Source organism: Mucilaginibacter sp. OK268, assembly GCF_900103125.1.
In the GTDB taxonomy this organism is placed as follows: domain Bacteria; phylum Bacteroidota; class Bacteroidia; order Sphingobacteriales; family Sphingobacteriaceae; genus Mucilaginibacter.
In genome coordinates this window covers 173,015-230,685 of the sequence record NZ_FNJV01000010.1, presented here as the reverse complement: position 1 = coordinate 230,685, position 57,671 = coordinate 173,015, and the positions used below count along the sequence as shown (strand labels likewise).

The window sequence follows — 57,671 nt, the reverse complement described above, 5'->3', positions numbered from 1 at the left end:
TGACATTGGCCTGTTTACAGGCATCGGCTACAGGATTTGCGCAGCAAGTAACGCTTTCAGAAAAAAACATTTCCATCAAAAAGGTTTTTACTGCCATACAAAAGCAAACCAAATACATTATTTGGTACGAAGACGAAGTATTGCGCAGTACGCACAACATTGATATTTCATTAGATCATGCCACTTTACAGGAGGCACTTACCGAGTGCTTTAAGGGCCAGCCTTTAACTTATACCATTGTTGATAAAACCATAGTAGTTCAAAAAAGGAACATACAGGCACCGGCAGTACAGGTTGTCAATGTAATGGTTAAGGGCCAGGTAAATGACGAAAACGGACTGCCATTACCCGGCGTAACCGTTAAGCTGAAAGCATCCTCTATATCCATGGCTACGGATAGCAAAGGCAATTATGCATTATCCTTGCCCGAGGCCAGTGGTACACTTGTTTTTAGCTTTGTTGGTTACGAGCCCCAGGAAATTGCAATTAATGGCCGCACTGATATCAACGTTCAGTTAATACCGCGAAAAAGTGATCTGAATGAGGTGGTTGTGGTTGGTTTTGGTACCCAGAAAAAAGTGGACCTTACCGGCGCGGTTGACCAGATAAAAGGCAAGGACCTGCAAAACAGACCGGTAACCAATGTTGGCGATGCCTTACAGGGTATGATGGCCAACTTAAACGTAACCACCAATTATGGCGGCGGTTCTCCCGATGCTAAAAAAAGTATCAACGTACGTGGTTTTACAGGTTATGGGGGCCAGTTAGCAAGTCCATTGATCCTGGTGGATGGGGTGGAAACAGATATTAACTCCATCAATGTTAATGATATTGAAAGCATTAGTTTGCTCAAAGATGCGGCCTCATCGGCTGTTTACGGCTCCAGGGCTCCTAACGGCGTATTATTGATCACTACCAAACAAGGCAAAAAAAATCAGCCCGCCCGTTTAAGTTATTCCAATAACTTCTCTTATGCACAACCACTGAATCAGCCGGTAATGTCTAATTCATTGGTTTGGGCAAACACCTATAACGAGGCCTATGCCAACGCCGGTTTACCTCCGCTGATAACTGATGACGCCATAAAAAGGATCAAAGCTTACATAGCCGACCCCGGAAATACCCCTACTACTATTCCGGTACCCGGCAGTAATAACTGGGCTACCTATGATCCGGTATTTGGCAATGCCAATAACGACTGGTTTAAAACTTATATTAAAAGATGGGCACCCAGCCAGCAACATAACCTGAGCATTGATGGTGGCAGCGATAAAATAACCTATTTTATTGGATTGGGATCGACCAAAAAAAATGGTTTGTTTAATTACGCCGATGACAGCTACCAGCGCAATAATATCAGGGCGAATTTAACAGCTGATCTCAACAAGTATGTAACTTTTAGCTTAAAAACGTCCTTTTCTCAGGAGAATGACCACTACCCTTATAACGGTGGTGCCAATACCGGTTATAACTTTTTTCACCAGGTAGCCAGGATATGGCCAATTATTGCCTTAATTGATCCGAATGGCGGATATGATTCCAATTCATACATACCTCAACTACAACAGGGCGGTACAAATAACAGCCGTACCAACAATAGCCGCATAAGCGGCGATATCACGATTAAGCCAATTACCGGCTGGGATATCACCGGTCACTATAGCTATGATTATAATACCTATAACATCACTTCAACTGTTTTGCCTTATTACTATTCTACACCTAATAATCCGCAAACGTTAAGCAATACCATATCATCCATCAATGAAAATTATGGATTAACCAGCTATTATAACTACAATGTTTTTACCAGTTATGAAAAGCAAATAGGAGGTCATTACTTTAAAATACTGGTAGGTGAGCAAACAGAGCAAAAAACCTATTCAAACCTGAGCGGCTATAATCAATATCTCTATAGTACCAATCAGCCGTCGCTGGCGCTTACCAGCGGCACAACCCCATCAACAACAGATGGCGGAGGCTATAGCTGGGCCACCAATAGCACCATAGGCAGGATAAACTATAACTACAAAGAAAAGTACCTGATTGAAGGCAACGCCAGTTATATGGGTACTTCCTTGTTCCCGCAAAATACGCGTTATCATTTATTCAGCTCCGGATCTGTAGGATGGAACATTTCGAAAGAAGATTTTTTTAAACCACTTGAAAAATGGATCAACAATCTGAAATTCAGAGCATCCTATGGTGGCTTAGGAGACATTTCTTATTTCCTGAATGCTTCAACACCAGTTTATTACCCGTATTTAAGCAATTTACAAACCAATCCGGCAACCAACAGTCAATGGATATTTAACCCAGGTAGTGGCGGCCGTTTACCTTATGTTTCTAATCCGGGCAGCTTAATAAGTCCTACATTAACCTGGGCAAAACCATCTATGCTTGATATTGGTGTTGATGTTGATTTCCTGACCGATTTTAGCATTACTGCCGACTGGTATAATAAAAAAATAACCGATCAGTTTGCCCCTTCAAGCACATACCCGGGCCCACTAGGTATTGCGCCACCAACGGTTAATAATGCTTCATCAAGCACCAAAGGCTGGGATCTGACCGCCTCCTGGAAACATCAGTTTGGTTCCGTAGGTGTAATGGCGCGTGCAAACATCAGTCATTATTCGGGCAAAATCACCAAATACGATGCTAATGCGCAAAAATTCATCAACCAACCTTACGTTGGCGAACAACTGGGCGCTATATGGGGCTTTAAAACCGTTGGAAAGTTTCAGACACAGGATCAGGTTAACAGCGCGCCAAACCAAAACGCTATCAATGCAAGTGGCTACAAGCCCGGAGATATCCAATATGCAGATCTTAACGGTGATGGAAAGATCACTTACGGCAGCAACACCGTTGGTGATCCCGGTGACCGTACCATTATAGGTAACAGTACACCAAAATATTTATATGGTTTCACAACAGGCATAACCTGGAAGGGGATAGATTTTAGTCTGTTTATTCAGGGACAAGGTCATGCCGATTATGTGCCGACCAACAACTATTTCTGGGGATTGACCTCACAATATCAAAGCACGGTGACCCCTAAGCTTGATGACAGGTGGTCGACCATTAATCCTAACGGATACTTCCCAAGATTGGATATCAATAATGGAAGCAGTAAAAATCAAATTGCACAATCGGGCTACCTGCTCAATACGGCGTATATGCGTCTGAAGAACGTGCAACTGGGCTACACTTTCCCGGATAGGCTTACTCAAAAATTCCATGTTTACCGATTAAAATTATATGGCAGTGTTGATAATGCCCTCACGTTTACCGGAGCATTTAAACACCAGTATGTAGATCCGGAACTATTGCAGTCTGATGAAAAGATCTATCCTTTACAACGCGTCTATTCTTTTGGTTTACAAATGAATATTAAATAATCATATAAAATTTGAGCTATGAAACCGAAAAAAATCATATATATATTCTTTGCGATTGGCTTGTTTGCCATTGCTTCCTGTAAAAAGGATGGCCTGTTGAATCAAACGCCACCTACCCAGTTAACCGAATCGTCATACTGGCATACTGTTAATGACCTGCAGAACTATATGAACAACCTTTATGGTAAGGACGGTATTTTTCCGCATTACCGGGGATACAGTAGTCTGGGTATATACAGTGTTGATGAAAATAGCGATAATATGGTTCCCCAGTCCGAAAACGGCCGACTGAACGGAGAGTTAACTGTTGCCGGCAGTGGCGGCTATGCTGACTGGAGCAACATTCGCAATGTGAATTATTTTTTGGCCAATTATCAAAAAGTAAGCGCCTCTGCAAGCGACATCGCTCCCTATCTAGGCGAAGCCTACTTTTTTAGGGCCATGTTATATTATAACGCCGTTAAAAGTTATGGCGATATGCCCTGGGTTAATAAACCCCTGAATATAGACGATAAGGATCTGTTAAACGCACCACGGTTGCCCCGCAATGTGGTTATTGATTCGATAGTTAATGATCTGGATAGGGCTATCGCGGGTTTGCCTGCAAAAAGCAAAGCCCAGTCACAACGTTTATACAAGGAATACGCCCAGGGATTTAAAGCAAGGGTGTGTTTATTTGAGGGCACATGGGAAAAATATCATGCTAACGATGTATTTGGTGTAGCCGGGCAAAATGGATCAAAATATCTACAACTTGCCGCCGATGCAGCCAATCAGGTTATTTCGTCAGGAACATATCAGCTGGACAATGTGGGTATATCCAATGGCTATTTCAATTTATTTAATCAAACAGATTATACCGGCAGCAAGGAGATCATGTTTTGGGGAGCCTATAACCAACAGGCTGGCATTACTACTTACTGGCAAAACTATTATCAGTTTGGTTCTGATGGATCGGAGGCTACCGGTATATCAAAGAACCTGGTTGATGACTATCTGTGTAACGATGGCAAGCCTATCAGTGTAAGCTCCCAGTACAAAGGCAATGATTCATTGGCCCATATTGTTAAAAACCGTGATCCGCGATTAAGGCAAAGCATCTTTTTATATGGCGATACGGTAATATCAAATGTACCAGGGTCAACTCCCATTAAGCTGTTCACATATCCGGCACTCATAGCGGGCGATAATTGTACAACGGGTTTCCAGATCAGAAAAGGGCTCAATACCGACTTTTTCCAGGATAGCCACAACGGTCCCGGAGGTACAGACGGGGTTATTTATATGCGTTATGCCGAAATTCTATTGATCTATGCAGAGGCGCGCGCCGAATTAGGCTTACTAACCCAGGCTGATGCAGATAACACGATTAACAAAATAAGAGACCGGGTAAAGATGCCGCATTTAAACCTCAGCGCTATCACAGCAGACCCGAAATGGTCGTTTCCTGATCTTTCTCCTGTTATTAATGAAGTTAGGAGGGAACGCCGAATTGAATTGGCCTGCGAAGGTTACCGCTTTGATGACATATGCCGCTGGGCAGCCGCCCCTTCGCTTGTTGTTCATAAACAGCCTTTAGGAACAATAGCCAGGCAATTTTTAACTGTTTTGCCAACTATTGTTATTGGTCAAAATTTATTTGTTAATACACAGGGTTATATACAGCCTTATGCACAAGTAAGCAGCATGGCAAATGGTTACAACTTTAATCCTGGCCGTGACTATCTGTTACCTATTTCTTTACAGGAAACTACCGTAAATCCTAAAATCAAACAAAACCCAGGTTGGTAAATAAAAATACTTCTATCGCCGGAGTGAGTACCGGCATAGTTGATTAGTTGGTTATAAGAACCCTTCTTCGGGAGGGTTCTTTTCAAAACCATCGTAACTCATAAAATGCTATCCACCAAACAGTCCATCACTAACAAATTTTCGTCTTCATTTATAAACCTTTAAAAAACCTATTATGAAAAAACACATTTTTGTAGTTAAAACATGGCTGTTCATGCTGTGCCTTGCGCTCATTGTATATGTTCCATCCTGTAAAAAGGATATCACCAATGGCACAAAACAACCGGCAGTTAATTCGGCGGCAAGCCGTTTAAACGTAACCGCTACCAATGCAGAGCTGATAGCTTATAAAAGCAGCGCCCACCAGCTTATGGTAGGTTATTACCGCACTTGGGGTGATAAAATAGTATCCGGGGATGTTAATGGACCTGCCATGACCGATATGCCGGATAGTGTAGATATTATTTGCAATTTTACCGATTATACACCTGGCAGCTCCCCTTACTGGCCAGCTTTAAAAAATACTTATATACCGGCTTTACACGCCAAGGGCACCAAGGTGGTAAACACTACCAGTTTGCCCAATACCACTTCTGATACCTCTTATACCAATCACTATACAAATAACAGTACAGGCTACGCGGCCTGGGCATTGGCTACTTATAACAGCTACAACGCAATGGGCTACGATGGGATCGACCTGGATGTAGAAAGCAACCCTTCCGGCTCCGTGCTTACTGCCGATGTGGGGTTGATGAATGCCTTGAGCCAATACTTCGGTCCAAAATCAACAACGGGTAAACTGCTCATTTTTGATACCAACCAAACAGGTAGCAACAGCCTTTTTACACAGATATACACCAAAATCAATTATGTTTTCCTGCAGGCCTACTGGCGCCAAACCAGTACGCTTAGCTCTACCTTTAACACTTTTGCTTCGTACATTAACCCCAACCAGTTTGTGGTGATGGTTGATTTTGAAGATGGCTCTGGCGACGGTCAAAACTCCAGCTATGTTTATAACCCGGTACAGATATATCAGTATGCCAGCTGGCAACCTACACAGGGGACCAAGGGTGGCGTTGGCTCATACGGTATCGACAATGAGTATTATCAGATAGCCAACGGCGTTCATAATATATATACCCGCCACGCCATTCAAATGATGAACCCGCCGCAAACAACTTCAAGCACCAACGCGGTTTCCCTGTCTTCCGGAAAAATATCTGCCGGCGATGTTACCCAGCTTAAAAGCACCTCTGCATTTACGCTCGAATCATGGGTTTACTTTAATGCCGTTGGCTCCTGGAACAACATTTTAGCCAAGAGCAATACCAGCACCGATCGCATTGCCGTACAAACAGGAGGAGGGGATAATTCCTTATACGTGATTTTGGGTAACGGCAGTAACAGCTATGGCTACACCGCCGCCAATGCCGTTACAGCGGGACAATGGTACCACGTAGCTGTGGTGTTTGATGGTACGCAAAGCACCAACGCGTCAAAGCTTAAATTGTATATCAATGGTACCTTGCAAACGCTTACTTTTTCGGGTACTATACCTTCATCCACAAGCAGCACCAATACGGCGGCCTTCCTGGCCGGTTCCGAAACCACTTCATCTACCAATACTTACCTGAGCGGAAAGATAGATGAAATACGGGTTTGGAACGCCGCGCTTAGCCAGTCAACAATTTCTGCCTGGATGAACAAAAGTTTGGGTACCTGCCACCCCAATGCTTCCAACTTGAAGCTATACTGGCAACTGGATAATGCGGCCAGTAATGCTACTGCCGTTGCATCATTGAGTACCACTTATACGGGCACCATCACCAGCGGAGTTTATACAGCGAGTACACAAGCCAGTACAACCAGCGGATGCCCATAATTAACAAACCCTATATCTGTCACAAAGCTTCCGGTTGTTTGCCGGAAGCTTTAAAAAGGCGATCTTAAGCAAATGAAAACCATATTAACCATCATAGTCCTAAGCTTTTGTTCGGCAGCTTATGCACAAAATTACACGGCCATTATTCCCGAACCGGTATCGTTGGTTCAGGGCAAAGGCACATTTGTTATTGACGACCATACCTCCTTAATCATCCCCTCAGGTAACTCCGAACTTACTACGCTGGGCAACCGTGGTAATGAATGGATCAAAACCTTAACAGGTTTTACATTGCCTGTAAAAAACAAAGCTACTACATCGGAACACTCCATCAGGCTATTGTTGAATCCGTCATTAAATAACCTCGGCAATGATGAAGGTTACGAGCTATCCATTACGGAAAGCGAAGTAAAATTACAGGCGCGCAAAACGGCAGGTATCTTTTATGGTTTACAAACCATGCGGCAACTGCTCTCTCTGTCAGACGAGGCTAATAAGCAGCAGCTTAACTTACCTGCTGTAGAAATTGTTGATTATCCCCGGTTAAAATGGCGCGGATTGATGTTGGATGTGAGCCGGCATTTCTTTTCAAAAGACTTTGTAAAAAAATATATTGATGATATGGCCCGCTATAAATTCAATGTTTTTCACTGGCACTTAACAGACGACCAGGGATGGCGCATAGAAATAAAATCACTGCCCCGCTTAACAGAAGTGGGTGCCTGGCGGGTACCTAGAACGGGGGGATGGTGGTCTTTTGATCCGCCTCAAAAAAATGAAAAGGCTACTTATGGCGGGTATTATACACAGCAGGATATCAAAGAAATTATAGCCTACGCAACCGAAAGACATATAACCATTGTACCCGAAATTGATGTTCCCGGCCATTCGCTGGCAGCTATCGCGGCCTATCCTTATTTGTCGGCAACCGGATACATTTACTCCGTAAACCCCGGAAGTAAATTTTATAATATCGACGACAATACCTTAAACCCGGCAGACGAGCGTGTATATACTTTTCTGGATAAAGTTTTTACCGAAGTAGCAGCTTTGTTCCCGGGAGAATATATACACATTGGTGGCGATGAAGCTACCAAGTATTTCTGGCAGCAGTCGGCCGTGGTACAGGATTTTATGAAACAGCAGGGGATAAAAACAGAGCACGAACTGCAAAGCTATTTTATAAAAAGGGTGGAAAAAATTCTGAAAAAAAAGAAGAAAAAATTAATTGGCTGGAATGAAATTCTGGAAGGTGGGCTTGCCCCCGAAGCTACAGTGATGAGTTGGCAAGGCATGCAGGGTGGTATAGACGCAGCCAAACAAGGGCACCAGGTTATTTTTACACCCAGCAGCAATACCTATTTAGATCTTTACCAGGGCGATCCGCAACTGGAACCTGACACATATGATATGTTGCGTTTAAAAACGGCGTATCAATGGAACCCCGTTCCGGCAGGGATAGACAGCACATTGGTTTTGGGCGGACAGGGTAATTTATGGTCAGAAGCTGTACCCACCGGGCGACATGCCGAATACATGACCTGGCCACGCTCCCTGGCATTATCAGAGGTTTTTTGGTCGCTACCGGCAAAACAAAACTGGGCCAATTTTCAAAAAAAATTAGAGCCTCAATTTCTAATTTTAGATGCTGCGCAGATCAATTATTCCAAAGCAGCCTTTGATGTGCTTGCGACTGCAAAACTCGATGAGCAAAAACAGTTGCTGGTTTCTCTCAGCACAGATATCGACAGTCTGAATATTTACTATACCCTTGACAATACCAACCCTGATACATCGGGCATTCGTTACAACGGTACACCGATAGTTATTCCCAAAGGCATCCACCAATTAAGAGCGCAATCATTTAAAGGAAATGCTACCGCAGGAAAATTGCTGATTGTTCCGCGTGAAGAATTAGAAAAAAGGACCCGGTAATCAATTGTCCTGTTTTGAAAATGTAAACTAATTAAATGAAACACATATTATCCATAATAGCCATTGGCTTTTGCTCGTCGGCTTTTGCACAAAATTACACGGCGATCAATCCAACAGATTCCCAACAGGAAATTGTAAGTAAAGCCGCGCACATTACGCCTTCGCCACGGCAATTACGCTGGCAACAGTTGGAGTTCACGGCCTTTCTCCATTTCGGCATGAACACCTTTACCAACCGGGAGTGGGGCGATGGCAAGGAAGATACCAAACTATTTAACCCAAGCCAACTGGATGCAGCCCAATGGGTACGCACCTGCAAACAAGCCGGGATAAAACAGGTGATCATCACCGCCAAACACCACGATGGCTTTTGCCTGTGGCCAAGTAAGTACACAGAACATTCTGTAAAAAACAGTCCCTGGAAAAACGGCCAGGGCGATGTGGTAAAAGAAGTAGCCGATGCCTGCCATCAGCAAGGCGTTGGTTTTGGCATCTACCTTTCGCCATGGGACAGGAACAATCCCGATTATGGCTATACCGAAAAGTATAATGCTTATTTCATGAACCAGTTGACCGAATTACTGAGCAATTACGGCCGGGTTGATGAAGTTTGGTTTGACGGAGCCAATGGCGAAGGCCCCAACGGTAAAAAACCGGTATATCATTTTGACGCCTGGTACAGCTTGATCCGGAAGTTACAGCCTAACGCTGTAATAGCTATTATGGGGCCGGATGTACGTTGGGTAGGCACCGAAAGTGGTTATGGCCGTTTATCCGAATGGAGCGTTATACCGGTAGATCAGCAAGACAATGCGGACACCGAAAAAGATTCGCAAAAGGATATTGCGTTTAAACCCAAAGGGGATATGACCGGCAGTGACCTTGGAAACCGCGACAAAGTCAGCAAGGCAAAAGCCCTGGTATGGTACCCTGCAGAAACAGATGTATCCATCAGACCAGGATGGTTTTATCATGAAGCGGAAGATAATAACGTAAAATCGCCCGAAAAACTATTGGATATTTATTACAGTTCCGTAGGCCGAAATTCTGTTTTACTGCTAAATATCCCACCAGATAAAAAGGGCCTGATCAATGAACACGATCAGAAAAATTTGATGGCATGGAAAAACATCATCGATCAAACTTTTAAAACCAACCTGTTGAAAGGGGCGAAGATCAGCTCGGCCAATGGCAAGAATGCCAAAGCTCTTTTTAATGGCAATATCCATAATTACTGGACCACAAAAGGTAGCGACACCACTGCAGTGATAGAATGCAGCCTACCCAAATCACAAACATTTGATGTATTGAGTTTGCAGGAAAATATCACCGTTGGACAGCGTATTGAAAAATTCAACCTGGAATATTTTAACGGAACAAGCTGGGAGCAAATAACCGAAGGCACTACTGTTGGCGCTAAAAGATTGATCCGCTTTAAACCGGTTACGGCTCAAAAGGTAAGATTAAACATTACCTCATCCAGGTTAAATCCAACTTTAACTGCTATAGGTTTATATAAACAATTTACCGGGCTTTAAAATTGCACATACTTAACTACAAATATCTAATAATCCATCCGGCACGAAAAAAACCCGGATGGCCCTGCTCTAAATTTATTATGAAAAAAAACCTCTTTTTATTCGCCCTGATTTTATTCGCTCGGACCACGTTTGCTCAGCAAACCGATGAAGTAACCATCGTACCTAAACCTGCATTTGCCGAAAAAGGTGTTGGCCAGTTTATCATTAATCAGCATACCAGTATCGTAGCCAAAGAACCTGATGCTCAAAAGGTAGCCGGCATGTTCAATTATTTTTTGAAAAAGCAATACGGCTTTACTTTAAATATCAATAATGCAGCTGTTACAAATGCCGTTGTTTTAAATACCTCATCTGCTAAACTGCCTAATGAAAGTTATCAGCTTAAAGTAACCAGTAAAGGGGTGAATATACTGGGAAACCGCGCCGGCGTATTTTATGGCGTTCAGTCATTATTACAACTTATTCAGCAAAAGGGTAAACAATTATCTGTCCCGGTGGTGAACATTAATGATGAACCCAATTTTGCATACCGCGGCCTGATGATGGATGTTGGCCGGCATTTTTTTGATGCCAACGAGATCAAAAAGATCCTGGACGTAATGGCTTCGCTAAAACTAAACACCCTGCACTGGCATTTAACAGACGACCAGGGCTGGCGCCTGGAAATAAAAAAATATCCAAAACTAACCGCCATCAGCGCCTGGCGCGATTCGACCATTATTGGTGGTTACGGCGATTTTAATCCGTTCATCTACGATGGAAAAAAGAGCGGTGGCTTTTATACCCAGGAACAGGCTCGTGAAATTGTAAAATACGCGGCCGACAGAAATATTGAAGTGATTCCCGAAATTGAAATGCCGGGTCACAGTACCGCCGTATTAGCTGCATATCCCGAATTAGGCAATGGAACCGGTCCGTACAAAGTACCAGGCTACTGGGGGGTACATAATACCATTTACAATCCAGGCGAGCCAACCTTTCAGTTTTTACAGGACGTTTTAACCGAGGTGATGACTATTTTCCCAAGTAAGTATATCCACATTGGTGGAGATGAGGTTCCGAAGGATGAATGGAAAACTTCGGCACTGGCACAAAAGATCATTCACGAAAATAAGCTGAAAGATGAGCACGAACTGCAAAGCTGGTTTATTAACCGCATAGAAAAATTTTTAAACAAAAACGGCAAAAGCTTAATTGGCTGGGACGAAATATTGGAAGGCGGACTAACACCCAATGCAACCGTAATGAGCTGGAGGGGCGAAGCCGGTGGCATACAGGCCGCTAAAGAAGGGCATAACGTGATCATGTCGCCCAATAGCAATATGTATGTAGATCATGCCCAGGCCAAAGACGGTAAAACAGAACCCCTTGCTATTGGCGGTTTCCTGCCATTAGATGTGGTTTATAATTATAATCCACGGCCTACTGCGCTAACTTCCGATCAGCAAAAACATATTTTAGGTGTGCAGGCCAATATGTGGACGGAGTATGTATCCACCAACAATAAGTTAGAATATATGCTGTTTCCCCGTGCCATCGCGTTAGCAGAAGTTGGCTGGACAAAAACAGAGAACAAGAACTATGAAGATTTTGCCAGCAAAAGATTACCGGTAGTTTTAGAGTCAATAGAGCGATCGGGTGTAAATTACCGGATCCCGGAAGCAAACGTGGTGATTACTGATGACGCGCCAACCAAAAGAAAAAGAATAACCATTACCCCTTTTGTTGCGGACAGCAAAGTATATTACACCATAGACGGGCACAAGGTTGATAATACTGTCGATCTGTATTCAGGTCCATTCCTGTCACCCATCACCAATGGCCGGCCTTTAACTTTAAAGTATATCATCGTTACCCCTGAGAACAAAACGAGTAATGAATTTAGTGTTGATATTAAATAACGCGAGTTCGGGATAAGAAATGCAAACCTGATCCCGATGTCCGCTATGTTGAAAAGTGGGTTTACATGGTTTACACTTTTTATAGTTTATATTTTTATATATTATTGATAATCAATTAATTTATTTATTTTATATCAAAAAAAACGATTTACAGTGTAAACCATAAATAATGGGGTTTACATTGGTCAGCTTTGAGCAAAATATTCAGGGTGTCTTTAAATAACATGAACTGCTTATCCCAGGCTCACGTTTAATAATATCGTAACCTGCCGATTAACCACACAAACCAAAAGCCTCCAGCAAAAACTGGGGGCTTTATAGCTCCTTTTGAGGTAAGGATCCCGGGTTATTTCTCCGGCGGTCTCAGGAATTCACTTCTTCTTTTCCGGTTGGTTGTCCTTCACCGGTAGTTATCAAACTATTCAAACTATTGCTTATATAACCGCACCAGGCGTTTGAACAAGCACCATAACATTCATATTGAGGTGTTAAACCTACGTGTGTAAAACGCAGTTCTGTTTTGCTGCCATATTCAGTAATTTCAAAAATAATTTGAGTGCCCGTCCATTCGCTTTTGTCTTTCACAAAATTGAGTTTGCTATCTGTAACAAACCAAACAATCTTTTTGTCAGGGATCAGCTCTATTAGTTTTTGTTTGGAATAATGCACATCCCCAAAACGGACTTCGAATTCATCATTTAGTTTTTGAGAACCGCCTTCCATGTTTTCTGTCCACCATCCACAAACGTTACTGATAGCATCAAAAACCTCCCCTGGCGATTGGTCTACCGTAAAAACGATGTTATAATTTTGATCTCTCATTTTTTCTCTCCTTCTTATTTTAATAACTCAGCGCTCATTTCTCGCGCTTTTTTTACAGCTTCTTCTATAGGGTTTGGCTGGCCCTTACCCTTAGTAATAAGGTCGTACAAACTTTTGGTGATGTATGTACCCCATGCGTTAAAACAAATATCATAACATTCATATGCCGGTACAAGTCCAACATGTGTAAAGTTGATCTCTGTTTTGTCGCCTTTACTGGCAATTTCAAAAACAACATCTGTATCCACCCACTCGCTCTGGTCTTTAATAAAATTAAAATGATTTTGCAGTACATGCCAAACAACTTTTTTACCGGGTATTAATTCAGTGATTTGGAATGTGCAGCTATGTACGTCCTGGTAATGGTAATAAAATACGGCGCCGGGTTTATCGGTATCACCTTTAGTTTCTTCCGACCACCATCCGCGTACGTTATTGATGGCATCGAAAGCTTGTGCTGGGGTTTGGTCTACCAAAATGGTAGCTGTGAAATTTTGGTTTTTCATGATTTCTATTGATTTATTTTTTGTTTGTTCTTTCGTTTAACAGGGCTTCTAAACTTTTCAATTTACTGCCCCAGAATTCGTCAAAATATTCTAACCATTTATGTAATTCGTTAAAACCCTCCTGCTTCAGAATGCAGTGACGTTCCCGGCCGATATCCTGTATAGAAATAAAGCCTGCATTATATAGTACTTTAATATGTTTGGATACGGCGGGCCGGCTCATATCAAAATTGTCGGCTAATGAATTAATGGTTAAACTATCTTTCGAGAGCAGGTATAACATTTGTCTCCGGCTCGGGTCGGCAATTACCTGGAATGCATCAAGCCTGTGTTGTTCCATTTGCTGCGTTGTTGATTACCTTCAAAAGTTTTTGTACCAATTCTAACCAGCCTTTTTCCATTGAGTTGAACATTGACAGGAAGTTGTTGGTTCCTTCGAATCCACGATGGATCAGTAAAAGGTCGGTGCCATTGTCTTTCTCAGTTAGGGTCCAGTTCACTACGGAGGTGGTTAACGATCCGTCGCCGGGTCCAAAATTCCAGGAATAAGAAAGTTTTTTGAACGGAACGATCTCCAATACTTTGCAATGAAAAACCCCATCGAAATCCATATCGGGCATAGGGCTCGCATGGAAATTAAATTCATGCCCTACGGTGGGCTCAAAATTGTTCTTCATCAACCATTGAGCAATCAGCTCGGGTTTTGTCAGATATTCCCAAACTACCTCTGGTGGATTGGGGTAAAAAAATTGGTGTTGAATGATCTTTGCCATAATGCGTAACTTTTAAGTTACCCAAATGTATATGTAACTTATGAGTTACGCAAATTTATTTTCAATTTATTTTTCAGGGCAAAGAAATACAGGCAGTAATGCCGATTATATATCTGCTAATGCATTGCACCTTCAGGAAATAATGCGGCAGGTGAAATTGGAGTATAAGTGGGAACGCTGAATATGGTTAGGCCGAGTGTGTGCTTATTGGATACACACACGCCCTAACCAGATAATCAGTGAAAATATAATTAAACCACCGAGTGCCGTAAGGCTTCCGGTGATGAGCAGATAAGGATTACTATTGGTCGAACACTGTTCAGAAAAATCCTCTAAAGAGTGTTGTTGTTTGAGTTTGTCTTTCACGAACATGTTTACCTGCTACTTTTTTATATAATTGGTCAGATCAGTTAAAATTTTGAATTTAAAAAATTGTTTATTATTTAAAAGCTGCCGAAAAATCAGCTATACTATAGCCAGAACCAATCTCTGTTTTATCATCGTTTCCATTAGGAGAGATCGAAATTAATTTGCTTGCCCCTTTTTCGAAGCTTATAGCTTCGCTGTAATTGTTATTCGGATCCGGATCATCCAGAAAAACATGGTCCATACTGGTGTAGGGTAACTCTTTTGTCCCGGCTTTATATACTTTTACATTATATTGCTTAGTAAGTAGCTCTGTACTGATAAGCGGCTCTAATTCGACGAAATCCCCAAACACCCCGGTTACATTTTTCACTTCTTTTACGGAAGTATAAGTAATCTCATATGTATCGTTATTAACCGTATACTCAAAAATTTCAATATCCACCGGGCCTCCATAAAAATCTTTAAAGGGCGTACTGAACCTTAACCGTAAACCCATGTTTTCTGGGTTTGTGACAGGTGTGAGCACTAAATTATTTGATAAGGTGGTGCCATCATAAAATATCTTTTTAACCTGGTTAAATGGACTTGCAGCTACTTCGATATTACCAACTGTTTTGCCATCCGCTTTTTTACGGACCTGAATCTTATCTCCCGGAGTAAAAAGGACCCCGGTTTGACTTGTTGTGAATGCGTCATCAATCGCCTGCCCTAATATTTTATTATTAAACACAAACTCCAGTGTATCCGTCATCACATAACCCTTAATTGTAAGGTTAACCGGTTCAACTTGATTGGGATTGAGCAATTGCTCTTTTTTACACGCCAGTAAAAACAGCGCGAAAACTAAGATTAGGTATTTTAGTTTGATCATGAATTTTTGTTAATATGTAATATTTTTCAAAAAACCGGAGCATCAAATGATGCCCCGGTTGTAATAAAAAACTTATGCTAAGTTTTAGAAAGTAAATTTAGTCCAGGTAGCTAACCAGTTACCAGAAGCAGAAGTAATGGCACCACGAGTTTGTGCAGGGCCAAAATTAACCGCACCTGAATTATAGAACGGCTGAGTCATACCCCAGGTAGGAGCGGCAGCTGCAGTTGAAGTATTTAATACGCCTGAGGTGACAAATGCACCGGTACCCAATACTGAAGTTGCAGCAGTAAAGCCATGAGTGGAAACATTGTTTAATGATACCAGTGAAGCATTTGCGTCAACATCAGCTACGATGCCTGTAGGATAACCAGTAAATAAAGAATTGTTTACAGTAGCCTCAGCACCACGACGGTTACGGAAAGCCCATTTAAGTCCTGGGGCAGTAATAGCCGGTGATAATGTTGCAGCAGAAGTACCTATTACACTGAAATTTGACAATGTAGGGTGAGTTTTAGGTAATTTGCTAAAAGTTGCATCTTCAGCAGGTGCGTTATTATCAGACTCGATACCATTTGAATCGCTGGCACCGCTGCTGGCGCTATGGGTTGAGTAAGCATCTACTACACCGATAGCAAACTGGATAGTACCGGTAAAGCCATTATCAAAATCAAACTGATCATCGTCATTTGCAAACGAAATCAGGAATTTAGGGCTTACTTTACCACCAAAAAACTCAAACCCGTCATCAAGACCATAAGATGCTTGTACGTGATCGATAGTAGTACCGCTACCTACACCGCCTAAAGTTAAAGAGTTTACTTCAACGTTGGGAGCTAATACATAACCGGCAAATTCGATACGGGCAAACTGAATAGTACCGCTGTTATCAGCATCATTGGTACCACCATAATGGAATTTAGGATCATCGGCCAAACCTTCAATTAATTTATCGCCTACGTTAATTACAGCGTTACCTAAAAGGATAACACCACCAAAATCACCAGGTTTTCCAACAGTAGCGTTATTACCATCTAACAGGTAACGGCTGGTGAAAACGATAGGGCTGCTTGCAGTACCAACAGCATTAATTTTAGCACCTTTTGCTATTACCAATACACCATTTTGAACATTCGGAGTATTTACAGTTGATTTGATGAAAGTACCTGCCGCAATAGTCAGGGTAGCACCGCTTCTTACGGTAACCACACCACTAATTTCCCAAACATGAGCAGCATCCCAGGTAGTGTTGGTAGTAATATCGCCGCTTACTGTAGTTACCGGTAACGATGTAACAGAAGATGGGTAATCGGTAGCAGCAGTACTACGGTTATCAAACGAAGCGCCATTATTGGCTTCTTTTTTACAAGATGTTACTAAAATTCCTGCAGCCAGGCATAGGGCTACTAAAGATACTTTTTTCATTTTGTTGTTTTTTTGTTTTTCAGGGAGGTAGTTTAATTTTTAACCCCCATTATTCGGTTTACTTGGAATTCTCTGTAGGTCAGAATAATAGCATCTCATCTTTTTCAAGATCAAAAAGAGAAGCTGTTTTCAGACTTAATTTTTTATTATCTTTACAACTGAACAAAATTCACCTGTATCGATCTTCTGGTATAAGCCCTTGGCTTGGTAACAGGCATCCTTCCGGGGATTTTTATATTACTTTCAGGTTTATCCTGGTTGTGCCGGTAAGCGAGCAAGCTATTCGGTTTTTAAACGAAGGGTTGTTGAGCACCCTTCGTTTTACTTTTATAGCACAGCAGGATTTTATTTTTTCCTCCATTTTTAATCGTTTAACCATTATATATCTACATTCATGATGTATTCGCGTTGTTAAAAATTATAAGTAAGTGATGTGCTGTAGGTACGTCCAAAGCGCTGTTGAAACATCACCTGGTCTCCTTTTTCGTAATTATTACTAAACCCCGATTTGAGGACAGTCTCAGAATTTGCCTCATAACTGGCTGTATTGCGGTAAATAGTGGATATATTATTAGTAAGATTAGCCATGTTGAATTTAACTTCCATCTTATTTTTCAGGAAACGGTAGCTAATTTGAATATCCAGTTGATCCCTTGGCTTTTCATATTCAATAAAGGAAGGGATATCACTAACGATGTAGGTTTTACGTCCCGATTTATTATAAGCCGCATTAAAACCAAGATGGTTGCCGATGTACTGTAAGCCCATATTATACAGGTAAGGCGACTGCCCATACAGGGATCTTTTTTGTTGAGTGGGAACTTGTATATATGGTTTGCCGCCTCCGGGGTCTACAGTATAAGTACTTTGCACGGTTGACTTTTGCAGGGTAAGGTTACCGTAAGCTGTTATGTTTTTCAGGATTCCCTCATCAGCTATAAAACCGAAATTTTTGCGCAATTCAAATTCCAGGCCATACACTTTTGCCCAATCCGCGTTTTGCAGGTAATAATTTGGATTGCCATTCACCCTGATAGCATTTAATTCTACTGGCTTATCAAAACGTTTATAAAAACCACCTACCGAAATAATTTCGCCCAGGCCCGGGAACCACTCTGTTTTAAGATCATAGCTATTAATGCGGGTGCTATACAAACCTTTGTTCCCATATAAAGCATCCAGTATCGGGCTATACCTCAAAAACGGGTTATTATCCATCAATTCGGGCCTTACCACACTGCTGGAAACAGCTCCCCTGATATTCAGGGACTGTATAGGGCTGTAGGTTAAATTAGCCGATGGGAGCCATTGCCAGCGCTTATCGGGTTTTATCGAAAATATATTCTCTGCCCCTCCTTTAATAATTGCGCCTTGTTTAATCTCGGTATATTTATAATACTCGCCCCTTAAACCCCATACCAGCCTGAGTTTATCAAATAGCCGGTTATCCAGCATCACATAGCCCGCGTGTATCTGGCTTTTACCTTTGTAGCTATCCAGGAAGGAGGGATCGATAGCGTATATAAATTTATCATAAGCGATATTTTTCGGGTCGATCATTTCACCTATAGGCTTATACCATACACTATCCGCGTACTTTTCGGTAGCTGCCAAAGCCGCGATCTGCCAGTCAAATTCCGCGTTTTTGTGATTGCCAAAATAGCCCGCTTTTAAACTGCTGCGGATACCGGCAAATGTAAATGGCAGGGTACCCGACAGGTTCCAGGAGTAGTGATTTTCTTTATTAAAAGCGTGCTGACGTGATGTTTCTGATATTCTGGCTTCGGTAAGTCTACTAAAACTATAAAAATATTGATAACTATCGCCTACCAAAACGGGGCGACTCGTAGCAATACCCGCGTCTTTTTCCTCCCTGCTTACCGAAGTTCTGGCAGCATCCCATTCTATTTTTACTTTTCCCAATTGATGCTGTCCGCTCAGTTTATTTTGCAACAAAGTGGTATAAGTTGGGTCATCTGCCTCCAAAATCCGGTTTGGTGTGTGGATAGGTATATAACTACCGCCATTATCAAGATCGTACCCCGTTATCCTTGTCAATGTATTATCATACACATGCGTATAAGTATTGCGTAGGCTAAAACGGTTTTTACCCAGTTGCAAACCCACATTTAATAATGCCCCCAAAGTGGTATTAAATACATAGGAAGCGCCTGTATTTAAATCAGGGCGCTGAATGCCCCAGCCAGACGATCCCCCCCGGGACTGATCATCTATAACGTTAATATTTTGCGTATTACGATAACTTATGGCGCCGGTAAAGCCTAACTTATTATTGTTTACAGTATCCAATGTCAATAAACGACCTATAGAAAACTGGTAGTTTTGCGAAGGAGCTGTTTTATATTTATACATGGTAAAGTTGTCATTCGTAAACCTTTTACTTTGATCAACTACCTTTTTTTGATAATCCGCGTCAGAGAGCGTAATATTAGGGGCCGTACCTCTGTTGGTGTGAACCAGGTCCTTAGGAAAATCCCTCCGGCCGTCGTCAAAACCGAAGTAATCATATTTCCCACGTTTGTGGCTCAGGAAATCTTTACCGGTGCTTTGGTCATTGTATGCCGCCCCGGCCGTGAAGCTTATGAAATTTTCATTCGGGATATCCTTGGTATTAATTTGGATGAGACCACCACCAAAACTGGCATTCATATCGGGTGTAACCGTTTTACTCACCACCACATTGTCTACCAAACCAGCGGGGATCATATCAAAAGAAAAGTTACGGCTCTGCGCCTCGGTACTTGGCAGTATCGTTCCATCCAGCGTGGCCGTATTGTAGCGTTCGCCAATACCCCTAACCAATACAAACTTATTATCAATCGTACTCACTCCACTGATCCGTTTTAAGCTTTCACCGATATTTTTATCCGGTGTGCGGGCCAACTGCTCAGCACTGATACCGTTACTAATTTCCGAAGCGTTTTTCTGCCGGATAAGCAGTCCATCAACTGATGCTTTGCGATAGCTGGCCGTAACAACTACTTCTTTTAAAGCAGAGCTTGCTGGTTTTAATGTAATATTTAAAGAGGTATTCTTGTCCTCCGTTACCACCACCCCGCTGATGCGCATTGTTTGGTAGGATATATAAGTGATCTCCAGCGTATAAGTACCCGGGGCTACACTTAATATGTATTCGCCATTTACACTTGTTTGTGTACCATTCCCTGTTTCAATTATTCTGACAGATGCACCTGGAAGAGTTTCTCCTTTTTCATCCAGTACTTTCCCGCTGATCTTACCAGGTTTTACAGGTGCAGGCAGCTTGTATAAGAGTACAGTATGCTCATCGGCAAACTTGAATCCTACGTGAGTGCCGGTCAGTATCTGTTTTAGCACCTGGGCTAGGGTTACGTCTTTTACATCGATATTGATACGACTGCCTTCATTGAAAATAGACTTGTTATAATTGATCACACAGCCTGCTTTATTTTCTAATATGGCAAGCCCTTCCGGGATGCTTGCTGCTAATAATTTCAGACTGATATTACCAGGAACTCTTTCTTGTCCTAAAACTGACCCAAATGAGTTGCCGGAAACATGGCAAAATAATAGGAACATAAACAGGATTGCCTTGCAGCTAATTCTGGAAAAATGGTTATTTACTTTTTTGTAAAAGCTTATATTCATAAGTTTACGACGATTTTTAATTTTCACGAGTTAAAAACTATTTCTTTGAAACCGTTCTGTTGACGCAGGGCGGTTTCGTATTTTAATTACTATTTCTTTGTATAAGCTTTCGCGTACGGATTTTATCCCGCGGTTAAATGTTCATTCACAAGTCTCCCCCCACAAGACAATTTTTGTTTTGTCGTCACTAATTTTATATTTGATATGACCGCTGCTCATAATTTTCAACTGCCGCATCACTTCGTTAATATTTATATCCGAAAAAGTGGCGTTAAACCGGCATGCTTTTAACTTAGCGCTCTTTACTTCAAAATGAACATTGTAGTAGCGTTCAAGCTTAACCAGCATGGAGCCTAAGTTTTCATCGTGAAACACAAACCGGTTATTTGTCCAGCTATCTGCTTCACTAACCTGCCCAACATTGATCCTGAACTTTCCGTTATCTGTCTCATAAACTATCTTCATACCTGCTGTTAAAAGCGAAAGGGTCTTACGGGCTCCGGGGCTTTTCTCGATTACTCCTACTTTGCCTGTCCTTACTGATACGGTAAATATTTTGTCTTCCGGATAAGCATAAATATTAAATGAAGTCCCCAAAACCTGAGTTTCCATTTTTCCCGACCGGATAATAAAAGGACTCGTAGCATCATGCTTCACCTCGAAAAAGGCTTCGCCCTCCAGAGAAACATTCCTGACTTTTCCTTTTTCAAAATGTTCTGGCCAGGAGATCTTACTGCGGCTACCCAGGTAAACAATGGAGCTATCAGGCAGTAGCATTTTTACTTTTTCTCCACTCGCTGTTGTTTTGGTGATAACAGCAATTGATCTTGCAATTTCCGGTTGCTTTTTCTGGCTGGCTTTGTATACAAATACAGCGGAGCAGATCATAACTAATGAGGCTGCATATTTAAGTATCTGGTATCGCTGAATGGTTTTTTGCTTCTTGTGGTCAATTTTTGTCCATAACTGCTCCAAGCCCTCATTCGCTTCAGCCGAGTTATCCCTGATCGCAGGTTCCTGCTCCCAGGCCTCACCCATAAGATCAGATAATTCCTGTTCTGCGTTTTTGTTGTTGTTTAAATAGTGAAACAAAATGGTATTCTGACGGGCATTTGTTTTGCCCTCCAGGTACATTTTAAATAATCTTCTGATTTCCTCTTGATGTTTCACCTTTATGATCCCAATATTTTTTAACAACTTATATATGTATATAAGATTGGGAAAGGCTTAACAGCTATATGACCTGGTGATATATTTTCCACTTTGAATTAAGTGACTCATAATCAGCATAATAATTTATATACTTTTTTCATGAAAACTTATTTTGAAAACTTTAATAAGGGAATAATATCGAATAATGAATTTTGAATTTCCAACATCGAAATCATATAATGGGTTTACATTAAATAAGGGTAAAACACATTTAATTTATTGATTATCAATAAATTAAACCAATACAAACCATAAAAAGTGTAAACCATGTAAACCCACTTCTGTAACAAATGGACCGCCTGTTCTGGGGTTACCTCCATACCAAATAGTTTTGCTACTAATACTATAAAACAATAATTGCCCTTTCGGGCAAGTAATACAAACAGCGGGTTCAAGAAAAGATAAAAAACCAGGCTAACACATTTCGGGAAAGGAGGCCAGCATCAATAACACAAAAGGAAGAACAGTATCCGGAGATAAGTAACGGATCCTGGTACGGATATGGGTTAAGGATTTTTTAATGTGGTTATTCACCGTATTTTTAGAAAGGCCCATTTGTCTGGAAATATCCTCATGCGAGCAACCATCTTCTCTGCTCAACAGATATGCGACTTTAACTTGTGGAGAAAGCGTTTCAATAGCATTCATGGCTATCTGGCGGCATTCCGTAAAATCCATATAACTTTCTGTTGAATTAAAAGCCGGCTCTTCGGCATTTGCCGTTCGGTAAACAGACATCCGGGCTTGCTTTTTTAAGGCATCTAAAAAGTTGCTGCGAACCATGCTAAACAGATAGGCTTCAAAATTTTTATCAGGGTTAATTTTCATCCTGTTTTCCCATAAACGAACAAATACATCCTGGGTTAATTCATTGGCTTCTTCAGAACTACGTACAAAACGGTAGGCAAAACAATATACTTTTCTTCTGTATAATTTATAAACTTCACCAAAGGCATCGGTATTCCCGGTTTGGATAAGGCACAAAAGTTCCTTGATAGATAAGTTGTCCAAATGTTTCATACAGCAGGAGATTAAGCATTGCAAGTTAAGCGGGTAATTTGAAGTTAATGTTAACTATAAGAGAAGCTTTACCAGTTTACCGGTGAGTAATTACAGTACTTGCAGAAGTAAGCATTGCACGGGAATCGGCCAATATGTTTCCGGCAACAAGGTTCAACTTATTGGAGCTTTTTAGTCGTGCGATCGCAACAGTACTATTACCAGCAATTCTATTCAGGGCAGCTTTAACCAAGGGGTCTTCCCAGGCACCGAAAGGTTGCAAAGGAAGATCATTCAATTCTGTAACACTAATATCGGGATCTATGCCAGCGCTATAACCTCCATTTCCTGTTGCGTTAAACAGTTTATAAACAATCGGGTGCATTTCCCATTCCACTTGTTTGGGGATCCTGGCATCAGAAATTTTAAACGAAGCTTCATCTTTACCTCTCGTTTTTTCGCCGATCAGCACAACCTGCATATAGGGTTTTAAATTGTTGATCATCACCTCCGAAGCCGAAGCGGTTGCACCCGTTCCTAAAATAAACACCCTTTTTAAGTTCAGGTTAGCTTGCAAAAGTGTATTAAAATTTAAAGTATGATCAAAGCTGGCCGCATCACCTAAAGATTCGGATCTGGTACCTCCATTTTTATTCCCTTTATAAGTGATAAAAGGAGTGGTATACTTCACTCCGGATGCGATCATGGTACAAAGTCCCGCGGCTTCCGCAACCTGCCCTCCAGAGTTGTAGCGAAGATCCAGAATAAGCTCTGTTACACCGGCATTTTTAAAACTCATAAAAGTATTATATAGCGAGGTGGCCAATCCTGGACTAAAATCGTATATATACAGATAGGCAATTTTGGAACTCCCCTTGTCGACAATACTACTTACGGCAGGTTGTTCAAAAGTAAACCCAGCAGTTAACTCAGCTGAGCCAATATCTTTTAACTCATTTCCGTTCACCTCTGCCAATGTGATGGTAACCTGGCTGCCCGAAAGCAATTCCTGTTGTAAAGCCACGGCATTTTCCTGGGTTATAATTTTACCATTAATTTTGCTGATATAATCGCCGCGCTTTAAACCGGATCTGGAAGCCGGAGAATCGTTTAAGACAAGCTTAACCACTCCAAAAACTAAGCCTGTGTTTTTTTCTTTGATCGTAGTATAATCAAACCCGTATTGACTTTTGTTGGTAGGGCTAACCGTGGAGAGATCACCGGGCAATAAAATATAGGAAAAGCGGTCACTGGAATTTCGTATGGCGGAAAAAAACTCCAGCGGAGTCCTGTTAAGCGCAGGTTTGGAAGGCAGTCCATCACTCCAGTAATAATAGCGTTTCAGGCTATCAAGCATCCAGCTGTTTATATTTTCATTGCTGCCGGAGGGATAGCTGGGCGTATTATTATCTTTTTTGCAAGAACTTTGTAAAATAAGTATAGATACCAGACAAATCAGGACAAAGTGACTTTGTTTGTAAAAGTTAAGAAATGGCTGCATAATACTATAAAAGTATATTTGTCTGCCAGCAAATATACTTCGCCATTGTTAATAGAGAATTAACTTTCAAGTAGTTCCGGTGTTAAGTTGTATTACCTCCTAAGGAATGAATATCGAACATTTAATCACATAAGGCGTCCGGTTGTTGGCATTTTTCGGCATGACAGTGCATGATGGTTTGGAGGGAAGTTGTTATTAACTTACCCTTTTTAGAAACCAGTTATTAGCTGTCTTTCATACCCCAACGTTAGCCGCAGCAGCTTTAAAAAGTAATTTTTATGAACAGGAAAAATATTGTGCCAACTATATCTTTATTGTTGTGCGTATTTACGGGCGCATATGGTCAGCAAAAAAAATCCTCAAACGGGAAATATCAAATTGCCGTTTACTACTTCCCGGATTATCATATCGATAAACGGAATGAAGAATATCGCGGAAAGAACTGGACAGAATGGGAGCTTGTAAAAAAAGCAAAACCACGTTTTGAAGGACATGATCAACCCAAAGTTCCTTTATGGGGGTATACGGATGAAGCCAATCCATTACAAATGGCTCAAAAGATAGAAACAGCTTCTACGCACGGAATTAACGCGTTCATTTTTGACTGGTACTATTATAATGATGGGCCATTTTTGGAGAGGGGCTTAGAAAACGGTTTTATGATGGCTAAAAATAATAACCTGATGAAGTTTAGTTTAATGTGGGCAAATCATAATTGGAGCGATCTTCATCCTGCTACTCATGGGAAACCTCAAAAACTGATGTACCCGGGTAAAATCACCGCCGAAACCTGGGATAAAATGACAGATTATATTATAACAAAATATTTTAAACACCCTTCCTATTGGAAAATAGATGGATGCCCATATTTTTCAATCTATGACCTGGGAAATTTCCTGGATAGCTTTGGAAGCTTAGAGGGTGCGGCAAAAGCGATCGCTGATTTTCGGGCCAAAACAAAAAAAGCCGGGTTTAAAGATTTAAATATTAATGCTGTTGTTTGGGGCAATACCATACTTCCCGGGGAAAAAACAATTATTTCTCCAGACCTTTTGGTTAAAAATTTAGGATTTAATTCGGTAACAGATTATGTGTGGATACATCATGTAGTCCTAAATAGTTTTCCGACCAACGCGTATGATTCTGTAAAGAATGTGTATTTTAAATATGCTTTAAACGCCAGCGGAAAATTCAACGTACCTTATTATCCCAATGTATCTATGGGTTGGGACTCATCTCCACGAACTAATCAGGAAAGTTCATGGGGAAATTTCGGATATCCTTATACGCCCATTATTATCGGCAACACACCCAATGCCTTTAAAAATGCATTAATAGAAGCTAAAGATTTTATGGATAAACACCTTAATAAAACCAAAATCCTGACTATTAATTCCTGGAATGAGTGGACCGAAGGTAGTTATTTAGAACCCGACACTTTAAATAAATTCGGTTATCTCGATGCTATTAAGCAAGTATTTGTTGATAAGTAAGAAAGCCGCTCTACTTTCATAAAGCGGCTTTGTAGTCCGTAGGGCAACTATAAGTGAATGGCCCCTTCAATCCGCGAGCCACTTCGCGCCTCCCAATTCTTTCAGACTATGGCTATGGGGTCACCGAACCAGCACGATGCAGCCTGGGCGGCGTCATCAAGATTAGGCCCACTGTCAACAGCCCAGGCGACGAACCCGTCAGGGCGTATCAGTACAGCGCTCAGACCTAATTGGTCCTTTGCACTGCCTGAAATATACTTAATTTGATCACCATATTCGTTCGCCAAAGTTTTAAGTGAAGCATTCTTGTCAAAATCAAGCAGTATCCCCTGGCCATCGTGCATTAATTCGCCAATCCTCGTGCCGTCTTCCAACTCAAAGTTAGGAACGCTGCGACCAATCAGCGGGTGGTTGCCATCGAGATTGTAATGTGTGTTGACACCCCACACCCTTCCGGCAAAGTAAGTGGCACCATCGCGGGTATCAATAAGGTCACGGATAATGGCGTTCAGCGCGCGGGCAGTTGGGCCCGGTTTCATGATCGCGACCTGCGCGCGCGACCAATCAAGTACCTGCGCACCAAGTGGATATCGTTCGGTATAATAACTATCCAGCAAGTTTTCCGGGGCTTTCTCCTGGATAGTTGCAGCGAGTTTCCAGCCCAGGTTCATTGCATCACCCAAACCAAGGTTAAGTCCCTGGCCGCCCAGCGGCGCGTGAATATGCGCGGCGTCGCCGGCTAAAAGTACCCGTCCGTTGCGGTAGCTTGTGGTCTGTCGTGCGCGGTCAGTCCAGGTGGTTGCGATATGCAGGGCAGTGATAGTCACGTCGGTGTTCGAAATGCGGCGTAGCACCTCCTGCACATGTTCAAGCGTAATCGGCTTTTTTGAATGATGAAATGCCCCGCCATCAAAATCTTGTATGATTACGTAACCCGGCTGCGACTGCAGGTACATGCCTGTTGGTGTTACATTACGGCCCGGGCTAAGCTTCTCCGGGTCGGCAATGTCAACCAGGGTGGAGTAGCCGGTAAATTCCGGCTCTGTACCGGCAAATTCAAAACCACCCGCTTTACGAACAACACTACGGCTGCCATCGCAACCCACAAGCCATTTACTTTGAAAAGATCGGTTACCTGATTGAACAGTCACTCCGTCTCCGGTTTGATGAAAGCCTGTAATAGCCAGCCCGCGCTTGATCTCTACGCCCAGGGCTTCTGCGCGACGGGTCAACACCGTTTCAAGCTCCTGCATTTCAGAAATTAAGCTGGTTTCGGTGGAGCTTGGCAGGCGATACCTCCACTGTGAAGTGTCAATATCGTCATCATGAAATACAATGCCTGCAAAGTGCCCTCCCTGGCGACGGGTCCCTTGTTTGGCATTTAAGTGGGGATTTTTAAGGCGTTTATGTAGCTCGAGTTCTTGTAGTAAATCACGACGGTACAGCGCTTCAACAGAAAGCGCATTAAGGCCCCGTATCCCGAAAGGAACTTGCTTTAAGGGAGAATGCGGATCTTCCGCCTTTTCCAGTATTAGAACAGAACATTTGGCCAGGGCCAGTTCACAGGCAAGGAAAAGCCCTACCGGACCAGCGCCTGCGATAATTACATCGTGTATAGAATTATTTTGTGTAGTTTTCATTATAGAATAATTAAAACACAAAATTCTGGAATGCTCCTGTATTAGGATTGTACAAATGCGACAAAATCGTTGCTCACAGCCTGCTTCCTCTTTTTTGATTTTCGTGCGAATGCTGCTGGTGTAGTGCCGCTGTAGCGTTTGAATTCCCTGCTAAGGTGGGATTGATCTGTATAGCCCAGCTCATGAGCTAAGCCGGCAATGTTGGTATTGGGATCAAGCCATAATTGGTTTCGCACCTGCTCAAAGCGCATCAGAGCTGACACATCTTTAACTGTATAGCCAGAAGATTGCTTGAAGTTTCTTTCCAGTGTACGAACCGTAGCATGAGCCGCCGCCGCTACCTGGCTTACCAGCATGGTACCGTTTGCTTGCCGCATAGCAACTCCCGCTTTGAATAGCATACTGCTGGTAGAAACCCCCAACCGTGTATTCAGAAAATACTGTTTTACCTGGGCCAGCGCTTCATCTATTCTGCCGGCCTGAATCCACTTATTCAAAATGGGTTGAAGCTGGGCTATAGGATGCCCAAATATGTGCGCACCTTCTTTACCGGCCGGTAGCCCGAGCAGATCAAACACGGTCCAGGGAAAACACCTGATAGCGATGATCTCTAAACGGTTTTTTGTGTAAAAATGAACAGGCTGATTGAGCAGCCCCATCATAAACGGAGATGGCAATGGCTGCAAGTCTCCATTGTAAGAAATGCTACAGTCGCCACCGAAATGAAAAATAATTTCAGCGTAACCATCGGGTACTACCTCAAAACTCGATTGTAGTACTCCAGATTCTCTTCTGTTATACCAAAAGCACTTTATGGTATCCCGTAACTCTTCAGGAGGTTCAAATTCTTGATGCTGCATTTGGAAAGATAGCATATTATAGCCTGTGGTACAGTATTTCGCCGCACTCCAAATTAGTCAAAGAAACTCGATAAAAAAAGCTGCTCTAAGAAAGTAGAGCAGCATCGCAGCATTTTCAATTAATTCATCGCGAGGTTACCCGCTTATTTATTTTTTGATAATTTTAAGTCTTCTTCGGTCAGCGTACGCTGATTTTGAATTGTTAGGATAACCAATATTTAAAAAACCTTCTTTTTTATGCGTTTATAATACCATTTGCAGGATCGGCTATGGTAACACTCTTTTTATTCAGAAGAGTTAATACTACAAAATGGTTCTGGTTCCAGTATAGGATGGCCGGAAGAAGGACTTCCTGTAACTTATCTGTACACCTCTTGTCCTGAAACCTATCTTCTCGGCAGTTTCACTAATACCTACTAGGGATACTCCCTGCTTACTAAAACCGGCTTTTTGCCTTAAAGCACCTGCGTTATAATGCTTGGCAATCATACGCAGGCAGGTAGGCCCGCAATCCATTGCATTCAATTTCCGGTAAAAAGGAAAAGGCATAAGCTGGTATGAAGAATTTTTTAAAAGTAGAAATAAATTTAAATATGTTTTTCTTTTTTTATTGTATTATTATATATCTTTAGTTTAACCAATAATATAAAAAACAGCCCCATAATAGTTGGTTTTTGACATCTATTAATAAAACTAAATACAAGCCCTAAACTTAAATGCAATATTTAAACAAACTTTTGGAGTCAAAAGCCAACGGGCCAGAAATTGCCTTGTTACTAACTACTTTGCTCGATGTTAAAATATCCGCCACCACTCTCACCAAAGAAATAGAAGAGCATCCTGATTATCCCAGCCTTTTAAGTATCAGTGATGTACTAAACGGTTATGGAATTGAAAATATGGGCATTAAATTTGACACTGACAAATTTTTAGAAATACCAGTACCGTTTATTACCCAATTGAGAGGCAAAAAAAGCACCACCAATTTTTTTACTATCGTAAAGGATTTTAATGGGGATAATGTCCGCTTTTTTGACCCAGAAAAGCATAAATGGGGTACGCTCGCTAAAGAGAGCTTTCTTAAAAATTGTTCTGGAATTGCCTTATTGGCAGAAGCCGGGGGCTCTGCCGGCGAGAAAGATTATATAAAAATAAGGCGGATAGAAAAAAGAAAAAATAATATTCAATATATTACCGCTTTAAGCATCCCAGCGATAGTTCTTATTGCCGGAATAACGGCATTTATGCAGTACGGATCAGGCGTTTTGCTACCCTTTGTTTTTACCCTGTTAACGCTGGCTGGTGGCATCACTGGGGCTTTGTTGCTATGGTACGAAATAGATCAGCACAATCCCGTATTACAGCAAATATGCGGCGGAGGTAAAAAAGCAAACTGTGCTGCGGTATTACAATCAAAAGCGTCAAAAATAGCAGGAGTTAGTTGGAGCGCTATTGGGTTTAGCTATTTTATGGGGATGCTACTGTTACTATTGTTTTCGGGCATTGGCAATCCAGGTGTTTTATTTACGGTAGCCTGGTTAAACGCGGTAGCGTCGCCATACATTCTGTTTTCTGTTTATTATCAATGGCGGATAGCTAAACAATGGTGCTTGCTCTGTTTAGTTACACAGGCCTTACTTGCTCTGCAGCTGATAACCGTGTTTGCTGGCGGCTGGCATACCTTATTGCCGTTTAGTACCATCACTCCCGGATTAATAGTGTCCGTTATAACCGCGCTGGCAGTACCTTTTATAGTAACTGCTATTTTAATACCCGCCTTGCAAAAAGCGAAAGAAAGCAAACGCGTGAATACCGAACTGCAAAAACTGAAACACAACAGACAAATATTTGCAGCTCTGTTGCAAAAACAAAAGGAGATAACCGAAAACCCCGAAGGGCTTGGCATAACCCTGGGCAATCCTAATGCAGCATATAAACTCATAAAAGTTTGTAACCCCTACTGCGGCCCTTGCGCCAAAGCACATACCCCAATGGAAGAACTGCTGCACAACAACCCAGAAATACAGGTGCAGATACTTTTTACCGCCAGCAATAAAGAAGGGGATATTCAGGCTCCTCCCGTTAAGCATTTGTTAGCAATAGCAGAAAAAAACAGAGAGTCCATTGTAAAACAAGCATTAGATGATTGGTATCTAGCCGAAAATAAAAATTATGAGGCCTTTACCTCCAAATATCCCATGAATGGGGAATTAAAGCAGCAAAACGATAAGATTGAAGCCATGAGAGAATGGTGTAATAAAACAGGTATAGAGTTTACACCAACTTTTTTTGTATCTCTCCCGGAAACTAATAATGAAAAAACAACAAGATATTATCAATTACCTGACGTGTACAGTGTAGCAGATCTAAAATATTTCTTTTCTGTGTGAGGGCAGAAAAGCATACCCGGAATATACCGGCCATAATAAGAAGGATGTAACAAAACCCTTATGTTTCCAGGCATATAAGAGAAGTATAAATTATTATCATTTAGTTTTTAAACAATGGAAAGCTAAAATTAAAAACCTTAGAGCTTGGCACAAGTGATATACTTACCCCAGAACAATTGAAAAATGTAATGAATGCAGGAGGGAGTAGTGATGGCAATTGTCTTCGATACGGAGAATGGTGTAATGGCCATTTTTTTCTATCAGTTCTCTACTATGGCACCGATATGAAATCCCGACCCTGTAAGGACCTTAGGGCATATCATCTTCTCTCGTCCATATGACCTGGACAGGAGCTCAAGCCGCTCAAATTTGGCAAATGATCAGGCTGCAAAACGGTCATTAACTAACACGGGATGCAACTTGTATTTTTGCTACTTCCGCAAATTCTTCATCAGAGGGTGGGATATGCAGCCATTCAAACCCATTCCTTTTTTATCTATGATTTCATTTACCATTAAGGTTCAATTTAGTTGGCTAAGGATAAACAGGATGTTGCGGACAATATCAATTACCTGTTATATAAAACCTTTACCTTTACGCGAGAATAATCAAATGAACCGGATACTACTGATAGAAGATGAAGAGCGTATTGCTGAACTGATTAAAAAAAGTTTGGAGGAACAAGCTTATTCAGTTACAATTGCGTTGGATGGCCTTACCGGTAAAAAACTGGCTGTCGCCAATGATTTTGATCTCATCATTACAGACATTATTCTACCGGGTATGAACGGCATCAAGCTCTGCAAAGAGATTCGGAGTTTAAAGCCTGTTATCCCAATCATCATGCTAACGGCCCTTGGCACAACAGACGACAAGGTAGATGGCTTTGATGCCGGGGCAGATGATTATTTAGTAAAGCCATTTGATTTTCGGGAATTACTGGCACGTATAAGGGCGGTTATGAACCGCAAGAGCATTAACCCTATTGTCCAACCGGTTATTTTAAAATATGCTGACCTGGAATTAAACAACCAGACCAAGATCGTAAGCCGTTCGGGTAAGGAGATAGGCCTTACCCCCAAAGAATTGAAACTGCTGGAATACATGATGCAAAACAGCGAAAGGGTTTTATCCAGGGCGGAGATTGCGGAAAAAGTATGGGATACCCACTTTGATACGGGAACAAACTTTATTGATGTCTATATCAATTACCTGCGAAAAAAAATCGACAAAGACTTTAGCAGTAAGCTCATCCACACTAAATCCGGTTTGGGCTTTATTTTTAAAGAAGAGACATGACCATACGCAATAAACTCACTTTGTTGTTTACCTCCATCATCGCCACCTTATTATTGGCCTTTGCATCGGTGGTCTATTTTTCCTTTTCAAAAAACAGAGAGAATGAATATTACAATTCTTTGCGCCATACTGCCATCAATAAAGCGAACCTTTTGTTGGATGCTAAAGTTGCCCCTTCGGTATTACAACTAATCTACCGAAAGGCTGAAAATTCCTTGTTTAAGGAAGAAGTAGCCATTTATGATACCTCCTTTAATCTATTATATCATGATGCGGTGGATATTGACCAGGTAAAGGAAACCAGACGGATGATAGATGAGATTGTCAAAAAAAAGGAGATCAGGTTTTACCAGGGGGAGATGCAGGTTGTAGGTATTTTTTACCATCACCATAACCAGGATTATGTGATCACAGCGATAGCCAATGACCAAGGAGGCTATGTGAAACTTCGCAACCTAAAATATACCTTAATCATCTCGTTTTTTGTAGCTGTATTCCTGATCTATATAGCGGGCCATGTTTTTTCGAGCAAAGCCTTAAAACCGGTTTCTGATATGGTGGACAAGGTGGAGGAAATAACAGCGACTAATTTGGACCTGCGTATCGATATCGGAAAAGAAAAAGATGAGATCGGCGAACTGGCGGTTACTTTTAATGAAATGCTCAACCGCCTGGAAAAATCTTTTGACGCGCAAAAGGAGTTTGTATCTAATATTTCGCATGAACTGCGCACTCCACTTACGGCTATGCTCACCGAATTGCAGGTTGCGGTAGAAAAAGAAAGGAGTAACGAATCCTATAAAGCATCCATTCACCATGCCATCAGCGACGCGCAAAAGCTGGTACGCTTATCCAATAGCCTGCTCGACCTGGCTAAAGCCAATTATGACCATACAGAAATCGCTTTTAGGGAACTGCGTTTGGACGAGGTAATCCTTGATGCCCGGAATGATGCCCTGCATGACCAGCCGGGTAGCAAGATCAATATCTTATTTGAAGGAGAAATGGATGACGATAATGATGTTTCTGTCAGAGGCAATGAATATCTGTTAAAGGTAGCATTTATAAACCTGATGGAAAACGGGTGTAAGTTTTCGGCAGACCGGGAGACCTCTGTAGCGATCTCCTATTTTAAAGATAAAACCATTCTGCATTTCCGGGATAAGGGTATCGGGATAGCTGAGCCGGAATTACAGCACATCTTTGATGCTTTTTACCGGGGGGGAAATCAGCAATTTGCCGGGGGAAATGGCATAGGGCTATCACTCACCAAGAAGATCATCGAGTTGCACAAAGGAAGTATCTCGGTAGCGTCCGGGATCAACGAAGGCACCACATTTACTATTGAACTGCCTCACTTATGAAACATCATTTGCTCCATGCTCCTGATGCTATAATTCTAATGAATTTCTAATTTTTTTCTAATGGTCCTCTAACGGACCTTGCTAAAACGGCCATCTACCTTTGCGCCGTAAATAATCGCTGTCTCAAGCAGTAACTATGTATTGATTAAAAGCAAGGTCATTATGAAAAAAAATGTGTTCTCCCCTATAGCGCTTATTGGCTGTATACTCATCATGGCTGCCTGCCATCAACCGGAAGCAGCCAAAGAAACAAGCGATTATACTTTATCCGGAGATACGGTCCAGGTAATGTCAAACTCCAAACTCGCGGGCAAGCTTAAAAACGATGTGGTGAAAGAGCAATCGTATCGCTTACAACTATTGACAGCGGGTACAGTAAAAGCCATCCCAACCCAATATGCAGAGATCGCCCCGCCATTTTCGGGCCGGATCACCAAATCCTATTTAAAGCTGGGGATGCGTACCACCCCTGAAACGCCTTTGTTTGAAGTGAGCTCCCCTGATTTTATCACGGCGCAAAAGATCTTTTTCCAGGAGAAATCACAGCTGCAACTGGCAGAAAAAACCCTGAAAAGACAACAGGATTTGACAGCGCACGGCGTGGGTACACAAAAAGATATGGAAGAAGCCAAAACCGCTTATGAGGTAGAAAAAAAGGAATATGAGAATGCAGTGATCGGTATAAAGATATTCAAGGCCGATCCTGATCAGCTGGTACTGGGCCAACCGCTGGTGGTGCGTTCGCCAATTGCCGGGCAGGTGATCGAAAACAAGGTGGTACTTGGTCAATTCATCAAAAATGATGCGACCAGCGTGGCAACGGTAGCCGAACTATCCAAAGTTTGGGTGGCGGGGCAGATCAAGGAAAAAGATATCCGCTTTATCCATGAACTGGACGAATGTTCCATTCAGATCGCTGCCTTGCCGGAAAAACAGGTCAAAGGCAAAGTTTATCATGTAAATGATATAGTGGATGAAGACACGCGCAGCGTTCAGGTACTCATCGAATGTAACAATGCGGACCGCACGTTAAAACCGGGGATGTATGTTACCGTAGATTTTGACAATGCCCCATCCCAGGTTATCCTGATCCCTACCACAGCCGTATTGCAAATGAACGATGAAAGCTTTGTATTTACAGAACCGGCACCGGGCAAATATGTAAAACGGAAAATTGAAACAGCCAATACCGATCACGACCGGGTAGTTATTAAATCAGGCTTAAAACCAGGCGACCGGATCCTGACCTCTGGTGGCTTTTACCTGTTGGATGCTAAATAAGATAAAGCCATCATGAAGAAACTTATTTTTACCGCTATAAACAAACGCTGGCTTTTCGCAGCGTTGTTCGTCTTGCTGGCCATATTTGGCTATTATTCCTGGACACAGCTATCTGTAGAGGCTTATCCTGATATTGCCGATGTTACCTCACAGGTAGTAACACAGGTACCCGGCCTGGCTGCCGAAGAGGTGGAGCAACAGATCACCATTCCTGTGGAAAGGGCATTGAACGGGATGCCGGGTATGCACGTAATGCGCAGCAAAAGCACATTCGGGCTTTCTATCATCACTATCGTTTTTGAAGATGGTATTGAGGATTACTGGGCCAGGCAACGCATTACCGAGCGCCTGGGCGATGTCACGCTGCCTTATGGCGCGCAGCCCGGTCTTGATCCGCTTACCTCACCCATCGGGGAGATCTATCGTTATATCATCGAAAGCAAAAACCATGACCTGCGGGAGATCACCGACCTGCAAACCTGGACAATTATTCCACGCATCAAGCAAGTGGCAGGTGTCGCCGATGTGACCAACTTTGGCGGTATCACCACGCAATACCAGCTGGAAGTTGATCCCGGTAAACTGGAACAATACAAACTATCCCTTACCGATATACAAACTGCTATCAATAATAACAATGCCAACGCGGGCGGGAGTGTACTCACACGTGGCGACCTGGGTTATGTTGTACGGGGCATCGGCCTCGTAAAAACGCTGGAGGGTTTGGGTAACGTTGTGGTTAAGTCGGTAAATGGTGTACCTGTTTTTTTAAAGGATGTAGGCACTTTGAAATACGGCAACCTGGAACGCAAAGGTATTTTAGGTTATACCGACCGTAAAGTAAACTACAGCGAAGGCGATGAAGGCATTGTGCTACTGTTAAAAGGCGAAAACCCATCAAAAGTATTGGAGGGCATCCACGCAGCTGTGGAAGACCTGAATAAAAATGTATTACCCGAAGGTGTACGGATCAGGCCATACATAGACCGCACCAGCTTGGTTGACACTACCCTACATACCGTGTCCCATACGCTGCTGGAAGGTATGAGTCTGGTTATTATTGTACTGATCGTTTTTCTGGGTAACTGGCGCGGCGCATTGATCGTGGCCATAACTATTCCACTGGCATTGCTCATTGCTTTTATCCTGATGCACTTTACCCATATCCCTGCTAATCTGCTTTCGCTCGGAGCTATTGACTTTGGGATCATTGTAGACGGAGCCATTGTGATGATGGAAACCATTTTGAAAAAGCGGGAAGAAAGCCCCACAGAAGAATTGCAGGAAACTACCATCGAGCAAAGGGCATTGGCCGTTGCCAAACCCATTTTGTTCTCTACGGTGATCATCATTACCGCTTATCTGCCCCTGTTCTCTTTTGAAAGGGTAGAAAAGAAGCTGTTTACCCCGATGGCTTTCACAGTTGGATTTGCGTTACTGGGAGCATTGGCCGTTGCACTGTTGCTGATACCGGGGCTGGCTTATGCCGTTTACCGGAAACCCCGGAAACTGTTCCACAACAAATGGCTGGAAAAATTAACCATAGCCTATTTTGAAGGCGGTAAAAAGGTGATGAAAAAACCACAGCAGGTTTTTATTCCATTGGCAATCGCTTTAATTGGTGCGGTGGTGCTTTCCATCACCGTAGGTAAAGATTTTTTACCGCCTTTGGATGAAGGCTCTATATGGTTACAGGTGCAATTGCCTCCCGGCGTATCCTTACAGAAATCGAAAGAAATGAGTGATACTTTACGGCAGCATACCATGAAGTATAGTGAAGTAACCTATATGATGGTGCAGGCCGGGCGTAATGATGACGGTACCGATCCCTGGACGGCCTCGCACTTTGAATGCAGTATTGGCATTAAACCTTACAGCGAATGGAAGAACGGGAGGACAAAAGCCGACCTGATCAACGACCTGGACAAAGAATATGCAACTATGCCGGGCTATACGGTCGGGTTCAGTCAACCGATGATCGATGGCGTAATGGATAAAATTGCAGGCGCGCACAGCGAGCTGGTGGTAAAAATATACGGAGAAGATTTTAAGGAAACCCGCCGTATTGCAGAAAATGTCATGACCACGATTAAAAGCATCAAAGGTGCTGCCGATGTGGCTATTGACCAGGAGCCGCCATTACCCCAATTGCAGATATCTGTTGATCGTGATGCCGTGGCCCGTTACGGCCTTAATGTAAGCGACGTATCTGAACTGATCGAAGTAGCCATTGGTGGCAAAGCCATATCGCAGGTGTTTTCAGGCAATAAAGTTTATGACGTGATCTGCCGTTATAATGAAGACAGCCGTAATACACCTGAGAAAATTGCTAACCTGATGCTTACTTCTCAAACAGGTGCCAAAATCCCGTTGTCGCAAATTGCAACCGTAAAAACTGCTACGGGTGAAAGTACCATTACCAGGGAATTGAATAAACGTCATTTGACGGTTAAACTCAATTTAAGAGGGAATGATCTGACCGCGTTTTTAAATGAAGCGCAAAGCAAAATTGAAAGTACCATCAAGTATGATCACAATAAATACACGATCAAATGGGGCGGGCAGTTTGAAAACCAGAACCGGGCTTATGCCAAACTGATGGTGATTGTCCCGCTGGCATTGGCCATCATGTTTTTACTGCTCTATGGTGCATTTGGTAAATTCCGCCAGGCAGGGCTCATCTTGTCTATTGTACCGTTGGCTTTATTCGGCGGTATGCTGGCATTGAACATCAGGGGAATGACCTTGAATGTCTCTTCAGCAGTAGGTTTCATTGCCTTGTTTGGTGTAGCCATACAGAATGGTGTGATACTGATCTCGCACATCAATGACCTGCGGAAAAAAGGGTACGATTTGCTAAAAGCAGTTGTGGAGGGTGCTGAAGACCGTTTTCGCCCGGTATTGATGACCGCCACCGTTGCAGCATTAGGATTACTGCCTGCATCCCTAGCAACAGGCATCGGTTCTGATGTGCAAAGGCCATTGGCTACAGTAATTGTATACGGATTGTTTGTAGCAACAGCTATCACCCTTTTTGTGCTGCCTGCCCTGTATTACATGCTGGAAAGCAAATGGGGAAAGGATGATTTTAAACCGGCAGAACCTCAGAAATAAGCTATAAAGACATGAAAACTAAGAATTTCAATATCATATATCTGTTATTATTCATCGTAGTGATGAATAATACAAAAGCATTGGCGCAGCAAAGCGCTGATACCTCTTTTGCAAAGATCAAACTGCCGCTTACTACTTTTTTAAGTCTGGTGGGAAAACAGAACCTGGATTATCAGGCTCAAAAATACAATGTAAGTATTGCTGAAGCCGGAATAGAATCTGCGAAAGTATTTCCCGATCCGGAACTATCCTTCGGGGCATTTGATAATCAGAACGCCAGTAAGAAACTGGGCTACGGCTATAACGCTGGCCTGAGTACCACTTTGGAATTGGGCGGAAAAAGAAGATCAAGGATAGATTTGGCCAAAAGTGAGGTAGAGTTAAATAAAGCCATGCTGGAAGATTATTTCCGTAACCTTAGGGCAGATGCGTCACTGGCTTACTACACCGCCATGCAGAACTTTTATATTTTCCAGGTTCAGAAAAACTCCTGGGAGAATATGGATAAGCTGGCCAGGGCTGATTCTATCCGTTTTAAACTGGGCGCTATTACAGAAACAGATGCCCGGCAATCCAAACTGGAAGCTGGCACATTAAGAAATACCTTGTTCCAGAATGAAGCCGACTGGAAAACAGCCCTTGTACAACTCAATTTACTGACCGGAAAAGTCCATGCCGATACATTGTTTATGCCTTCAGGCGATTTTGACAAACTGGACAGGGACTTTTCATTAGGTAACCTGATAGCAAACGCGCAGAATAACAGGGCAGACCTGGTGGTGGCTTTAAACACCAAAACTGCTGCTGAAAAAAGCCTGCAACTGGTTAAGGCCAACCGGACAATTGACCTTGGCATTAACCTGGGCGGTACTTATAATGCGGCAGCTACCAATGAAATAGCGCCAACCCCGGCCTATCACAGTTTGAATGCCGGACTGTCCATCCCGCTGAAATTCTCCAATCATTATAAAGGGGATATTAAAGCCGCGCAGTATACCATCAAACAATCGGCAGTACAATATGACCAGGTATTGCTGCAAATCCAAACAGAAGTATTACAATCCTGGATGAATTATAAGGCCGCAAAGAAACAGGCCACGCAGTTTAAGAATGGTTTACTCACCGAAGCGCAAAAAGTTCTGGACGGTAAAACCTACAGCTACAAGCGCGGAGAAACCTCGCTGCTGGAAGTGTTGAATGCCCAGCGTACCTATAATGATGTGCAGCAGAATTACTACCAGGCCCTATTCAATTACGCCTCGGCCCTGATTACGCTGGAGCGCTCAGCAGGCATCTGGGATTTACAATAATCAACCGAATCATGAAAAAGAAATTTTACTTAATCTGCTTATTGCTGGTTTTCCTCACCATGTTTTATTCCTGTGAAAAAGACCCCAGTGGCAATGGCAGCTTAAATATTACGGTGTATTATCATAACCAGCCCGTAGCAGGAGCCAAAGTATATTTAAAAATTGGTGTATACACCAATCCAAACTTTACAGATAGCCAGTATGATGAGATCCTTACTACAGACGGCAGTGGTGTTTCTACTTTCAGTAACCTGACACCGGGAAGATATTATATAAAAGCCATTGGATATACAAATCAAACAACGGTACAGGGAGATAGTGGTGCTACTGTAGTACGCCGCTATAGGGGAGATAATATATCTAACTTTACTATCGATGTACACTAATCATAGTGTTTTTGAACATTAAAGCAAAATGATTTAAAAAACAACCAGCTTTGTCACTGACCCAGTAACCCCAGATTGGAAACCTGATCTAAGAAAATCAGAAACTAGGGACAACGTTTAAAGAACTGGCCTGGTGCTGAAATTGAACACTATTACCATTGGCTTGTGCCTTATCATGTTCGTTGTTGCCGAATATTTCTTTACCATGCAATAAGTAATCGCCGATAAAGTCAATCACACCTAACTCTTCCTGGGTGGTGATCCTGGAATAATTCCTGTACATTTCAGGAAGATCACGCATTAAGGAAAATCATCTAATAGCAATAGAATGCTGCTCCCTAAAAAGAGGCGGGCCATAAACAAGGAGAGTATTCTTTTAAGCATTCCAAAGTAAAGACCAGCTGTTTGCGGCTGATTTTACCTCATAAACTGCCATTAATAAAACTATTGTTTTTAAAGATCATAATTCCCATTTTCCTACAGATTTTGTATGTATTTATGGCCCGCTCATCTGCTGTATTTATTAGGGGGTTATCAATAGGCCTCTAAACAGAGCTTTAGATTTTTAACTTTGATCATTATGAAATGGATCACCCGTGAACATCCCAAAATTGACCGCATAGCCTGTCCATGGCTGATCAAACGCTTCATTGATCCCGAGGCTGAAATCATTTATGTACCCGTTGACCAGGTAATTGCGCAGGCCGCCGTTTTAAATGCGGTTCCTTTTGATCTGCCAGGTGTGGAATACACTCATTACGATGACCAGTGCAGCTTTGATTATTTTATCAAAAAGCATGAGTTAAAAGATGTGGCACTTGACCGCATAGCGGCCATTGTGCGAGGTGCGGATACAGACCGGCATGATTTCGCCCCGCAGGCATCGGGCCTGTCAGCTATCTTTTTAGGGTTATCCAAAAACATCCCTGATGACCATGAATTGCTGGAACTGGGCATCAAAGTTTATGACGGCTTGTACACCTGGGCCAAATATTTGTACGAACAAAAACATATCCAGGAACCGGTAGAATATCTTTTACTGGAGGTTTTTAATAAATACCTGAAACAGCAGGGCTCCAAAAAAGCACCGGCATGGGCTGGGGAAATCAGGGAAATGATCCAGGATCAGATTGATACCAATATGGCGCTGAGTCTACAACAGGTATCGGAAGAACTGAAGATCAACCCGGCCTATTTGTCACGGGAGTTTTCCAAGTATTTTGAGGATCTGTCCTTTGGAGAATATATCCGCAAAATGAGACTTGAAAAAGCGATCAACCTGATGGAGACTACCAATTATTCTTTAACCGAGATCGCTTACCTGACCGGATTTTCTGACCAAAGCCATTTTAACCGGATCTTTAAGAAACAAATGGGCATGAAAGCCTCCGAATACAAAAAAAATCTTCCCAAAAAGTAAAGCAGGTTCTACTTCAGTAAAATCCATTCTATTTTCCCGCCCGAAATTCTCATAGCATTGTGCTTACAAATACAGCACTGGATTTCCAGCTATGAAACATCCCGTTTTATCTATGCATTCAAAGATTGGCCTGCTTGCAGGTATACTCCTTTGTTTTTCGCTGCCCGAACGAAGTTACGCGCAAGGTAAATCTTACCTCGACTCTCTGCTTCGGACAGCTACAGCCAATTATCCCCTGATCAAAGTCAAAAGGTTGCAAGCCCAGGCCCTGCAATACGCGGTGAAATATAAACAGAATGGCTTGATCCCATCGCTCAATGCTTCTTACCAGGTAGATTACGCGACAGCCAATAACATTACCGGTATGATCTACCCACAGTATATCACGCCCATCAGCGGACCGCCCAGCAAGGGTAATGATTACAGTGGAGTACCCGGCAGCGCCGCCGCACTCAACCTGCAATGGGAACCCATCACTTTTGGCCAGCGTGGTGCCGAAATTGATTTGGCCAAAGGCCGACTGCAATATGGACAGGCAGATGAGAACCTGACCTTATTTCAGCACCAAATTTATGTGATTGGTGCCTGGTTGAATTACCAACTGGTGAGTGACCTGATCAAGGTTTATCAGTCCAATATCAATAAATCGGCTTTTAACTTAAAGCAGGCACAAACTTTAGTGGTCAGCGGTTTAAGGCCGGGCACCGATTCCTCCTCTTTTCATTCCGAATATACAAGGGCAGAAATGCAGTTAATCGCTTTTGAAAGGCAAAGGGATTCCACATTGATCGCTTTGAAAGAACTGGTCGGCGGTAAATTACCGGCTGGTTTGCCAGCGGACTCTTCGCTCTTCAGCAATCTTCCGGCCATTACTTTAGCCGATACTTCAACTACCGATCACCCGGAAGTGCAATTGGGAAAGGCAAATGTCAGCGCGAATGAACTGGCCTTAAAATCATTAAAGAAAAGCATATTGCCACATTTGACTTTGTGGAGTACCGGTTATGGCAGGGGTTCAGGCATTGGTGCTGATGGTTCGGTCAATTCAAGTGATGGCTGGCGCTTTCAGCGGTATAACTATGGGGTTGGCGCACAGATCGCTTTCCCTATACTGGAAGTTTTCAGGCAGAAACCTTTGTGGAAACAGCAGGAGCTCCTTACCGCATCCAGCCGGGAACAGCTGGCGCAAACTGAATTGCACCTGAACACGCAAAAGGAGATCGCGGCATCCAACTTTCAAAAGGCGGTACAATCTGCCAGGCTGGCACCGCTGCAATTCCATTCTGCTGAGTATTCCTATAAAGCTATCCAGTCCAGGTATAAATCAGGATTGATCAATTATTATGATGTGATCCAGGCGCAGCAGCTTTTATTTCAGTCCGCGGCTACTGTGAAGATAGCTTATTATGGTGCCTGGCGAGCTTTGTTAAACGAGGCCGCCTATAGCGGCAGCCTCAACCTGTTTTTAAATCAATACGGCAAATGAATATTATCCAATTTTTATACGCCTCACTAAGAAAGCCGGTCACGATCATAGTAGCCGTTATTGCTATCATTTTCTTTGCAGTGGTATCCATCAAAACCATGCCTGTGGATATTTTTCCTAAGCTGGGGACACCTACCATTTACGTTGCCCAAACCTATGGCGGTCTTTCTGCCGAACAGATCGAAGGTTTCGTGACTTCTTATTACGAATATCATTTTTTATACGTAACGGGTATCAAATCCGTAGAAAGCAAAACCATACAGGGCGTTACCTTATTAAAACTCAACTTCTACGAGGGCACCGATATGGGCCAGGCCACCGGGGAGGTAGTATCCATGGTGAACCGGGCACGAGCCTTTATGCCGCCGGGAACCGTGTCGCCCTTTGTCACCCGTTTTGACGGCGGCAGTGTTGCCGTGGGCCAACTGGTTTTCAGTAGTTCAACCCGGTCTTTGGCCGAAGTGTCGGATCTGGCCTTATTTAAGGTACGCCCCATGTTCTCCACGCTGCCGGGCGTTTCCGCACCTCCGCCATTTGGCGGTAACCAGCGCTCGGTGCTGATCAAAGCCGATCCCAATAAATTACGCAGTTACGGCATCAGTCCAGAGGAACTGGTAACCGCCATCGCTAAAGGAAATACCATCCTTCCAGCGGGTAATTTGCGGGTGGGTGACCAGATGCTCATTGCGCCGCAAAATACAGTGGTAGATAATATCCAGGAACTGGGCAATATTCCGGTGAAAACCGGCAGTGGTCCTGGTGTTTATGTGCATGACCTGGCGCAGGTGGACAATGGCGCTGATATTACGGCAGGTTACGCGCTCATTAATGGCAAGCGTTCAGTTTATATCCCGGTAACCAAACGGGCTGATGCCTCGACCTGGGACGTGGTACAAAAAGTAAAAGCTGCTATACCAGATATGCAGGCGGCCATACCGCCGGATATTAAAGTCAGTTATGAATTTGACCAATCAGACTATGTAATTAATTCCATCAAAAGCCTCATGACAGAAGGTATTTTAGGCGCTTTGCTGACCGGTTTAATGGTGCTGCTATTCCTGCGCGACTGGCGTGGTTCACTCATTGTTGTTTTAACCATTCCGCTGGCCTTGCTTTCAGCCGTGATCTTTCTGAAGCTTTTTGGTCAAAGCATCAATATCATGACGCTTGGTGGTTTAGCTTTGGCTATCGGCATATTGGTGGATGAGGCGACGGTAACTATCGAAAATATTCATCATCACCAGGAAAAAGGCGAACCGAAAGGCCGGGCTATACTGGAGGCCTGTAAAGAGATCGCTTTACCCAAACTGCTGATCCTGCTTTGTATACTGGCCGTATTCTTCCCGGCTTTCTTCATGTCCGGCATTCCAAAAGCCATGTTCCTACCGCTTTCCCTTTCGGTTGGTTTTGCGATGATCGCTTCTTTCCTGTTATCGCAGTCCTTTGTACCGGTCATCGCCAACTGGCTGTTCAAGGATAAATTGGGAGATAGCGCGAAAGAAGGTAAACGGATGACCCGATTTAAAGAGCGTCATGAAAACTTGATCCAGCGCCTGTCACCGGGCAGAAACATCCTGATACCTGTTTACCTGGTGCTTTCCATCGCTTTAGCGGCACTGCTTTTCTTTACCGTTGGTAAAGAGTTATTTCCAAAAGTTGATGCAGGGCAGTTCCAGGTGAGATTAAGGTTAAAGGAAGGTACGCGTATAGAGCGAACGGAGCAAAGTACAAAACAGTTGCTGCACCTGATCGACAGTATTTCCGGCGGAAATAAAATCGCCATCTCCTCTGCCTATGTTGGCCTGGTAGGTTCAAGCTACCCGGTCAGTGTGATCCATTTATGGACCAGCGGGCCGGAAGAGGCTTTGTTAAAAGTTAAATTCATTTCAGGTGCAGGTATTCATCTGGATGATTTTAAGGAAAAGGTACGCCAGGCGGTTAGTACGCAGATGCCCGGATCACATATTTCATTTGAACCGGCAGACCTGGTGGAACAGGTGATGAGCCAGGGAACAGGAACACCGGTACAGATACAGGTTTTGGGTAGAAGCCTGGTACAGGACCGGGACTTTGGTAAAAAGATCGTTGAACAGTTGAAAAAACTACCTTACCTGCGGGATGTGGCCTACGGCGCACCACAGGGTTACCCAGCCATGAAGATCGAATTTGACAGGGTGAAACTGGGGCAGTTAGGCCTGACTGTGGAGGATGCCGGTAAATCACTGGCCGCGGCTACCTCATCCAGTCGTTTTACGCAGCCTAATTATTGGGTAGATAAAGCAGCCGGAACCGCCTACCAGGTACAGGTGCAGGTACCAGAACTGATCATGAACGATCCGGGACAGGTGGATAACATCCTGTTAAGTTCCGCCGGCGGCAAACAGGTTTATATGCGGGATGTAGCGACCTGGAAAATGGGTAATACGGAGGGCGAGTTTGACCGCCTGAATCAAAAGCGCTTTATTACGATTACTGCAAACTTACAGGGCAATGCACTAGGTTCCGCCATCCATGATATTGATAAAATTATTTCAAAGACAGGCAAGCTGCCGGAAGGGATGAAGATTCAACAGCCAGGACAAGCTGAAGTGTTTTTACAGACTTTCCAGGAATTGCAAAACGGTATTTTACTGGCTATCGTGATGATCTTCCTGCTGCTGGCCGTAAATTTCCAGTCGTTCCGCTTATCGCTGGTTATCACCTCAGTTATCCCCGGTATTTTAGCGGGCAGCCTGCTGTTGCTTTGGATCTGCGGCAAAACACTGAATATACAATCTTATATGGGCTGCATTATGGCGGTTGGTGTGGCCGTAGCTAATGCCATCCTTTTTGTAACGCAAGCGGAAAAACATCGGCGTGAAAAACTAAGTGAGCCCTATTTACAGGGGATCAAAGACCGGATCAGGCCAATTCTGATGACCAGTTTAGCCATGATAGCCGGGATGATCCCGATGGCTTTGGGCTTGGGCGAAGGCGGCGACCAGACGTCACCTTTAGGCACAGCCGTTATCGGTGGCCTCATCTTTTCCATGTTCTCCAGCCTGATCATATTACCTTTAATTTACCAGTCGTCCATCGGGAATCGCCCTGTACCGGTAATTTCTCTTGACCCGGATGATCCTGCAAGTAAGTATCACCTCTTAACCGAAAATCAATCATGAAAGCTATAAAATATATCTACTTCATCCCGGTTTGCCTGCTGGCAGCCTGCGGGGGCAATCAGGCAGAAAAAGCAGCCCCGCAGGGTCTGCCGGAAAAGCCTGTGGTTAAACTGATCACGCTGAAACTGGAACCTGTTTCCAATAAATTGAACCTGACCGGCGAAATTATCCCTTTTGACCGCGCTAATATTTATGCCCGTACACCGGGTTATGTTAAAGACGTGAAAGTAGATATCGGTTCTAAGGTTACGAAAGGACAGATACTGTGCATCCTGGACGCGCCTGAATTAAAAGCCGCCCAGGCTCAAAGCCAAAGCAATAGCATGGGTACCAGATCCAAATATGAATCCAGCAAATCAACTTATTTACGGTTGTTGAAAGCTGCGCAAACACCCGGTGCAGTGGCGGATAATGAACTTGAAATTGCACACAATCAAATGCGGACGGACAGCTCTGTTTACCAGGCTTCCCGTTCGGCAACGCAAGCGAATAAAGCACTGGAGGATTACCTTGTGATCCGTTCGCCCTTTAATGGTGTGGTGACCGCAAGAAATATATTTAAAGGCGATTTTGTAGACAATACGGGTAAAACGCTATTGTTCCGTGTGGAAGATAACTCATCTTTAAGAGTGGATGTCGCCGTTCCGGAAGCTTATAACTCAACCAAACTAAAGGGTAATGAAGCAACTTTTACCGTATCGGCCAATCCGGGGCAGGTCTTTAAAGCTAAGCTGGCCCGGAAATCGGATGCCATTGACCCACAAACCCGGAGCGAAACCTGGGAGCTTACTTTTTCGAATGCGAATGGCTTGCTCAAACCCGGTATGTTCGCGCAGATCGTATTGCCGGTCAGCCGCCCCAAAGACGGGTTCCTGGTTCCTTTTAAAGCTGTGGTGACCACGCAGGAGCGCAAGTTCGTGATCAGGGTAGAAAACGGAAAGACGAAATGGGTGGATGTTAAAACCGGGTTTACCGGCAAAGAAAAGACGGAAATTGCGGGCGATTTGAAACCCGGCGACCAATTGGTGGCACAGGCCAATGAAGAACTGAAAGAAGGTATAATCGTTCAAATAAAACAGTAGCACAATTATGAAATGGATCACCCGTGAACGGCCAAAAATTGACCGTATTGCCTGTCCCTGGCTTATTAAAAACTTTGTTGACCCTACTGCAAAGTTCATTTTTGTACCTAAAGATCAGGTTATTGACCAGGCTAAGATACAGGATGCTATACCTTATGATATTGCGGGTGTAGAATATACCCATGAGGGCGAGCGCTGCACCTTTGATTATATTATTAAAAAACACAGCTTGACCGACCCAGCGCTACTGCAAATCGCGGAGATCGTCCGGGGTGCGGATACGGCGCGTTTTGACCTGGCACAACAGGCGGCGGGGCTTTGGGCCATTTCAGCAGGGCTGTCTTATAACTTTAAAGACGACCAGGAACAACTGGCATTCGGATTAATCATTTATGATGCCCTGTATAGCTGGGCCAAATATGTACAGGAGGAAAAACACATATGGCAGAGCAAATAATCAAATCCAAACCAGCTTATTCTTTGCTGGATATTACGAAGTATTTTTTAAAGTTGGGCACCTGGGGGTTTGGCGGCCCGGTAGCTTTAGTTGGTTATATGCAGCGTGACCTGGTGGAGAATAAAGAATGGCTGACTGAAGAAGAATATAAAGAAGGATTGACATTGGCTCAATTAGCACCGGGACCTTTGGCTGCTCAATTGGGTATTTATATAGGCTTTGTTCATCATGGGCTGATCGGCGCAACGCTGACGGGACTGGCTTTTGTTATTCCGTCATTTATTATGGTGGTACTGCTTGGCATGGCTTACCAACTTTATGGAGGACTGGTCTGGATGCAGGCCGTATTTTATGGAGTGGGTGCAGCCGTGATTGGCATCATCGCGATGAGCGCCTATAAACTGACCGTTAAATCCATTAGTAAATTTGAGATACCTGCTATGAAATCCGAATGGTTGTTGTGGCTGTTTTATATAGCAGGGATCGTAATTACCGTTATTACCGAAAGAGAAGAAATAGTATTTTTCTTGGGCTCCGGTATTTTATATATGCTGATTAAGGCACCGCCGCAATGGATCAAAAAACCTGCTGTATTACCGGCCGGAATATTGATCAGTACCGGCTTTTGGAAATATGACGACAAGACCTTACAGGAAATCGGCTGGTTTTTTGCCAAAGCAGGTGCTTTTGTATTTGGCAGCGGCCTGGCCATCGTGCCGTTTCTGCATGGTGGCGTAGTCAAAGAATTTGGCTGGCTGACAGAAAACCAATTTGTGGACGCAGTTGCCGTGGCCATGATCACACCGGGGCCGGTGGTGATCACCGTGGGTTTTATCGGTTATCTCGTCGCCGGTTTTCCGGGAGCTTGTGTAGCAGCATTAGCTACTTTTCTGCCATGTTATTTATTCACTGTTGCCTTAGCACCATCATTTAAAAGGATTGCCAAAAATACGAGTATCAAAGCGTTTGTGAAAGGCATCACAGCAGCGGTGATTGGTGCTTTGGTCGGTTCGGTGATTGTGATTGGAATGCGTTCGATCACGGATATCCCGACCGCTTTAATCGCTATAGCGGCAGTTCTCGCATTGCTGTATATTAAAAAAATGCAGGAGCCTTATATTATTGGTATTGCAGCGATCATTGGCTTATTGATTAAAGCATTATAATTGAATACCAAGCAACTTTTATTATTTATAAATCTCCCGAATAATTCTTAAAATTCTATCTAAGTGCTCTAGTAGATTCCCATTCACCCCTCAATGCGACATTCCTTTGGAATTATCATCCGGTGGTTCTCTTCTTTTGTGCTGATAGCACGACCTGCATGGCTGTTCCATTTGGACGGATCACATTCATGTCCGGCAGACATGTCTACGCGTTTACCATTTACGGTAATGCGCATGTAGACGGCCATAGGGCCACGTTTGTAGTTTTTTTGCTTTCTCAGGTAAAAAGCAGGTAGAAATTACTTTTAATAATTACAGGCTTAAAAGTGAAACAAAAGTAAGCTTGTAGCCTGTTATTACCAAAATGCCAATAATTGAATATATTGGTAATCAATTCGGTGCGTAGTGTTTTCCCATTTAAGTACGCACCGAATCTGCCTCTTTTTTGTTGCGATTTAGTTCGAAAAATGACGTTTTGATGGAAACAAAAAAATGCAATCATTTGATTTACAGGATTTCATCACCTTTCGATATTGTTTTAAGTAGCCTTAGGGAAAACTTTTCGAACCCCTTTTTATTGGATTTGCGTTTATTGGCAACTTCTTAAACCATTGATATTTATGCATTTAAAATATTGACTTGCTAATGGAGATCTCTTTTTTAGCATAATTTAAAAATGAAATATAATCTTACAAGCGGTGGTGCCAAGTCGGGCGAGCTGAAATGGGTAAGCAAAAGACATAGGCCGCTCGCCTACGTTCAGTGTAACGAATGCCACCACAACACTAAAACTTCAGATCAATTTGTCTCAACAAAAAATAATTGCAATAAATTTGCGCAACTTAAAAGTTGCATATATATTTGCAACCCAAAGGTTGCGCAATTGAATATTAAAAAATGAAACAAGATATATTCCAGGCCATAGCTGACCCAACACGCAGAGCTATTTTAACTTTAATTGCTATCCAGGCATTAACACCAAATGCAATGGCCGAAAAATTTGATATGAGCCGGCAGGCAGTGTCAAAACATATTAAAGTATTACACGAATGCGAATTGATTAAACCTGAGCAGTCTGGCAGGGAAATTTATTATCACTTTAATGCAAGAAAAATGCAGGAATTTGACAATTGGTTAGCCCAATTCAGGCAAAGCTGGGAAACTCAGTTTAATCAACTTGATAAAGTATTATCAACAATTAAAAAACAGAAAAAATGAACAACGATTTGCTATTTGATTTTACTGTTGACAAAGCAGCGAAAACGATATTTATAACAAGAGAATTTGATGCCGGACTTTCTTTGGTATGGGATGCTTTTACTAAACAGGAAATACTAGACCAATGGGCAGCACCAGCACCTATGCGCTGCAAAACCAAATATATGGATTTCAAAGTTGGAGGGCGAAGATTTTATGCCATGATAAGCCCCGAAGGGCAAGAACGCTGGATAATACAGGAGTATACTTCCATTACTCCCAAAACCAATTTTAAACTGTATAATTCCTTTGCAGATAAAGACGAAAACCCTGAATTGCCGGGTTCTGAATGGGATCACAATTTCAGCGAACAAAATGGTATAACAAAAGTGAACATTACCATTTTTAATGAATCGCTTGAACGAATGGAGAATTTACAAGAGGGCTTTAGGAAAGGGTACACTGTTATGTTAACAAACCTGGAAAATCTGCTGAAATCTTTATCACAGAAATTATAAGAAAAAAAATCTACAATCGCATTGACAAGAGAAATGCTGAAAACCGAAAAGAGCAAACAGAAAAACTTAACCATTTAACCATAAAAATCATGAGAACAATTAACCCCTGGGTCAACTTCAATGGCAATGCCGAAGAAGCATTCACTTTTTACAAATCAGTTTTTGGCGGAGAATTCGCAAAGATTATTCGTTTCAAGGACATATCAAGCCCTGAATTTCCGGTAGCAGATAATGAGGCAAATAAAATAATGCACATTGCCCTGCCGCTTGGCAAGCACAATGTGTTAATGGCCAATGACGTTCCCGAATTTATGGGACGAACAAACGAAAACGAGAACAGGTCTAAAATATCAGTTAGCGCAGAAAGCCGTGAAGAAGCAGACAAAATATTTAACGGATTATCAGCAGGGGGAGATGTTGAAGGGCCGATTGGCGACAGTCCCTGGGGTACATATGCTGGAATGTTTAGAGACAAATATGGTATTGAATGGATTGTGGAATTTGACCCAAATTACAACGGGTAAATTTAACAGGGAAAACAACGAACACCTAACTTTACATTATTTTTCCCCTTGCTGGTGCACGCGTGCCGCGTGTTCCGAAAATCAAATCGAAACTACAAAGCCGCTTTACTTTTGTAAAGCGGCTTTGTAGCCTTGAGTGGCCGAATCTCGAACTTTTTTCACAGAGATTTGAAACGGTTAGCGAATATTTAAGGGTGACACCTCAAGTTTTTATTCGCTTAAATTCAGCACGTTACGTCATTTTTCAATTACCTTCTATTTCGGGATGTTTGATTCTGTGTATTTTACTTAACATAATATATATCGTGTTAGTCATGATTTTAATAAAAGGCTTCCTTTAAGGGGCAAATTAAAAAGTCGGCATACCTGGCTTGCTATTCTGTCTTCAAACTTTTTATCGGGTTTGCCAATGCGGCTTTTATGGACTGGAAGCTTACCGTTATTAATGTGATGAGTATAGCGCCAATAGCTGTAACAACAAATATCCACCACGTGACATCGGTGCGATACTGATAGTTACGCAGCCAGTTGTGCATAAAATAATACGCTACAGGCGAGGCTATTATTATTGACAAAAACACCAGTATGGCAAAGTCTTTCGATAGCAATTGCCACAAAGTGAATACGGAAGCGCCAAGTACCTTGCGTATACCTATTTCTTTAATACGCTGTTCGGCCACGAATGATGCCATGCCAAACAGACCGAGACAGCTGATAAATATTGCCAGCCCAGCGAAAACAGTAGCCAGCTTACCGAGGCGTTCCTCATCACCGAATTCTTTAGCATATTCCTGGTCAACGAAGTGATACTCAAATAGCTGTTCAGGATTATAGGTTTTTAAAACAGAAGCGATGTTGCTAATAGCTTTACCGGCGCTCATTTTCGGACTTATCTTTAGCAGTAAACAGCCTCCCGCCCATTTCGCTAAAAAATCAACCATAGGTGGCACCTGTCCGTAAGGCGAACGGTTAATTATGTCTTTAGTTACGCCTATGATCTTAAACCGTTTGCCATAAAAGGTTATGTAGTTTTCTGTCGGTTTTTTCATGGACATAAAATCAGCTGCTGCCTGGTTGATGATCACCGCTGATGAATCGGAAGGGAATGTCCGTGAGAAATCACGGCCAGCGCTAAATTCCCAGCCAATGGTTTTTCCATAATCGTATGAAATATCGTCCTGACTGAAACTGGCATCCAGGCTAGGGTCTTGTCCAGGCCATCCCACGCCGCCGGTAGTCCCAGCAACTTTGTTAGGTGGAGCGTCTGCTTCGGCCATTTCCGTAATTGTGCCATTGCTCGCAAGGGCCTGTTTTATCACATCAAAATGTTGGTGGAGTTCAATAGTTCGGATGGGAATAGCAACCAATCTGTCCTGGCTATAGCCTATAGGGCGGTCCTTGGCAAAAAGTATCTGTCGGATAACTACAATGGTACCGATGATCAGCACAATGGAAACAGTAAACTGAAGTACTACCAGTACTTTACGCGGGACCGAAGCGAGCCGCCCGACCCGGAACACCCCCTTCAATACCTTCACAGGCTTAAATGACGACAAGTAGAGTGCCGGGTAACTGCCGGTGATAATAGCAGTGATAAAGCTTAGACCAATTCCGGCGAGCCAAAACGCCGGGTTGTTCCAGGGAATGACGATTTGTTTACCAGTCAGCTGATCGAATGCTGGAACACTTAACACGACCAATAGTATGGAGGCCAAAAATGCCAGCGATACACAAAGTAACGATTCAGTGTAAAACTGGTGTATCAATTGGCTGCGGGATGAACCTATTGCCTTACGAATACCTACTTCGCGCGCGCGTTTCTCAGACCTGGCTGTACTTAAGTTCATGAAGTTAATACAGGCCAGCAGCAGTACAAACGCACCTACAATACCAAAAAGCCACAAAAATTGTATTTTGCCACCGATATTTTTTCCGTCCTTAAACGCACTGTACAAATGCCATTTACTCATTGGCTGCAGGAACAGCGCCGGTTTCGCTTTAGCTGAAACCGGTTTTAAATGCCGCAGTTGTTCATCCTTGATTTTTAAAGACACTTCCCCGATGTCGGCATTGTCAGCCAATTGAACATATAAATTAACTTTGCCTGGCCCCCATGGCTCGCGCATTTCGCTCAGTCTATAATCTGTATAATAACGGTCCCAGCAACCAATAAAAGCCAGACCGGCAAGTGTAGTATTTTCGGGCAGATCTGCATAAACGCCGGCTACTTTCAGGTTCTCCAGGTTGTTCAGCTTCAATATTTTTCCCATCGGGTCCTCATTCCCGAAAAGCGCCTTAGCTGTCGACGCCGATATGAGCACTGATGTTGGGTCCTTTATGGCATCGCGCCTGCCCCGGAGCATATTTAGTGTGAACAGGTCCGGACCGCCGGATTCCATAAAGGCCCCTTGTTCAGTCAGTTTTTTGTCGCTTACCCCCAGTATATAATCTCTCGGGAGCGTCGACATTGCTACAGACTTAAAATCGCTGCCATAGTTTTTGCGCAACGCGGCTGCCAGGGGATATGGCACCTGGAACGAGGTTTTCACTTCGCCATTGTTGGTCACATTTTGCGCCACCTCGGCTATATGGTGATAATTATCGTGATACTTATCAAATGATACTTCATCCAAAATCCACAAACTGATCAGCATTACCACTGCCATGCCCACTGCAAGGCCACCTATATTAATGAACGACAATACCTTATTCTTAATAAAGTTGCGCCAGGCAATTTTGAAATAATTTTTAAACATATAATTGCGATTTAATTTTACAGGAGCCCAACTTGGAGGGCTTCCTGAACGCAATATTACCGACGGCAAGTGTGATGGGATGGCCAACTTATCATTTGGCAACTCTTTTTTCAGGCCGTTCTTGTATTCCACCGGGGTTTTGCCGGTCATCTCTTTGAAAACGCGGTTGAAAGTTCTTTGGGAATTAAACCCCGACTCGTAGGCGATCCCCAGCAGTGTGAGCCGGTTGTGGGCCGGGTCTCGCATCTTCCGGGCAGTTTCACGAACCCTGAACTCATTAATAAAGTCGCTGAAGTTTTTCTCCATCCCCACATTAATAATCCGCGATAAATCGTGCGGATGGATATTCAGCTTTACTGCCAGGGAGGTCAATGTCAGTTCGGCATCCTCGTAAAGACGATTTGCGGCTACGGCTTCCTTTAGCCTGCGGCTTTTTTCCTTTGCATCATATTTATCTGTTATCGGCGTGGTCAGTTGTGTGCTGCTATCCGATTTTAGCATCACTTCGGCGGCCACGCCAATAAGCACAAAAGCAACGGTAAAGCTCAAGACATCATTAAACAGCCATAACATGCAAAGCAAGGCGAGCAAATGCAGGGCCTTATCCAACCGGCGGAAAGCAAAGCGCGGCCTATCCATTAGCACCGGTTGCAAGCGGTTATAAAAACGCTGTATCAACCGGTGTGACAGGTATAAATAAATGACAACCGAAATTAGCACCAGCCAGCCCGGCATCCAATACGTAACCAGCAAAGGGCAAAAATGCAGAATATCCTTTCGGGCAAATTGTAGATTTGGTGACGTCATCAGCCGCACATAAAAATACAACAGCGGCCCTAGAGCTGGTAAAAAAATCGGCGAAAGCCCGCCAGTCTTCAGTACAATTACAGCTAAAGCGGCACTTAAAAACAGGTTGGCTGTTTGGCCTTCCCTTTTTGCGAATGCTAAAAGTAGCGCAAGTGTAAACCCCGAAAACAGGGTTGCCATGGCGACCACATGGTACAGGTTAATATGGAATATATCAGGATTCAAGTAATTCAAATAGCCCAAAGGCTGTTCCAAATTTACAACATATTGATATATACAAAATTATGCGATGATAAATATGTTTTGCTGCAACGGAAGCTAACATAGGGCGTTCGGTTTTGGGGTGGGTAGGGGCCATTGGTTTCGCCGGTTTGTTGTTTTGTTACGAATAAGTATACCAAACAAAAAGCCGCTTTACTTTCGCAAAGCGGCTTTGTAGCCCGTAGGGGAATTCTTTGAACACTTAATGGAGTTTTTAGAGGCTGTTGGGCCGATTTTGGAAGATGAAAACAAGATTTCACGTGCCTGAAATTTTAAAATGTAGATTATCTATTTTTTGTGGTTCGAGCCCAGCCTCAGGAAGCTTTTCAACCTAGCGGTAAGAAAAAATTAACTGACTCGAGATTGCCTCGTTATTACAGATCAGCATCCAAGACATTTATAATTCAAATAATACCTCAATGCGTATTTGTAAAATGTTTAGGCAGCAATAAGGATGTATCACCGGGCCGAGAAAGTAAAATACTTTTCTCATCGAGTGTTTGTTTCAATCTTTTATCGCCAATCGTATCCAGCAGTTCATTTTTCAAATAAAAAAAACGAATTGCATTGCCGGGTGATTGCCATTTAATTATTTTACAACTACAAGCTGCGTTTTGCGGCGTATTTATAATCTCCTCTATCCGTCCCCTTTTGCCTTGTTTGATGAAAAGCTCCCGTATGCCGATGATCCTGTTTTTTTTTCCCTGGTCAAAGTTCCAGGAAGCGGATATGACATCCACATAAGGCCTGCCTTCATCCAAACGCATCAATGATAGTTTAGGCGACTCGATGCTATCCCGGTCGTTAACGACATGTGAGTGAATGGAAACCAGCCAGGCTGCCTCAAACTGCATATAGCCCGCATGTTCGAAATTAGACCCGTAACGGATGAATTTGAAGTAACCATCCTGGTATTTCACATCCATGATATTAGAAACAATTTTATGGAATCGCCCGGCATCATAGGTCCGGGCCTGCGGCGATCCGGTATAGCACAGCCAGATTCCCTCCAGGCTGTCGATCTCGGCGCTTGAGGGCCGGTAGGGCAAAATGCTTAAATCACGGAAGAGTTTTTTTTCCTTTGAATTTTCTTCAGCCCAAAGAATCCCTCCAACTAATAAAATAAAACAAAGCAGGATTACAATTGCCCGATATGTTTTGATCTTTTTGGACAGCGATAATATACTGCTCTTTATAGGAAGCACATCAACGATTGGCACTTCAACAGTTGCCGGCTCATCCACTAACCCTGCATCAACTGGTTTTTGTGCAAAACCCTTTCTACCCTGTCCATATAAATAAATGTAACAAGCATCAACCAAAAATGGGCGCGGGTTCGACACGATCCCATTAATAGCATCTTTTAGCTGACCGCCGGTTATGTCATATTTGCGGAATGGGTAAACGGCAGACGCATTGTTTTCACCCGGTGGGTAATAATTATGGAAAAGGGTTTCACTGGTATTGGGAAGGCTGTTACTGATCTCGCTTAACATGCGCGCCAGGTCTTCATAATTCTTTCTGTTCGTATTTCGTTTAATACCCTGGCCGGTTGCTGCCTCGTATTTCAGCACTACCTTTGTCAGCAGGTATACAATTTCGTCCTTTCCCGTTTTGAGCGTCATATGATTTTTAGCATTTCAGGTTTGCTCCCGGTTTCGGAAACGTTTCGGAAATCAAGCAATAAATTTATATACAATTCAGCAATTTTAAAAAAGATGGAATTGAAGGTATAAATATAGATTTGTCATTCCTGATAAAACCAATTATTATGAAAAGAAAAACTACACTGTTGTTGTTAATGACAGCCATCTGCTTTTTAAATTTAACGGCCCTTTGCCAAAGTAACGATCCTATAAAAGCAGGTGAAGGTATTGCGGTCACTTCTACTGATAACGGAAAAGTCAGGGGCTATGTTCATAATGGAATTTTCACCTTTAAAGGAATCCCCTATGCGGAAGCTGACCGGTTTACCGCACCACGCAAACCCAAAGCCTGGAATGACGAGCGGAGCTCGATGACCTATGGGCCGGTTTGCCCCACCGATCCGACTACGACAGTGAACGATGCGTTTGAATTTGCTTTTAACCACGATTTGGGTTATTCCAATGAGCATTGTCAGACATTGAACGTATGGACGCAGAAATTAAATGACGGGAAGAAACGCCCGGTGATGGTGTGGTTGCATGGCGGCGGCTTTACGGCCGGCTCATCTATTGAACTGCCATCCTATGACGGGGAGAACCTGGCTAAGAAAGGAGACGTTGTACTTGTTTCAGTAAATCACCGGTTGAATGTCCTGGGTTTCCTCGACCTCTCTGCTTATGGGGATAAATATAAAAACTCAGGGAATGCCGGTCTGGCTGATATTGTTGCGGCCTTGCAATGGGTAAAAGACAACATCGCGCAATTTGGCGGCGACCCGGATAACGTCACTATATTCGGGCAGTCGGGCGGCGGCGGAAAGGTAACCTGTATGATGAATACAGCCAAGGCGAAAGGCCTATTTCACAAAGCGATCGTAGAAAGCGGCAGTTATATCACTTCTTTTACTGAAAAATCCATTTCACAGCGCGTTGCAGCTGCTTTGCTGGATGAATTACATTTGCAGGCTTCCCAGGTCGACTCCCTGCAAAAAATACCCTATGATCAATTGAATGTCGCCGGTAACAGGGCGCTAAGAAAAGTAGGAACAGCGTTGAGAAAAGAAGGAAAACCGGCAAACGTCGGCTGGAACGCGGTATTGGATGGCGATATGTTCCCTAATCAGCCGACCGATCAGGCCGCCGTGGACCTTTCAAAAAATATACCGCTACTGGTGGGTACCACTAAAAATGAGTTTGCAGCTTTCGCGCCGACCCCGAAGGGCCAGACCATAGAAGATCTGAAAGTTATTTTACAGAAAAAATATGGCGACCAGACCGACGCTTATATGGCAGCGGTGAAACAAGCTTACCCAAATACTAGCAAGCCGTTTGAATACAATGATATCGAATTCGGTTTTCGCTCATTAGCCATCAAACAAGCCGATCAAAAATCCGGGTTAAGCGGTGCGGCGCCGGTTTATATGTATCTTTTTACCTGGCAATCCCCCGTAAACGATGGTAGATACA

At 43.0% G+C, this 57,671-nt stretch carries 40 protein-coding genes and 1 pseudogene (2 of these 41 running past the window's edge); 24 read left to right on the top strand and 17 right to left on the bottom strand.

Features of this window, described 5'->3' with window-relative positions; translation table 11 throughout:
* The 6 genes from BLR84_RS25410 to BLR84_RS25385 form a co-directional block, all read left to right on the top strand.
* Positions 1-3,404, top strand: the 3' portion of a protein-coding gene (locus BLR84_RS25410) for a TonB-dependent receptor (protein WP_176852154.1). It extends 22 nt beyond the left edge of the window; the window shows 3,404 of its 3,426 coding nt (coding positions 23-3,426); its start codon lies off the left edge, out of view; it ends in the stop codon at positions 3,402-3,404.
* Positions 3,405-3,422: 18 nt separating this feature from the next.
* The gene (locus BLR84_RS25405; RefSeq protein WP_090473071.1) at positions 3,423-5,195 is read left to right on the top strand and encodes a RagB/SusD family nutrient uptake outer membrane protein; all 1,773 of its coding nucleotides are present in this window, start codon (positions 3,423-3,425) and stop codon (positions 5,193-5,195) included.
* A 175-nt stretch (positions 5,196-5,370) separates the two neighbouring features.
* A complete protein-coding gene (locus BLR84_RS25400) occupies positions 5,371-7,083 on the top strand; it encodes an EndoS/ChiA family endoglycosidase (RefSeq protein WP_090473070.1) in 1,713 nt (570 codons plus the stop codon).
* Positions 7,084-7,155: 72 nt separating this feature from the next.
* The gene (locus BLR84_RS25395) at positions 7,156-9,018 is read left to right on the top strand and encodes a beta-N-acetylhexosaminidase (protein WP_090473069.1); all 1,863 of its coding nucleotides are present in this window, start codon (positions 7,156-7,158) and stop codon (positions 9,016-9,018) included.
* 35 nt (positions 9,019-9,053) lie between these two features.
* Positions 9,054-10,556 carry an alpha-L-fucosidase gene (locus BLR84_RS25390; protein WP_090473068.1) on the top strand — a complete coding sequence of 501 codons (1,503 nt, stop codon included), beginning with the start codon at positions 9,054-9,056 and terminating at the stop codon, positions 10,554-10,556.
* A gap of 80 nt (positions 10,557-10,636) precedes the next feature.
* Positions 10,637-12,460 (top strand): beta-N-acetylhexosaminidase, encoded by a 1,824-nt coding sequence (locus tag BLR84_RS25385; RefSeq protein WP_090473067.1) that lies wholly within the window; start codon positions 10,637-10,639, stop codon positions 12,458-12,460.
* 363 nt (positions 12,461-12,823) lie between these two features.
* Here BLR84_RS25385 and BLR84_RS25380 read toward each other — a convergent pair whose 3' ends face one another.
* From BLR84_RS25380 to BLR84_RS25325, 10 genes are all read right to left on the bottom strand, one after another.
* Complete coding sequence (locus BLR84_RS25380) at positions 12,824-13,282, bottom strand: SRPBCC family protein (RefSeq protein WP_090473066.1); 459 nt, start codon at positions 13,280-13,282, stop codon at positions 12,824-12,826.
* A gap of 14 nt (positions 13,283-13,296) precedes the next feature.
* Positions 13,297-13,788, bottom strand: coding sequence for an SRPBCC family protein (locus BLR84_RS25375; protein ID WP_090473065.1), 492 nt, complete (start codon positions 13,786-13,788; stop codon positions 13,297-13,299).
* A 13-nt stretch (positions 13,789-13,801) separates the two neighbouring features.
* Positions 13,802-14,128 carry an ArsR/SmtB family transcription factor gene (locus BLR84_RS25370; protein WP_090473064.1) on the bottom strand — a complete coding sequence of 109 codons (327 nt, stop codon included), beginning with the start codon at positions 14,126-14,128 and terminating at the stop codon, positions 13,802-13,804.
* A complete protein-coding gene (locus BLR84_RS25365) occupies positions 14,109-14,561 on the bottom strand; it encodes an SRPBCC family protein (protein WP_090473063.1) in 453 nt (150 codons plus the stop codon). The genes BLR84_RS25370 and BLR84_RS25365 overlap by 20 nt, the downstream gene beginning before the upstream one ends.
* Positions 14,562-15,000: 439 nt before the next feature.
* Entirely contained in the window at positions 15,001-15,801 is an 801-nt protein-coding gene (locus BLR84_RS25360; RefSeq protein ID WP_090473062.1) for a hypothetical protein, read from the bottom strand.
* 84 nt (positions 15,802-15,885) lie between these two features.
* Positions 15,886-17,226 (bottom strand): hypothetical protein, encoded by a 1,341-nt coding sequence (locus BLR84_RS25355; RefSeq protein ID WP_090473061.1) that lies wholly within the window; start codon positions 17,224-17,226, stop codon positions 15,886-15,888.
* 411 nt (positions 17,227-17,637) lie between these two features.
* Positions 17,638-20,874 (bottom strand): TonB-dependent receptor, encoded by a 3,237-nt coding sequence (locus BLR84_RS25345; RefSeq protein WP_090473059.1) that lies wholly within the window; start codon positions 20,872-20,874, stop codon positions 17,638-17,640.
* Between the two features lie 141 nt (positions 20,875-21,015).
* Positions 21,016-22,044 (bottom strand): FecR family protein, encoded by a 1,029-nt coding sequence (locus tag BLR84_RS25340; protein ID WP_143013997.1) that lies wholly within the window; start codon positions 22,042-22,044, stop codon positions 21,016-21,018.
* A 456-nt stretch (positions 22,045-22,500) separates the two neighbouring features.
* Entirely contained in the window at positions 22,501-23,106 is a 606-nt protein-coding gene (locus BLR84_RS25330; protein ID WP_090473056.1) for an RNA polymerase sigma-70 factor, read from the bottom strand.
* Positions 23,107-23,182: 76 nt separating this feature from the next.
* Complete coding sequence (locus tag BLR84_RS25325; RefSeq protein WP_090473055.1) at positions 23,183-24,586, bottom strand: S41 family peptidase; 1,404 nt, start codon at positions 24,584-24,586, stop codon at positions 23,183-23,185.
* Positions 24,587-24,864: 278 nt separating this feature from the next.
* Here BLR84_RS25325 and BLR84_RS25320 point away from each other — a divergent pair, with 278 nt between their 5' ends.
* On the top strand, positions 24,865-26,079 hold the full coding sequence (locus BLR84_RS25320) for a glycosyltransferase WbsX family protein (RefSeq protein WP_090473054.1): 1,215 nt from the start codon (positions 24,865-24,867) through the stop codon (positions 26,077-26,079).
* Between the two features lie 101 nt (positions 26,080-26,180).
* Here BLR84_RS25320 and BLR84_RS25315 read toward each other — a convergent pair whose 3' ends face one another.
* From BLR84_RS25315 to BLR84_RS25305, 3 genes and pseudogenes are all read right to left on the bottom strand, one after another.
* The gene (locus BLR84_RS25315; RefSeq protein ID WP_090473053.1) at positions 26,181-27,719 is read right to left on the bottom strand and encodes an FAD-dependent monooxygenase; all 1,539 of its coding nucleotides are present in this window, start codon (positions 27,717-27,719) and stop codon (positions 26,181-26,183) included.
* A 41-nt stretch (positions 27,720-27,760) separates the two neighbouring features.
* Positions 27,761-28,579 carry a helix-turn-helix domain-containing protein gene (locus BLR84_RS25310; protein WP_090473106.1) on the bottom strand — a complete coding sequence of 273 codons (819 nt, stop codon included), beginning with the start codon at positions 28,577-28,579 and terminating at the stop codon, positions 27,761-27,763.
* A gap of 235 nt (positions 28,580-28,814) precedes the next feature.
* Positions 28,815-29,068: pseudogene (locus tag BLR84_RS25305) on the bottom strand (cysteine peptidase family C39 domain-containing protein).
* Positions 29,069-29,295: 227 nt separating this feature from the next.
* Between BLR84_RS25305 and BLR84_RS25300 the strand changes: the two are divergent.
* The 7 genes from BLR84_RS25300 (at position 29,296) to BLR84_RS25270 (ending at position 39,723) form a co-directional block, all read left to right on the top strand.
* Positions 29,296-30,969 carry a vitamin K epoxide reductase family protein gene (locus BLR84_RS25300; protein ID WP_090473052.1) on the top strand — a complete coding sequence of 558 codons (1,674 nt, stop codon included), beginning with the start codon at positions 29,296-29,298 and terminating at the stop codon, positions 30,967-30,969.
* A gap of 612 nt (positions 30,970-31,581) precedes the next feature.
* On the top strand, positions 31,582-32,268 hold the full coding sequence (locus tag BLR84_RS25295; protein ID WP_090473105.1) for a response regulator transcription factor: 687 nt from the start codon (positions 31,582-31,584) through the stop codon (positions 32,266-32,268).
* Positions 32,265-33,632, top strand: a complete 1,368-nt coding sequence (locus BLR84_RS25290; RefSeq protein WP_090473051.1) for an ATP-binding protein — start codon at positions 32,265-32,267, stop codon at positions 33,630-33,632. The genes BLR84_RS25295 and BLR84_RS25290 overlap by 4 nt, the downstream gene beginning before the upstream one ends.
* A gap of 162 nt (positions 33,633-33,794) precedes the next feature.
* Positions 33,795-34,913, top strand: coding sequence for an efflux RND transporter periplasmic adaptor subunit (locus BLR84_RS25285; RefSeq protein WP_090473050.1), 1,119 nt, complete (start codon positions 33,795-33,797; stop codon positions 34,911-34,913).
* A gap of 12 nt (positions 34,914-34,925) precedes the next feature.
* Positions 34,926-38,027, top strand: coding sequence for an efflux RND transporter permease subunit (locus BLR84_RS25280; protein ID WP_090473049.1), 3,102 nt, complete (start codon positions 34,926-34,928; stop codon positions 38,025-38,027).
* 11 nt (positions 38,028-38,038) lie between these two features.
* Entirely contained in the window at positions 38,039-39,337 is a 1,299-nt protein-coding gene (locus BLR84_RS25275; protein ID WP_090473048.1) for a TolC family protein, read from the top strand.
* Between the two features lie 11 nt (positions 39,338-39,348).
* Positions 39,349-39,723, top strand: a complete 375-nt coding sequence (locus tag BLR84_RS25270; protein WP_090473047.1) for a hypothetical protein — start codon at positions 39,349-39,351, stop codon at positions 39,721-39,723.
* Between the two features lie 97 nt (positions 39,724-39,820).
* Here BLR84_RS25270 and BLR84_RS25265 read toward each other — a convergent pair whose 3' ends face one another.
* Positions 39,821-40,024, bottom strand: coding sequence for a hypothetical protein (locus tag BLR84_RS25265; RefSeq protein ID WP_090473046.1), 204 nt, complete (start codon positions 40,022-40,024; stop codon positions 39,821-39,823).
* 279 nt (positions 40,025-40,303) lie between these two features.
* On the opposite strand from BLR84_RS25265, the gene BLR84_RS25260 reads away from it, so the two are divergent.
* From BLR84_RS25260 to BLR84_RS25235, 6 genes are all read left to right on the top strand, one after another.
* Positions 40,304-41,143 carry a chromate resistance protein ChrB domain-containing protein gene (locus BLR84_RS25260; RefSeq protein WP_090473045.1) on the top strand — a complete coding sequence of 280 codons (840 nt, stop codon included), beginning with the start codon at positions 40,304-40,306 and terminating at the stop codon, positions 41,141-41,143.
* 112 nt (positions 41,144-41,255) lie between these two features.
* The gene (locus BLR84_RS25255; RefSeq protein WP_176852153.1) at positions 41,256-42,629 is read left to right on the top strand and encodes a TolC family protein; all 1,374 of its coding nucleotides are present in this window, start codon (positions 41,256-41,258) and stop codon (positions 42,627-42,629) included.
* Positions 42,626-45,790, top strand: coding sequence for an efflux RND transporter permease subunit (locus tag BLR84_RS25250; RefSeq protein ID WP_090473043.1), 3,165 nt, complete (start codon positions 42,626-42,628; stop codon positions 45,788-45,790). The genes BLR84_RS25255 and BLR84_RS25250 overlap by 4 nt, the downstream gene beginning before the upstream one ends.
* Entirely contained in the window at positions 45,787-46,872 is a 1,086-nt protein-coding gene (locus BLR84_RS25245; protein ID WP_090473042.1) for an efflux RND transporter periplasmic adaptor subunit, read from the top strand. The genes BLR84_RS25250 and BLR84_RS25245 overlap by 4 nt, the downstream gene beginning before the upstream one ends.
* Before the next feature lie 7 nt (positions 46,873-46,879).
* On the top strand, positions 46,880-47,329 hold the full coding sequence (locus tag BLR84_RS25240) for a chromate resistance protein ChrB domain-containing protein (RefSeq protein ID WP_090473041.1): 450 nt from the start codon (positions 46,880-46,882) through the stop codon (positions 47,327-47,329).
* Positions 47,314-48,495 (top strand): chromate transporter, encoded by a 1,182-nt coding sequence (locus BLR84_RS25235; RefSeq protein WP_090473040.1) that lies wholly within the window; start codon positions 47,314-47,316, stop codon positions 48,493-48,495. The genes BLR84_RS25240 and BLR84_RS25235 overlap by 16 nt, the downstream gene beginning before the upstream one ends.
* A gap of 83 nt (positions 48,496-48,578) precedes the next feature.
* On the opposite strand, the gene BLR84_RS25230 is transcribed toward BLR84_RS25235, so the two are convergent.
* The gene (locus BLR84_RS25230) at positions 48,579-48,776 is read right to left on the bottom strand and encodes an Arm DNA-binding domain-containing protein (protein ID WP_255367045.1); all 198 of its coding nucleotides are present in this window, start codon (positions 48,774-48,776) and stop codon (positions 48,579-48,581) included.
* Between the two features lie 616 nt (positions 48,777-49,392).
* Here BLR84_RS25230 and BLR84_RS25220 point away from each other — a divergent pair.
* The 3 genes from BLR84_RS25220 to BLR84_RS25210 all read left to right on the top strand — a co-directional run bounded on the left by BLR84_RS25220 (position 49,393) and on the right by BLR84_RS25210 (position 50,734).
* The gene (locus BLR84_RS25220; protein ID WP_090473037.1) at positions 49,393-49,713 is read left to right on the top strand and encodes an ArsR/SmtB family transcription factor; all 321 of its coding nucleotides are present in this window, start codon (positions 49,393-49,395) and stop codon (positions 49,711-49,713) included.
* Positions 49,710-50,210, top strand: a complete 501-nt coding sequence (locus BLR84_RS25215; RefSeq protein ID WP_090473036.1) for an SRPBCC family protein — start codon at positions 49,710-49,712, stop codon at positions 50,208-50,210. The genes BLR84_RS25220 and BLR84_RS25215 overlap by 4 nt, the downstream gene beginning before the upstream one ends.
* Before the next feature lie 89 nt (positions 50,211-50,299).
* Positions 50,300-50,734, top strand: coding sequence for a VOC family protein (locus BLR84_RS25210; protein ID WP_090473035.1), 435 nt, complete (start codon positions 50,300-50,302; stop codon positions 50,732-50,734).
* A gap of 374 nt (positions 50,735-51,108) precedes the next feature.
* On the opposite strand, the gene BLR84_RS25205 is transcribed toward BLR84_RS25210, so the two are convergent.
* Positions 51,109-54,522: an ABC transporter permease gene (locus BLR84_RS25205; RefSeq protein ID WP_143013995.1), complete on the bottom strand. Its 3,414-nt coding sequence runs from the start codon at positions 54,520-54,522 to the stop codon at positions 51,109-51,111.
* Positions 54,523-54,974: 452 nt separating this feature from the next.
* Positions 54,975-56,183: a hypothetical protein gene (locus BLR84_RS25200; protein WP_090473033.1), complete on the bottom strand. Its 1,209-nt coding sequence runs from the start codon at positions 56,181-56,183 to the stop codon at positions 54,975-54,977.
* 146 nt (positions 56,184-56,329) lie between these two features.
* Between BLR84_RS25200 and BLR84_RS25195 the strand changes: the two genes are divergently transcribed.
* Positions 56,330-57,671, top strand: partial view of a carboxylesterase/lipase family protein gene (locus BLR84_RS25195; protein WP_090473032.1) — the 5' portion only. The gene runs 281 nt beyond the window's last position; 1,342 of the gene's 1,623 nt are visible here — the first part of the coding sequence; the start codon lies at positions 56,330-56,332; its stop codon lies off the right edge, out of view.

What these genes read in the sequence shown, in the direction of transcription:
- BLR84_RS25395 (WP_090473069.1), top strand. Translation starts at nt 7,156, where the DNA reads ATGAAAACCATATTAACCATCATAGTCCTAAGCTTTTGTTCGGCAGCT.
- BLR84_RS25250 (WP_090473043.1), top strand. Translation starts at nt 42,626, where the DNA reads ATGAATATTATCCAATTTTTATACGCCTCACTAAGAAAGCCGGTCACG.
- BLR84_RS25265 (WP_090473046.1), bottom strand. Translation starts at nt 40,024, where the DNA reads ATGCGTGATCTTCCTGAAATGTACAGGAATTATTCCAGGATCACCACC.
- BLR84_RS25270 (WP_090473047.1), top strand. Translation starts at nt 39,349, where the DNA reads ATGAAAAAGAAATTTTACTTAATCTGCTTATTGCTGGTTTTCCTCACC.
- BLR84_RS25325 (WP_090473055.1), bottom strand. Translation starts at nt 24,586, where the DNA reads ATGCAGCCATTTCTTAACTTTTACAAACAAAGTCACTTTGTCCTGATT.
- BLR84_RS25240 (WP_090473041.1), top strand. Translation starts at nt 46,880, where the DNA reads ATGAAATGGATCACCCGTGAACGGCCAAAAATTGACCGTATTGCCTGT.
- BLR84_RS25245 (WP_090473042.1), top strand. Translation starts at nt 45,787, where the DNA reads ATGAAAGCTATAAAATATATCTACTTCATCCCGGTTTGCCTGCTGGCA.
- BLR84_RS25360 (WP_090473062.1), bottom strand. Translation starts at nt 15,801, where the DNA reads ATGATCAAACTAAAATACCTAATCTTAGTTTTCGCGCTGTTTTTACTG.
- BLR84_RS25215 (WP_090473036.1), top strand. Translation starts at nt 49,710, where the DNA reads ATGAACAACGATTTGCTATTTGATTTTACTGTTGACAAAGCAGCGAAA.
- BLR84_RS25330 (WP_090473056.1), bottom strand. Translation starts at nt 23,106, where the DNA reads ATGAAACATTTGGACAACTTATCTATCAAGGAACTTTTGTGCCTTATC.
- BLR84_RS25255 (WP_176852153.1), top strand. Translation starts at nt 41,256, where the DNA reads ATGCATTCAAAGATTGGCCTGCTTGCAGGTATACTCCTTTGTTTTTCG.
- BLR84_RS25310 (WP_090473106.1), bottom strand. Translation starts at nt 28,579, where the DNA reads ATGCAGCATCAAGAATTTGAACCTCCTGAAGAGTTACGGGATACCATA.
- BLR84_RS25320 (WP_090473054.1), top strand. Translation starts at nt 24,865, where the DNA reads ATGAACAGGAAAAATATTGTGCCAACTATATCTTTATTGTTGTGCGTA.
- BLR84_RS25405 (WP_090473071.1), top strand. Translation starts at nt 3,423, where the DNA reads ATGAAACCGAAAAAAATCATATATATATTCTTTGCGATTGGCTTGTTT.
- BLR84_RS25400 (WP_090473070.1), top strand. Translation starts at nt 5,371, where the DNA reads ATGAAAAAACACATTTTTGTAGTTAAAACATGGCTGTTCATGCTGTGC.
- BLR84_RS25260 (WP_090473045.1), top strand. Translation starts at nt 40,304, where the DNA reads ATGAAATGGATCACCCGTGAACATCCCAAAATTGACCGCATAGCCTGT.
- BLR84_RS25200 (WP_090473033.1), bottom strand. Translation starts at nt 56,183, where the DNA reads ATGACGCTCAAAACGGGAAAGGACGAAATTGTATACCTGCTGACAAAG.
- BLR84_RS25300 (WP_090473052.1), top strand. Translation starts at nt 29,296, where the DNA reads ATGCAATATTTAAACAAACTTTTGGAGTCAAAAGCCAACGGGCCAGAA.
- BLR84_RS25385 (WP_090473067.1), top strand. Translation starts at nt 10,637, where the DNA reads ATGAAAAAAAACCTCTTTTTATTCGCCCTGATTTTATTCGCTCGGACC.
- BLR84_RS25285 (WP_090473050.1), top strand. Translation starts at nt 33,795, where the DNA reads ATGAAAAAAAATGTGTTCTCCCCTATAGCGCTTATTGGCTGTATACTC.
- BLR84_RS25315 (WP_090473053.1), bottom strand. Translation starts at nt 27,719, where the DNA reads ATGAAAACTACACAAAATAATTCTATACACGATGTAATTATCGCAGGC.
- BLR84_RS25380 (WP_090473066.1), bottom strand. Translation starts at nt 13,282, where the DNA reads ATGAGAGATCAAAATTATAACATCGTTTTTACGGTAGACCAATCGCCA.
- BLR84_RS25355 (WP_090473061.1), bottom strand. Translation starts at nt 17,226, where the DNA reads ATGAAAAAAGTATCTTTAGTAGCCCTATGCCTGGCTGCAGGAATTTTA.
- BLR84_RS25295 (WP_090473105.1), top strand. Translation starts at nt 31,582, where the DNA reads ATGAACCGGATACTACTGATAGAAGATGAAGAGCGTATTGCTGAACTG.
- BLR84_RS25370 (WP_090473064.1), bottom strand. Translation starts at nt 14,128, where the DNA reads ATGGAACAACACAGGCTTGATGCATTCCAGGTAATTGCCGACCCGAGC.
- BLR84_RS25275 (WP_090473048.1), top strand. Translation starts at nt 38,039, where the DNA reads ATGAAAACTAAGAATTTCAATATCATATATCTGTTATTATTCATCGTA.
- BLR84_RS25280 (WP_090473049.1), top strand. Translation starts at nt 34,926, where the DNA reads ATGAAGAAACTTATTTTTACCGCTATAAACAAACGCTGGCTTTTCGCA.
- BLR84_RS25345 (WP_090473059.1), bottom strand. Translation starts at nt 20,874, where the DNA reads ATGAATATAAGCTTTTACAAAAAAGTAAATAACCATTTTTCCAGAATT.
- BLR84_RS25390 (WP_090473068.1), top strand. Translation starts at nt 9,054, where the DNA reads ATGAAACACATATTATCCATAATAGCCATTGGCTTTTGCTCGTCGGCT.
- BLR84_RS25375 (WP_090473065.1), bottom strand. Translation starts at nt 13,788, where the DNA reads ATGAAAAACCAAAATTTCACAGCTACCATTTTGGTAGACCAAACCCCA.
- BLR84_RS25365 (WP_090473063.1), bottom strand. Translation starts at nt 14,561, where the DNA reads ATGGCAAAGATCATTCAACACCAATTTTTTTACCCCAATCCACCAGAG.
- BLR84_RS25290 (WP_090473051.1), top strand. Translation starts at nt 32,265, where the DNA reads ATGACCATACGCAATAAACTCACTTTGTTGTTTACCTCCATCATCGCC.
- BLR84_RS25210 (WP_090473035.1), top strand. Translation starts at nt 50,300, where the DNA reads ATGAGAACAATTAACCCCTGGGTCAACTTCAATGGCAATGCCGAAGAA.
- BLR84_RS25220 (WP_090473037.1), top strand. Translation starts at nt 49,393, where the DNA reads ATGAAACAAGATATATTCCAGGCCATAGCTGACCCAACACGCAGAGCT.
- BLR84_RS25235 (WP_090473040.1), top strand. Translation starts at nt 47,314, where the DNA reads ATGGCAGAGCAAATAATCAAATCCAAACCAGCTTATTCTTTGCTGGAT.